This is a genomic window from Streptomyces sp. NPDC005408, from assembly GCF_040606445.1.
Taxonomy (GTDB): domain Bacteria; phylum Actinomycetota; class Actinomycetes; order Streptomycetales; family Streptomycetaceae; genus Streptomyces.
On record NZ_JBEXEX010000005.1, the window covers coordinates 1 to 57,671 of the forward strand.

A 57,671-nucleotide genomic window follows, 5' to 3' on the forward strand; every position below is an offset into this window, starting at 1 on the left:
ATGTGCGGCCGAGCCGCACATTTCAGCCCCGCCGGCGCTTGAGGCGCGGGGGTCGGGGGGCAGCGCCCTCGGTTACGGGAAGGGGCGGGGTGGGGTGGGGGCAAGGCCCGCCGCAGGCGCACCCCACCCGCACCGCACCCCCACCCCGCCACGCGTCAGGGCCGCAGCCGCAGTCCCCTCGGCGTGGCATGGAACCCCGCCACCTCAAGCGCGCGGCCCAGTGGCGACGTCAGCGCCGCTATGCCGTTGGTCCGCTCCACGGTGACCGTCCCCAGCGCCCCCGCCCGAGCCGCGTTCGCCAGCGCCCCCGCCGCCGCGTGCAGCGCAGGCGAGTCCGGGTCCGTCGCCCAGGCCAGCAGGGTCTTGCCGCCGCGCTCCATGTACAGGGTCAGCTCGCCGTCGACCAGGACGACCAGCGAGCCCGCCTTCCGGCCGGGCTTGTGGCCGGCGCCGGTCGGCGGCTCCGGCCAGGGCAGCGCCGCGCCGTACGCGTTGGCCGGATCGGCGGCGGCCAGCACCACGGCCTGCGGTGCCGTCTGCGTATCGGCCCGGTCCCGGGCCGCGGCCGCCGCCCGCAGCCGGTCGACCGCGCCGTCCATCGCGAACTGGGCCGCGCCCAGCCCCTCCACGACATAGCCGCGGCGCGCCTGACCGCTGTCCTCGAAGGCGGAGAGGATGCGGTACGTCGCCGAGAACCCGCCCTCCACACCCTCGGCCGCCACCGCGCCCCGGGTCACCACACCATGGCGGTCGAGCAGCGTGCGGGCGATGGCGTGCGCGCGGTGGGTCGGGTCGGGCTCGGTGCTGGGGAGCAGCGACCAGCGGCCGCTGACCGTCGGCGGGCCGGTACGGGACGCGGGGCGGGCCGCCGCCGTAAGGCTGCCGTACCGCCCGCGTGGCACGGTCCGTCTGGCCCGATGGGCCGTGGACCCGGCGGTGCGGCCCGAGCCGAGCAGCGAACGCAGTGGCGCCAGGCTGTCGTTGGTGAGCCGGCCCGACCAGGCCAGGTCCCAGACGGTGTCGGCCAGTTCGGGGTCGGTGGCGTCGGGGTGGGTGGTGGCCCGGACCTGGTCGGCGATCTGGCGGAAGAACAGTCCGTACCCGGGGGAGAGGGCGCTGAGGACCGACTCGTGGAGCGCGCTGAGCTCCAGGGGATGGGGCTGGGGAAGGAGGAGCGGGGCGGCGTCGGCGAGATAGAGGGAGATCCAGCCGTCCTTGCCCGGGAGCGAGCCCGCGCCCGCCCAGATGACCTCGCCCGTCGTGGTCAGTTCGTCCAGGAGGGCGGGCGCGTAACCGGAGACTCGGGACGGGAGGATCAGTTTCTCCAGGGCGGATGCGGGGACCGCGGCCCCCTGGAGCTGCTCGATCGCGCGGGCCAGTCCGTCGATGCCGCGCAGGCTGTTGCTGCCCAGGTGCTGCCATTGCGGGAGGAAGGTGGCGAGGGCGGCGGGCGGGACCGGCTCCAGCTCCTGGCGCAGCGCGGCCAGCGAACGGCGCCGCAGTCTGCGCAGCACCGTCGCGTCGCACCACTCCTGGCCGATGCCGGAGGGGTGGAACTCGCCCTGAACAACCCGTCCGTTCGCGGCGAGCCGCTGCAGGGCGCCGTCGGTGACCGCGGCGCCGAGGCCGAAGCGGGCCGCTGCCTGGGTCGAGGTGAAGGGACCGTGGGTTCGCGCGTACCGGGCCAGCAGGTCGCCGAGCGGGTCCTTGACCGGCTCGGTGAAGGCCTCCGGAACGCCGACCGGGAGCGCTGTGCCGAGCGCGTCCCGCAGCCGGCCCGCGTCCTCGATCGCCGCCCAATGGTCAGCGCCCGCAATCCGGACCCGGATGGCCCGGCGCGACGCGGCCAGATCCTGGGGCCACTTCTCCTCGCCGCCGCGCTCCGCCAACTCGGCGTCGGTCAGCGGGCCGAGCATCCGCAGCAGGTCGGCCACGCCCTCGGCGTCCTTGATCCGGCGGTCCTCGGTGAGCCACTGCAACTCACGCTCCAGCTCGGCCAGCACCTCCGGGTCGAGCAGCTCGCGCAGCTCGGCCTGGCCGAGGAGTTCGGCGAGCAGCCGCGAGTCCAGGGAGAGGGCCGCGGCCCGCCGTTCGGCGAGCGGTGAGTCACCCTCGTAGAGGAACTGCGCGACGTAACCGAACAGCAGCGAACGGGCGAAGGGGGACGGCTCGGGTGTGGTGACCTCGACGAGGCGGACGCGGCGGGACTCGATGTCGCCCATCAGGTCCGTGAGCCCCGGTACGTCGAAGACGTCCTGGAGGCACTCGCGGACCGCTTCGAGGACGATGGGGAAGGAGCCGAACTCGCTCGCAACCTGGAGTAGTTGGGCAGCGCGCTGGCGCTGCTGCCACAGCGGGGTGCGCTTGCCCGGATTGCGCCGGGGCAGCAGCAGCGCACGCGCGGCGCACTCGCGGAAGCGGGAGGCGAAGAGCGCGGAGCCGCCCACCTGGTCGGTGACGATCTGATTGATCTCGCCCTTGTCGAAGACGGCGTCGGCCGCGCCGACCGGGGCCTGCTCGCTGTCGTACGTGGTGTCGAGATGGACCGGGTCCTGGTCCAGCAGATCCAGGCCCATCAGATCGGCGTCGGGCAGCCGCAGCACGATGCCGTCGTCGGCGTGCATGACCTGTGCGTCCATTCCGTACCGCTCGGCCAGGCGGGCGCCGAGCGCCAACGCCCAAGGAGCGTGCACCTGGGCGCCGAAGGGGGAGTGGATGACGACCCGCCAGTCGCCCAGCTCGTCGCGGAAACGCTCGACCAGGATCGTGCGGTCGTCGGGGACGTGGCCGCAGGCGCGGCGCTGCTCGTCGAGATAGGCGAGGACGTTGTCGGCGGCCCAGGCGTCGAGGCCGGCTGCCAGCAGACGGAGGCGGGCGTCCTCGGGAGTGAGCCCGCCGACCTCGCGCAGGAACGCACCCACCGCTCGGCCCAGCTCCAGCGGGCGGCCCAGTTGGTCGCCCTTCCAGAACGGGAGGCGGCCGGGCACCCCGGGGGCGGGGGAGACGAGCACCCGGTCGCGGGTGATGTCCTCGATCCGCCAGGAGGTGGTGCCGAGCGTGAAGACATCACCCACCCGGGACTCGTACACCATCTCCTCGTCGAGCTCGCCGACCCGGCCGCCGCCCTTCTTCGGGTCCGCGCCGGCGAGGAAGACGCCGAACAGGCCGCGGTCCGGAATCGTGCCGCCGGAGGTGACCGCGAGCCGCTGCGCCCCCGGCCGGCCCGTGACCGTACCCGCGACGCGGTCCCACACCACGCGCGGGCGCAGCTCGGCGAAGGCGTCGGAGGGATAGCGCCCGGCGAGCATGTCGAGGACGGCGGTGAAGGCCGACTCGGGCAGCGAGGCGAAGGGTGCCGCCCTGCGCGCCAGCGCCAGCAGATCGTCGACCTGCCAGGTGTCCAGGGCGACCATCGCGACCAGCTGCTGGGCCAGCACATCCAGCGGGTTGGACGGGATGCGCAGCGCCTCGATGGAGCCGCTGCGCATCCGCTCGGTCACGACGGCCGACTGCACCAGATCGCCGCGGTACTTGGGGAAGACGACGCCCGTGGAGACCGCGCCCACCTGGTGTCCCGCCCGGCCGACCCGCTGCAGCCCGGATGCGACGGACGGGGGCGACTCGACCTGCACCACCAGATCCACCGAGCCCATGTCGATGCCCAGCTCCAGGCTGGAGGTGGCGACGACGGCGGGCAGCCGGCCCGCCTTCAGATCTTCCTCGACCAGGGCGCGCTGCTCCTTGGAGACCGAGCCGTGGTGGGCGCGGGCGAGGAGCGGCGGTGCTCCTTGCGCGGCTCCGGACTGCCCCATGACCTCGGCCGGTGGCGGACCATCGGGCATCGGCGCTCCGGTGGCCCGTTCGTACGCGATCTCGTTGAGGCGATTGCACAATCGCTCCGCCAGGCGGCGGGAGTTGGCGAAGACGATCGTGGAGCGGTGCGCCTGGACGAGGTCGGCGATCTTCTCCTCGACATGCGGCCAGATCGAGGGCTTCTCACCGTTGTCCGACTCGGATGCGGGCGAGCCGCCCAACTCACCCAGATCCTCGACCGGCACGACCACCGAGAGGTCGAACTCCTTGCCCGAGGGCGGCTGGACGATCTCCACCCGGCGCTGCGGTGACAGATAGCGCGCCACTTCGTCCACCGGCCGCACGGTCGCCGACAGGCCGATCCGCCGGGCCGGGTGCGGCAGCAGCTCGTCGAGCCGCTCCAGGGATACGGCGAGATGCGCCCCCCGCTTGGTCCCCGCGACGGCGTGAACCTCGTCAAGGATTACCGTCTCGATGCCCGACAGTGCGTCCCGCGCCGAGGAGGTGAGCATCAGGAACAGCGACTCGGGAGTCGTGATCAGGATGTCCGGCGGCTTGGTGGCCAGCGACCGCCGCTCGGCGGCCGGGGTGTCTCCTGATCGGATGCCGACGCGCACATCCGGCTCCGGCAGCCCCAATCGCACGGACTCGTGGCGGATACCGGTCAGCGGACTGCGGAGATTGCGCTCGACGTCGACGGCGAGAGCCTTGAGCGGAGACACGTACAGAACGCGGCAGCGCATCTTCGGGTCCGCGGGATGGGGCGCGGACGCCAGCCGGTCCAGGGCGGCGAGGAACGCGGCCAGGGTTTTGCCGGAGCCCGTCGGGGCCACGACCAGCACGTCCGAGCCCTCCCCGATGGCCTGCCAGGCCCCCTCCTGCGCGGCGGTGGGCGCGCTGAAGGCTCCCGTGAACCATCTCCGGGTCGCGGGAGAGAAGGAGTCGAGCGCTGAAGCCGTCATGCACCCCATCGTGCACCGCACCACTGACAACGCGGGCTCCGCGGCCCCGGCGCGGTGGAAGCAGGCACAGTCGCGGTGACAGCACCCGCCCATCTATCCCTTATGGCACGGAATGCAACGGTCGGACCGGTGGAGCCCGTCCGGCAATTTTCGCGGCCGGGCCGGTTTAATTCTGGATGCTTCCAGAAGAATATTGGATCTTGCTAAAGTTATCGTGCTGGGCTTGTAGGCTTGGAGGGGCGATGGGTCGGGTCTTCATCTCGTACAGTCACGTCGATAAATTGTATGCGGAGCGAGTCATTCGGCAGCTCAGGTCGGCTCGCTTCGACGTAGTTGTGGACCAGGACGCCCTGCAGGCCGGCCAGGAATGGCGCACCGAACTGTTCCGGCTGATCAGGTCTTCGCAGGCAATCCTCGTGATTCTCACCGAGGCTGCGCGCACTTCCGAAGAAGTGGCGTCGGAATGGGCCTATGCCCTGGGGGTCGGCGTTCCGGTGTTCCCGCTTCGTTTTGAAGTGACCTCTCGCCCGTCGCGGCTCGACCAGTTGCACGGATTTGATTTCCGTCGGCACTCGGCGCCCTGGGGTGATTTGATCAAGACACTGCACTTTCTGCCGCCCGCCCCTCAGGAGTTCACCGAAGGGTTGGAGGAGGTGCAGAGTACGGCTCAGCAGATTCGCGCAAATCTCGACTTCCAGAGCAACAGGTGTTTTCAGCACATCGTCAGTCAGTCGTTACGCGAAATGGGAAGTCAGCTCCAGTCGATCGGGGGCGGCTCGCAGTACATGGTGCCGGCCACCCAGTACCCGTTCTATCTGATTTCTGCCCAGAATGTCCTGCGTGCGCGTGTCAAGGCGCTGGCCCTGGTGGATCAAGAGGAATTATTCTGGCAGCAGGGGGTCGGGAGGGTCATCAACGAAAGCGCTCAACCGGAGAGCGTTCGGGTATTCGCGTTCACGTCGCCCGGCGATTTTCATCGAATGTTCGAGACGTTGACGTACTATGCCGCCATTTACCGAGTGTATGCCATCAGCTATGAGCACTTGGTGGCGAAATTCAGCGCCTTCGGCAAGGATTTTTCGATCATCGAGGCGGATGGTGACCGAGTTCTCGGCAGCTATGCCGGTCCCGTGGGAGAGAAGGTAATACGCTTTTCTGCCGATGTCGACGAAGTCATCGATCATGAACGCGCATTGGATAGGATTGTTTCCGTGGCGCGCCAGATCGTCCCGGATGATCGAGGGAAAGTTGTGGCTGCGAGTAAGCAGATTTTCGAAGACTGGAAGCTTTCACCGCTCATGCTCAAAACGGCAGAGATGTCGCTGTACATCGCGATCGACGACTATGACGAGTTCGAAGAGCGGCATGCCTACTATGTCGAGATGATGGCCGAGATGCTCGCCGTCTTCCGCTCTCGGCGCGGCGGCAGGTATTCACGGGACCATGAACGGTGCCAGGCGCTGGAACTCGGTGCCGGGACAGGGATCTTCACCCGCCGTCTCGCGAATGAACCCGACGTCGAATGCGTCGCGGTCGAGATCGACTTTGCGTGCAGCAACAAACTGGAGCGCAATCTGCGCGCCCAGCCGAACGCGGTCGCGGTGAATGCAGACAGTCGCACCTACCGGGAGGGCAGTGAGGGCGGGCGTTTCCAGTTCATCTTCTCCTCCTTCGCCGATCACCACATCAAGCTGGAAGACAAGAGTCGCTACTTCGAGAACATCAAGAACAATCTGGCGCCCGGCGGACGGATCATCGTCGGCGACGAGTTCCTTCCGGAATACGATCCGGACGACGTCGAAGCCTGGCAGGCGGCCCTGCGCGGTTACCACGGGCACATCATCGAATTCGCTGCCGCTCGCGCTGCCGAGCACGAGAGCCGTGGAGAAAGCGAGGAGGCTCGTGCGCACCTGGAACTGATCAAGCTGGAGTCCGCCGCACTTGAATCCGGCCTCGCCAAGCAGGGTGACTTCAAGCTGTCACGTTGTCTGTACGAGCAGATTCTGAAAGAGCAGGGATTCCAATTCCGGGCGAAGAAGATCGGCCCTCTGGACGATGACTCGGTGGGGGGAATCTACGTGTACGAGTTGTGGCTGGACTGATACGTGGGTCGACGCGTCAGCCGGGATATCGGTCAACCCGTCAGTCGGTCGCGTGACCGTGCGCCCTTAGCGTCCGCAGCGCCTCGATCGTCACGATCGGCCGGGCCTCCAGAGCCGTGCCCGGGGCCCATTGACGCCAGTTGAGCGGCCAGCCGCCGTCCTCGCGTTGCTCGCTCGCCAGATGCTCCAGCGAGAGCGCCATCTCCTCGTCCGTGAACCAGCGGCGGGCGAGCGACTGCGGGGTACGGGCGTAGTTGTACGGGAAATGGTGCTCGCCCGCCGCATAGCCGGGCGCGACCGGGTAGTCCTCGAGCCGTCCCGGGTCTAGGACCGCCAGGTGCTGTTCGCGCACCAGCCGTCCCAGCCGGTCCGCCGCGGTCTCGGCTCGCGAGCGGTCCGGCACCCCGTCCAGGAAGGCCACCGCGGCCTCGATCTCGTACGGATGCGACTTCTCAAGACCCTCGACGGCGGCCCAGCAGAAGTCCGTGGCCCGGAACAGCCATGCGTGCCACACCTGATTGCGGTGCAGCAGCCCGACCACCGGGCCCGTCGCGAGCAGCTCGCTCGGTGGGTCGTCGACGATCGGGATGAAGGGGGCGGCCGGATAGCCGCGCTGGGAGGGGTGGATGGCGGGCAGCGCACCGTCGTGCGTCGACACGTCGGTCAGGTAGCGGCACATCCGCTCCACACGTAGTCCGCTGCAGCGGCCGATGGAGTCGAGGATGCGCAGGGCGTGCGCGGTGTGCAGCGGCTGGCTGACCGGGCCGCGCAGATCGGGTTCGAGGGCGTGGCCGTAACCGCCGTCCTCGTTGAGGTACGCGGCCAGGGCGGTCTCCACGGTGTCCGAGCCGCCGCCCAGGAAGTGGTAAGCGAACCTCCGCTGCTCCAGCACGCGGGCGGTCAGCCAGATGAAGTGCTCAGCACGGGCGAGTGGAGACGCGAGCGAGGGCGCGGGGGTTGCTCCGGTTCCAGCCATGTTCTGACCGTAGGGCGGAAAGGGCTTTCGGCAAGCGGGACGGACAAGGCTGCACCCCAGGGGCGGGATACTGACGTCATGCGGTTGACGATTTTCTGGGAGCGGATGGCGGATCACTTCGGTCAGGCCTACGCGGACTCCTTTGCGCGCGACCATGTGATGGCCGAGCTCGGGGGCCGTACGGTGCATCAGGCCCTGGCCGACGGCTGGGAGACGAAGGACGTGTGGCGCGGGGTCTGCGCGGCGGTAGGCGTCCCGGCCGAGAAGCGGTGACACCGGCAGCGGCCTGAGGGCGGGACGGGCCATGAGGCCCGGGGCCGGGGGACCGGTAATGGCACCTGTAGGCGACACTGGCCGGGTGGCCCAGACCGACAAGACCGAGCAGGACATGGCCGAGCCGGATGTGACCGCCGAGGACACCACCGCTCAGGACGCTGCTGCGCAGAACGCGACCGCTCCGTACGCGAGCACTCAGGACGCCCGCTCAGACGCGAGCACTCAGGGGGCGCGCGCTTCGGATGCGAGCACTCGGGACGCGAGCACTCCGGACGCCGGCGCTCGAGACACGACTGCTCACGACGCGCCCCCGCCGAACACACCGCCCCCCGCACCCGGGGCCGGATCCTTCGGCCCGGTACGTATGCCCCGCTGGCTGCCGCGCGCCATGGTGCTCGGACTGGCGCTCTACGCCTGCTTCCAGCTGGGCAGTTGGGCGTTCCACCAGCTCATCGGGCTGCTGATCAACATCCTGATCGCCTTCTTCCTGGCTCTGGCGATCGAACCGGCGGTAGGCAGGATGTCGGCGCGCGGCATGCGCCGCGGCCTCGCCACCTTCCTGGTCTTCTTCGCGGTGTTCATCGCGACCGCCGGCTTCATCGTCCTGCTCGGCTCGATGCTGGCCGGACAGATCGTCGACATGGTCGAGGGCTTCCCCAAGTACCTCGACTCCGTGATCCGCTGGATCAACGACACCTTCCACACCGAGCTCTCGCGCGTGGAGATACAGGACAGCCTGCTGCGCTCGGACTGGCTGCGGAAGTACGTCCAGAACAGCGCGAGCGGTGTCCTGGACATCTCCGCCACCGTGCTCGGCGGGCTCTTCAAACTGCTGACGATCTTCCTGTTCTCGTTCTACTTCGCGGCCGACGGGCCACGGCTCCGCCGCGCGCTCTGCTCCGTACTGCCGCCGGCCAAGCAGACCGAGGTGCTGCGCGCCTGGGAGATCGCCGTCGACAAGACGGGCGGATATCTCTACTCGCGCGGTCTGATGGCCCTGATCTCCGGTATCGCGCACTACATCCTGCTGGAGATCCTGGGCGTGCCGTACGCCCCGGCGCTCGCCGTCTGGGTCGGGCTGGTCTCGCAGTTCATCCCGACCATCGGTACGTATCTGGCGGGCGCGCTGCCCATGCTGATCGCGTTCACGATCAACCCCTGGTACGCGGTGTGGGTGCTCGGATTCGTCGTGATCTACCAGCAGTTCGAGAACTATGTGCTCCAGCCCAAGCTCACCGCCAAGACGGTCGACATCCATCCCGCGGTGGCCTTCGGCTCGGTCGTCGCGGGCACGGCGCTGCTGGGGGCGGTCGGCGCGCTGATCGCGATTCCGGCAGTCGCCACACTCCAGGCCTTCCTGGGCGCCTATGTGAAGCGGTACGCGGTGACCGACGACCCGCGCGTCCACGGCCACCGGCGGCGTGACGGGGGCCAGGCGCTCGTCCGGCTGCGCGGCGTACTGCGCGACAGGAGCGGGCGCGGGAGGGGCGAGGGCGGACAGGACGCCGTGTCCGGGGCCGCAGAGACCTCCGGGGCCTCCCGGACTGCCGGGACTGCCGCGACCTCCGGGACCGGCGACCGGTCCTGAGGCGCACGCGCGGGCGCCTCGCGTGGTGTGCTTGACACCAAAATCGAACATCCATTCTTATGGGATTCCGGCCCCAGGTTTCCCAGCGGTTTGCCAGAGTTATCCACAGGCTGGACGGACGCCGGGGCCCATTGTCAGTGGCAGGGGTTAGCGTCTTTGACGTGAAGCGATCGACTCAAGCAAATCGGGTGGAACCCATGGCAGGAACCGACCGCGAGAAGGCGCTCGACGCCGCGCTCGCACAGATTGAACGGCAATTCGGCAAGGGCGCGGTGATGCGCCTCGGCGAGCGGCCGAACGAGCCCATCGAGGTCATCCCCACCGGGTCGACCGCGCTCGACGTCGCGCTCGGCGTCGGCGGCCTGCCGCGCGGCCGTGTGGTGGAGGTGTACGGCCCGGAGGCCTCCGGTAAGACGACCCTCACGCTGCACGCCGTGGCCAATGCCCAGAAGGCCGGCGGCTCGGTGGCCTTCATCGACGCCGAGCACGCCCTCGACCCCGAGTACGCGAAGAAGCTCGGCGTCGACATCGACAACCTCATCCTGTCCCAGCCGGACAACGGCGAGCAGGCGCTCGAGATCGTCGACATGCTCGTCCGCTCCGGCGCCCTCGACCTGATCGTCATCGACTCCGTGGCGGCCCTGGTGCCGCGCGCGGAGATCGAGGGCGAGATGGGCGACTCGCACGTGGGTCTGCAGGCGCGACTGATGAGCCAGGCGCTCCGGAAGATCACCAGCGCGCTGAACCAGTCGAAGACCACCGCGATCTTCATCAATCAGCTCCGCGAGAAGATCGGCGTGATGTTCGGCTCGCCGGAGACCACGACCGGTGGCCGCGCGCTGAAGTTCTACGCCTCGGTGCGGCTCGACATCCGCCGTATCGAGACTCTGAAGGACGGCACCGACGCGGTCGGCAACCGCACCCGCGTCAAGGTCGTGAAGAACAAGGTCGCGCCGCCCTTCAAGCAGGCCGAGTTCGACATCCTCTACGGCCATGGCATCAGCCGCGAGGGCGGTCTGATCGACATGGGCGTGGAGCACGGCTTCGTCCGCAAGGCGGGCGCCTGGTACACGTACGAGGGCGACCAGCTCGGCCAGGGCAAGGAGAACGCCCGCAACTTCCTGAAGGACAACCCCGATCTCGCCAATGAGATCGAGAAGAAGATCCTTGAGAAGCTGGGCGTCGGCGTGAGGCCGGAGGCCCTGGCGGCCGAGCCGGGCGCGGATGCCGCCGGTGCGGCAGCTCCGGCCGAGGACGCGGCGAAGTCGGTGCCCGCGCCCGCCTCCAAGGCCAAGTCGGCCAAGACGGCGGCGGCCAAGGGCTAGCCATGGCCGGGCGAACCGAATGGCCGGGCGACAGCGCCTCCTCGTCGAGGGCCGAGAAGGAGCTGTCGCCCCAGGATCCGGCGGAGCGGGCGCGGGCGATCTGCCTGCGCCTGCTCACCGGGACTCCGCGTACCCGTAAGCAACTCGCGGACGCGCTGCACAAGCGTGAGATCCCCCCGGAGGTGGCCGAGGAGATCCTCTCCCGCTTCGAGGACGTGGGACTGATCAACGACGCGGCCTTCGCGGACGCGTGGGTGGAGTCCCGGCACCACGGCCGGGGCCTGGCCCGGCGGGCGCTTGCGCGGGAGCTGCGCACCAAGGGAGTGGACCCCGCCCTGATCGATGAGGCGGTCGGGCAGCTCGACTCCGACCAGGAGGAGGAGACGGCGCGCGAACTGGTCGCCCGCAAACTCCGCTCGACGCAGGGCCTGGACCGCGACCGCCGCCTGCGCCGCCTGGCGGGCATGCTGGCCCGCAAGGGCTACCCGGAGGGCATGGCCCTCAGGGTGGTCAAGCGCGCCCTGGAGGAAGAGGGCGAGGACGTGGGGGACTTGCCGGAGGAGGACGGGGTCTAGCGTCGCCGGGGGCGCGGTAGGGGGCCTGCGCCGAGCTGCGGCACGCGACCGGGGGCGTGCGGCCGGGGGCATGCGGCCCGCTGCCGTCCCGGCCGGTGGCGGCACGGCAGCTGCGACGCGCATGCGTGCCCTGCCGAGGCAGGCGGTATCGGGGCCCGGATTGGCGGCGGCGGCCCGCTGACGTTCCGGACGGTGCGGCACGGCAGCCGCCGCCGGGCAGGCGGGCCCTGGCCGGGGCAACGCCGTACCACGGCCTCGGCCTTGCTCGGGCACCCTGCCGCGATGCACTTCCGGGCGCTCGCGACACGTCTGCGAACCGCCGTCGGCGTACCCCGGCCAGCCCCGGCCGCGCAGCTGCGATGGGCGTCGTGTGCTCGTCGTCATGGCCGCGCCCACCCAGGGCCGGACAGTGACTGCCCCCGGCGCCGTGACGCATGCCTGCGTCAAGCCGGACGCGTCACCCCTCCACCGGCAGGCCCGCAGACTTCCATGCCTGGAAGCCGCCGATCAGGTCCGTCGCGCGGTGCAGGCCCAGTTGGCGCAGCGACACCGCCGCCAGCGACGAGGCGTAGCCCTCGTTGCAGATCACCACGACCCGCAGATCGTGGCTCACCGCCTCCGGTGCGCGGTGGCTGCCCTGGGGGTCCAGGCGCCACTCCAGTTCGTTGCGTTCCACGACCAGCGCACCCGGGATCAGGCCGTCCCGCTCGCGCAGTGCCGCGTACCGGATGTCGACCAGGAGCGCGCCGTCCGCGGCGGCGTCGAAGGCCTCCTTCGGCTCGACGCGGTCGAGGTCCTCGCGGACCCGTTCCAGAAGTTCGTCGATCCCCACCTGCTCGCTCACTGCCAGTCCCCCGGACGCTCGACCTGCTCAAGACGGAGTACCGCGCCGGACCGGCTGAAGCGGCGGATCAGCGGCAGCGGCGGATAGTACGCATGCACCGAGACGACGTGCTCGGCGGACTCGTTCAGCACCTCGTGCACATGGTGCTTCCCGAAGGCCCGGCCGTTGCCCGGCCCCAACTGCCGTTCGCGGTCCACCCCTTCGTTCAGCTCCAGGGTCTTCCAGCCGCTCGCGGGCAGGCGCACGGCGAGGGAGTTCTCCTTCAGCTCGCCGACGCCCGTGGCGAACGCGCCGTGCGACTCGGCGTGGTCGTGCCAGCCGGTGCCCGTGCCCGGGGGCCAGCCGATCAGCCAGGCCTCACTGCCGCCGGGGCCTTCGAGCCGTACCCAGGTACGGCCCTCGGGATCGAGCGGGAGCGAGGCGATGAGTTCCTTGTCGGCGGCGGAGCGCCGTACGAAGTCGAGCAGCTCGGCGGCTGTCGGCGCGCTCGAGTCACGGGTGGCGACAGATGTGGAGTCAGACTGCGCGGCGACAGGCTGGGACACGGAAACCGTCCTGGAAGTTCGCGGGGAAGCGCGCCGCCTGAGCAGGCCACAGCGCGCGGGGAGGGCGAATTCAGCAGGACGGACGACACACGCAGCCTGCGTAGCGGACGAGGTCCATATGGACCCTCCGCCACAGGCGCACATCGGTGTCAGTCACGCTCCGGAGTACACCATGTGCGCCTGCGGGGGTCAATTGATGTCCGCAGTACGGTCACTGTGCACCGTTGACGGAGCGCCGCCGCGCGCCGAGTCCGCCGCCGAGTACAGCTCAGCCGGCCGCACCCCCGCGAACGACGCGACAAGGTGTCCGTCGGGGCGCACCAGCAGCACTGTGTGCGCCGAAGCCCCTGGGTAGCCCTCCGTGACGAGCAGTTCCGCCCGCACCGGCAGTGCGGTGACCGCCGCCGCCAGCCGCGGCATCACGCCCGCGCTCACCCAGTGCCGCCGGTCCCACACCCCCGTGCCCGGTGCGACGAGGATCACGAGCAGCTGCCCCTGCCCCAGCCGGTCTCTCAGACGTGCGCTCGTCCCGTCCGGCGCGGTCACCCGCACATCCGCGACGGGCGCGCCCGCCTCCGTACCGACGAGGGTCTGCGAAGGGGCGTATTCGGGTGCCAGGGGGGAGTGCGTGTATACGGGGGGCGCGCCCAGCGGGCCGTACCCCAGATGGCCGTCCGTCAGAAGGATGTCGTGCCCTCGCGCGGTACCAGGAAGGTACGTACGAAGTGCGCTGCCACCCCGCAGTATCGGCAGCGACTGGTCGGCGGCGCGCAGCCGCGAGGCGACGGCCGCCCGCCGCTCCGCCTGATAGCTGTCGAGCAGCGGCTCGCACGGGCCGTGGTGCCAGCTGTGCGCCAGCTTCCACGCCAGGTTGTCCGCGTCCCGAAGCCCTTCGTCGAGCCCCTGGGTGCCGAGCGCCCCCAGTAGATGCGCCGCGTCGCCCGCGAGGAAGGCCCGGTCGACGCGCCAGCGCCGGGCGAGCCGGTGGTGCAAGGTGTAGACGCCGGTGTCGAGGAGTTCGTACGGAGGTGTCTGGCCGCACCAGCCGGCCAGGGTGTCCCGCAGACGCGCGACCAGGGAGTCGGGGGTGACCAGTTCACCTCGGGGCGGCAGCAGCCAGTCCAGCCGCCATACGCCGTCCGGCAGCGGCCGGGCGGTGACCTCGTCGCCACCGGTGCGCCAGGGCGGCTGACGGTGCAACAACGCCTCGTCGGGCCAGGGGAGTTCAGCGCGCAGGGCGGCGACCGCATGCCGTTCCACCGCCGTACGCCCCGGGAAACGGATGCCGAGGAGCTTGCGGATCGTCGACCTCGCGCCGTCGCACCCGACCAAGTGGCTTCCGCGCCACCATGTGGCCGCGGGCCCGCGGGTGTGCACGCTGATGCCGCTCGCGTCCTGCTCCAGGGAGTCGACGCGACTCTCCGGGACAAGCTGGATCAGCCTCTGTCCGGCGACGGCGTCCCGCAGGCCGCGCGCGAGGGCGTGCTGGGGGATGTGCAGCGGCGCGGGGGCGGTCTCGTCGCCGAGGGGGAGCTGCCGTACATCCTGCCGTCGGCGCATCGAGCGCCAGCCGGCCCAACGGGCCCCCTCGTCACGGACAGTGGCGCAGCCGAGCCGTTCCACCATGGCCGCCATGTCGGAGCGCAGTACGACGGTGCGAGCGGGGCGAGGCTCGTCCTTGCCGGCGCCTTCGTCGAGTACGACGGAGGGCACGCCTTGCTGCGCCAAGGCCAGCGCGAGCGCGAGCCCGACGGGCCCGGCGCCGACGATGATCACCGGGTCCACGGCGTGACTCCTTCTGGCTTGCTGACGGAACGAAAGATAGCAAGGGGAGCCCGGTGCACGATCACAGAACGTATGCAACCCACTGCACCTGCCCGCGTCAAGCGACGAAGGAACGCGACGTTGGTCGGCTTTGCATGGCCGAGGGTGCGCGGCAGCCTCCTGCGCCGGGTTCAATTGCGGATGCCACCGAGGTATGACGGCGACGAGCTCTGTGAGCGCGCGCCTGCTGCTGACAACGGCAGACATTTCGAGTCAGTGAACCTTTTCAGCGTTGCCGCTCCAAAGTGGAGATGGCTGCGGCGATTGGCGTCATTCGGTTTGGGCTGCTGCGTGACCTGCGGAAGATGTGCCAGGACTTCAGCCGTGCCATGCCTCGTTCTACGTGTGCCACGGCCTGGGCCAGGGCGCGGTTGACCGTGCGCTGGGTCGGGTTGGCGAACCGGAGGCGGCCGAGGGAAAGCCCGTTTCCCGGTGCAGCGATGCGGCTCTGGCTAAAGGCTGTGAATCAGGGAATGGGAATCGAAGCCGTGTCTGCTATTTGTGATTTCGATGTCCCGTCGTGCGGCTTGGGTCAGGGTTACGGCGGGTGACGGCCGATGGGGAACGCTTTCGACCACGACGATCATCTGGCCCACAAGACGTTGACCCTGTGCCCCTTGGGCAGCCGGACGGCGACGAGAAGTCGACCTGCGGCTGCGGGGGTGGCTTCCGCCGTCCTGGAGTCTCGTCGACCACGATGGCAGCACGCCTTGCTGCGCAAGAGCCACAGTGTCACCGGGACGCGGCGAGGGGCGGTGGCCTCGCGGCCACCGCCCCTCGCTGGTCGAGCATCCGATGAACCGTCAGGTGCTGCGGCCGTCATCCTTCTTGACGCCGGGCTCGGCGATGGGCTCCTCGGCACCGGCCAGGTCGGCGCTGAGCACCGCGCCTGTGCTCCTCTTGGCACGTCGCAGCCTGCCCTCCAGCCACGACGCGAAGGTCGTGAGCATCAGGTTGAGGATGATGTAGATCACCGCGACGACGATGAAGCTGGGGATGACGTTCGCGTAGTTTGCGGCGAGCGTGCCCCTGGAGTTGAGCAGTTCCGTGAAGGCCAGAATCGCGCCGCCGAGAGCGGTGTCCTTGACGATGACGACGAGCTGGCTGACCAGGGCAGGCAGCATCGCCGTCACGGACTGCGGAAGCAGCACGCTCGTCATGGTCTGGCCCTTGCGCAGGCCGATCGCCTTGGCGGCTTCCGTCTGCCCCTTCGGCAGCGACAGGATGCCGGCCCGGACGATCTCTGCCAGGACGGACGCGTTGTACAGAACGAGGCCGGTGACCACGGCGTACAGCGGACGGACGTCACTGCTGATGGCGTCGGAGTTCGCGTAGAGCTCGTTCGCGAACAGCATCAGGAGGAGGACCGGAATGGCGCGGAAGAACTCCACCACCACCGCGGCCGGGCCTCTGACCCAGCGGTGATCGGACAGCCGGGCGATGCCGAAGACAGCGCCCAGCGGCAGGGCAATGACCATCGCAAGGGCCGCTGCCTTCAGCGTGTTGACGAGGCCTGGCAACAGGTAGGTCGTCCACGCTTGGCTCTCGGTGAAGGGCTTCCACAGGGACCATTCGAACTGTCCCTCGTCGGCCATGACGCTGTAGGCCCACCAGATCCCCAGCCCGAGAAGGACCAGGAAGACGACCGTGTAGATGACGTTGCGGAGCTTTGCGCGGGGCCCCGGAGCGTCATAGAGAACGGAGGTCATCGCTTCACCGCCACACGCTTGGCGACCCAGCCGAGGAAGAGACCGGTGGGAAGGGTCAGAACCACGAAGCCGAAAGCGAAGATCGCCGAGATGAGCACCAGCTGGGCTTCGTTCTCGATCATCTCCTTCATGAGCAGAGCCGCCTCCGCCACACCGATCGCCGCTGCGACCGTGGTGTTCTTGGTCAGAGCGATCAGCACGTTGGTGAGCGGACCGACGACCGAGCGGAACGCCTGCGGAAGGACGATGCTCGTCAGCACCTGGGTGAAGCTCAGCCCGATGGCCCGCGCCGCCTCCGCCTGACCGACCGGCACCGTGTTGATACCGGACCGCACGGCCTCGCAGACGAAGGCCGCGGTGTACGTGGAGAGTCCGAGCACGGCCAGCCGGAAGGCCTTCAAGTCGAAGTCGTCCGCCGCGCCCAGGGTCATGCCGAAGACGTTGGCGAGACCCAGCGAGGAGAAGACGATGATGACCGTCAAGGGGATGTTCCGGACTACGTTCACATAGACCGTGCCGAAAGCACGCATCAGAGGAACGGGGCACACCCGCATCGCGGCAAGAATGGTTCCCAGTACCAAGGAGCCGATTCCCGAGAGGACGGTGAGTTTCACCGTCATCCAGAACGCCCCGAGCAAGTCATAGCCTTCAAGAAAGTCGAACACGATCTCCCGCGCTTCCGCGTGTAGGAGGGCGCGGCGCGCCGCCGTCAGTCGCGGCGCGCCTGGTCAGCCCCGCTTCACTTGACGATGTTGCCGATCTTGGGGGCCGGCTCGTTCTTGTAGTTGGCAGGGCCGAAGTTGTCCGCCACGGCCTTGTCCCAGGCCTTGTCCTTGACCATCTTCTCCAGGGCGGCGTTGATCTTGTCGACCATCGCCTTGTCGCCCTTCTTGACGCCGATGCCGTAGTTCTCGTTGCTCAGCTTCAGACCGGCGAGCTTGAACTTGCCCTTGTACTGGTCCTGCGCCGCGAAGCCGGCCAGGATCGAGTCGTCCGTGGTCAGTGCGTCGACGGCACCGCTCTGGAGGCCAGCCAGGCACTCCGAGTACGTGCCGACCTGCTGCAGCTGGGCCTTCGGCGCGAAGTCGTTCTTGACGTTCTGCGCGGACGTCGAGCCGGTGACCGAGCAGAGCTTCTTGCCGTTGAGGTCCTCGCCCTTGGCGACGTTTTCGTCGGACCGGATCAGCAGGTCCTGGTGGGCGAGCAGGTAGGGGCCGGCGAAGTCGACCTTCTGCTTGCGCTCGTCGTTGATCGAATACGTGGCGGCGATGAAGTCCACGTCACCGCGCTCGAGCGCGGTCTCGCGGTCGGCGCTCTTCGTCTCCTTGAACGTGATGTCCTTGGCGTCGTAGCCGAGCTCCTTCGCGACGTACGTGGCGACGTCGACATCGAAACCGGTGAACTTGCCGTCAGGGGTCTTCAGGCCGAGGCCCGGCTGGTCGTACTTGATGCCGATGGTGATCTTCTTGCCACCACCGTCGCCCGAGCCGCTGTCGCCACCACAGGCGGTCGCGGTCAGGGAGAGGACGAGGACCGCGGCGGCCGCGGCGCTTGCCTTGTGCAGCTTCATGATGAACATCCCTTGTGTCGTAACTCGCCGGTCGTCGATGGTGCGGGAGCGCCGGTCGTCAGTGGTGCAGGATCTTCGACAGGAAGTCCTTAGCACGATCGCTGCGCGGATTGCTGAAGAACTCGTCCGGCGTGGCCTCCTCGACGATCCTGCCGTCCGCCATGAACACAACACGGTTGGCGGCAGAACGGGCGAAGCCCATCTCATGGGTGACAACCACCATCGTCATCCCATCGCGCGCGAGCTGCTGCATGACCTCGAGAACTTCGTTGATCATCTCGGGGTCGAGGGCCGAGGTGGGCTCGTCGAAGAGCATGACCTTCGGGCCCATCGCCAGTGCACGCGCGATAGCGACGCGCTGCTGCTGACCGCCGGAGAGCTGCGCCGGGTACTTGTCGGCCTGCGAGCCGACGCCCACCCGGTCGAGCAGCGAGCGCGCCTTCTCCGCGGCGGCCTTCTTGTCCGTCTTGCGGACCTTGAGCTGGCCCAGCATCACGTTCTCCAGCACACTCTTGTGTGCGAAGAGGTTGAAGGACTGGAAGACCATTCCGACGTCGGCGCGCAGCCGGGCGAGTTCCTTGCCCTCCTGGGGCAGCGGCTTGCCGTCGATGGAGATCGCGCCGGTGTCGATCGTCTCCAGGCGGTTGATGGTGCGGCACAGCGTGGACTTGCCGGACCCGGAGGGTCCGATGACGACCACGACCTCGCCACGGGCGATGGTCAGGTCGATGTCCTGGAGCACATGCAGCGCGCCGAAGTGCTTGTTGACGTTGCTCAGCACGACCAGTTCGCCCGCGGGTGCAGCGTCCTCGGCGCCCTTGGTCACTGAAACTCCGCTCATCGGCTTCTTGCTCCGTCCTCCTCGGTTGGGAGGACGTTAATCACGCACTGAGACCAATGTCATTACATCTGAGCGAAACCTGAGCATAACGATCCGGCTGCAACCGGACACTATGCGTGAACAGGGTGGTGGTCGGCGTACCGGGTGGGTAACGGAAACAGGCATGTAACGGGAAGCCTCTTGACTGGCCCTGCGGGTATCGGCCTTGATGCCCTGGTACATCACACGACCATCAAGCGACCATTACGCGACCGCGCGACCTAGGGGGGCCATGAGGCTGCTGCTCGTCGAGGACGACGATCATGTCGCCGCTGCCCTGTCCGCGGTGCTCGCCAAGCACGGCTTCCAGGTCGTCCACGCCCGCAACGGCGAGGAGGCACTGCAGGCCGTGCTGCCTGCCACGCATCCCGAAAAACCGCCGTTCGGGGTCGTACTCCTCGATCTGGGGCTGCCCGACCAGGACGGGTACCAGGTGTGCGGCAAGATCCGGAAGCTCACCTCGACGCCCGTGATCATGGTGACCGCGCGGGCCGACGTCCGCTCCCGGATCCATGGCCTCAACCTCGGGGCCGACGACTATGTCGTCAAGCCGTACGACACCGGGGAGTTGCTGGCCCGTATCCACGCTGTCAGCCGGCGCACCACGAGCGGGGACGAAGCCGGCGCGGCCGGGGACGGGCATGCGCTGCGACTGGGCCCGGTCACCATCGAACTGCCCACGCGGCGCGTCAGCGTCGACGGTGAGACGGTTCAGCTGACCCGCAAGGAGTTCGACCTGCTGGCTCTGCTCGCGCAGCGGCCCGGCGTCGTCTTCCGCCGGGAGCAGATCATCAGCGAGGTGTGGCGCACCAGTTGGGAAGGGACCGGCCGCACGCTCGAGGTGCATGTGGCGTCCCTGCGCTCCAAGCTGCGGATGCCCGCCCTGATCGAGACCGTGCGCGGAGTCGGCTACCGGCTCGTCGCGCCCGCGGCCACGTAAGGTCCGTACACCCCGGTGCGTACACGACTTCTCCCTCTGCTCATCGTCCTCATGGCGGGCGTGCTGCTCGCGCTCGGCTTTCCGCTGGCCGTGAGTGTCGCCGCCGCGCAGCAGCAGCGGGTCGTCGTGGACCGGATCGACGACACGGTGCGCTTCGCGGCGCTCGCGCAGTTCGTCGCCGAAGGCACGGGACCGGACGAGCGGCGCTCCACGCTCCAGGAACAGCTCGACCGCTACCACGACACGTACGACGTCAGAGCAGGCGTCTTCTACCGCGACGACGGCGTCATGGCACGCGCACCCGAGACCTGGGCGGTACCGCCGAGCGGCCAGGGCCGCGAGGCATTCGAGGAGGCGCTGTCCGGGCGGCGCAGCCAGGATCCGCCGCAGGTCTGGCCGTGGCAGCAGGGCGCCCGGCTGGTCGTCGCCTCCCCGGTCGTACGGGACGGGGACGTCGTCGCCGTCGTGGTCACCGATTCGCCCACCAGTGAGATGCGCTCACGCGTGCTGACGGGCTGGCTGCTGATCGCGGCGGGCGAATGCGCGGCGATGCTGCTCGCCGTCGGGGCCGCATTCCGCCTCACGGGCTGGGTGCTGCGGCCCGTACGGGTGCTTGACGCGGCCACCCACGACATCGCCACCGGGCAGCTGAACTCCCGGGTCGTGGCGTCCGGCGGCCCGCCGGAACTCAGACGCCTGGTCCGCTCGTTCAACGAGATGGCCGACAACGTCGAAGAAGTACTGGAACAACAGCGGGCGTTCGTCGCCGACGCCTCCCACCAGCTGCGCAATCCGCTCGCCGCACTGCTGCTCCGTATCGAGCTCCTCGCGCTCGAACTGCCCGAGGGGAACGAGGAGATCGCCTCGGTCCGTACCGAGGGCAAGCGCCTCGCCCAGGTCCTCGACGACCTGCTGGACCTGGCGCTGGCCGAGCATGCCCCGGCGGACCTCCAGCTCACCGACATCGGAGCGCTCGCGTCCGAACGGGTCGCCGCCTGGCGTCCCCTCGCCGACGAGAAGGGCGTACGGCTCACCGAGCACCGGGCCGCGGTCACCGCATGGGCCGACCCGATCGCGCTCTCCAGCGCCCTGGACGCGGTGATCGACAACGCGCTGAAGTTCACGCCGCGCGGCGAGGAGGTCACCGTCTCGGCCGCTTCCAACGGCGAGACGTCGACCGTCGTGATCACCGACTGCGGCCCCGGTCTGAGCGACGAGGAACTGACCCGCGTCGGCGACCGCTTCTGGCGCAGCGGCCACCACCAGAACGTCAAGGGCTCGGGCCTGGGCCTGTCCATCTCGCGCGCTCTGCTGGCGGCCGGCGGCGGATCGATCGCGTACGCCCATCACGAGCCGCGCGGCCTGCGGGTGACCGTGACCGTCCCGCGTACGTCCCCTACGGCTTGACCGAGCGGTAGTAGCGCCGGGCGCCCTCGTGCAGCGGCAGCGGATCCGTGTAGACGGCGGTCCGCAGATCCACCAGCTGCGCCGGGTGCACGGTGTTGCCGATCCGGTCCCGGCTCTTGATCACCGTGCGTGTGAAGCCCTCGGTCATCGCCGCGTCCATCCGGTCGGTGGTGACCAGCAGATTCGCCACCGCCACCGTCGGCACGGGCAGCCCGCCCTGCGCCTCCAGATAGGCGTCCGCGGGCATCACGGCCGCGCGGTAGTAGCTCGTCGTGTCGCTGGCGGAGTGCAGTTTGGCGACGAGCGCGGCATCCAGCGGCACCAACTGGATCTGGAAGCGCTCGGACAGCTCCTCGACGGCGGCCGTAGGCAGTCCGCCCGACCAGAAGAACGCATCCAGCTCGTGCGCCTCCAGCCGCCCGGGGACGGTGTCGATCCCGGCCGGGAGAGGAGTGATGTCCCGCTTCGGGTCGATGCCTGCGGCCTTCAGCAGCCGCTCTGCGATCAGCCGCACACCGGAGCCCGGCTGCCCTATGCCCACGCGCTTGCCGCGCAGATCACGCACGGACTGCACCTGGGAGCCGCGGGGGACGACCAGCTGGACATAGTCGTCGTAGAGCCGGGCACAGCCGCGCAGCCGGTCGGCGCCCGGCTTGTTGTCGCGCTTGTACTTGGCCACCGCGTCGGCCGTCGCGATGGTGAAGTCGGCCTCGCCGGTGGCCACGCGCGCGAGGTTCTGCTGTGAGCCCTCGCTGGTGCGCAGATCTATCGACACATCCGGCAGATCACGGGCGAGCGCCGCCTTCAACAGCACTCCGTACCGCTGGTAGACGCCGTTCTGCGACCCCGTGCTGAAGGTCAGCTTCCCGTGCGGCGCCGTCTCCCCGATGGGCAGCAGCCACCACGCCAGCAGCCCGAACACCACCAGGGCGGCCGCGGACGCCTGCAGGGCGCGGCGGCGGCTCATACGGGACGGGGCGGGGAACATGGCCGCGATCCTGCCAGCTCACTCCCTGTGATGGCCAGGCCCTGCGGCCGGTACCTGCCGCAGGTAACCGGTACCTGGCTCACGTGAGGGGAGAGGCTGCACGTAAGGGAGAGGCGGAGCGTCAGTACGACCCCGTACCCTGGTTGGCGCGATGAGTGCGAAAACTTACGAGGTGCGCACCTACGGGTGCCAGATGAACGTCCACGACTCCGAGCGACTCTCGGGCCTCCTGGAGGACGCCGGTTATGTCCGCGCGCCCGAGGGCGCCGACGGTGACGCCGACGTCGTCGTCTTCAACACCTGCGCGGTGCGGGAGAACGCAGACAACAAGCTGTACGGCAATCTCGGCCGGCTCGCGCCGATGAAGACCAAGCGGCCCGGGATGCAGATCGCCGTGGGCGGCTGCCTGGCCCAGAAGGACCGCGACACCATCGTCACCAGGGCGCCGTGGGTCGACGTCGTCTTCGGCACGCACAACATCGGCAAGCTGCCGGTCCTGCTGGAGCGCGCCCGTATCCAGGAAGAGGCGCAGGTCGAGATCGCGGAGTCGCTGGAGGCGTTCCCCTCGACGCTGCCGACCCGCCGCGAGTCCGCGTACGCCGCGTGGGTGTCCATCTCGGTCGGCTGCAACAACACCTGCACTTTCTGCATCGTCCCCGCGCTGCGCGGCAAGGAGAAGGACCGCAGGCCCGGCGACATCCTGGCCGAGGTCGAGGCGCTCGTCGCCGAGGGCGTCTCCGAGATCACCCTGCTCGGACAGAACGTCAATGCGTACGGCTCCGACATCGGTGACCGCGAGGCATTCAGCAAGCTGCTGCGCGCCTGCGGAAAGATCGAGGGCCTGGAGCGGGTCCGTTTCACCTCGCCGCACCCCCGCGACTTCACGGACGATGTGATCGCGGCGATGGCCGAGACGCCGAGCGTCATGCCGCAGCTCCACATGCCTCTGCAGTCCGGCTCGGACACGGTGCTGAAGGCGATGCGCCGCTCGTACCGGCAGGAGCGTTTCCTCGGAATCATCGAGAACGTGCGCGCTGCGATTCCGCACGCCGCCATCTCCACCGACATCATCGTGGGCTTCCCCGGCGAGACCGAGGAGGACTTCGAGCAGACCATGCACACGGTGCGCGAGGCCCGCTTCGCGAACGCCTTCACCTTCCAGTACTCCAAGCGTCCCGGGACCCCGGCGGCGACCATGGACGGGCAGATCCCCAAGGAGGTCGTCCAGGACCGCTACATGCGCCTGGTCGCCCTCCAGGAGGAGATCTCCTGGGAGGAGAACAAGAAGCAGGTCGGCCGGACCCTGGAGGTCATGGTCGCGGAGGGCGAGGGCCGCAAGGACGGCGCCACGCACCGGCTGTCGGGCCGCGCGCCCGACAACCGCCTCGTGCACTTCAGCCAGCCCGACCAGGACGTGCGCCCGGGCGATGTGGTGACCGTCGAGATCACCTACGCCGCTCCGCACCACCTGCTCGCGGAGGGCGCTGTGAAGGCCGTACGACGCACCCGCGCGGGCGACGCCTGGGAGAAACGGAACGCCGAGGCGGCCGCCAAGCCGGCCGGAGTGATGCTGGGGCTGCCGAAGATCGGCGTGCCCGAGCCGCTGCCGGCGGCCGCGGCGCCCGGATGCGGCTGCGACTGACCGCCGTCCGCCAGGCAGTCATGAGTGCACAACAGGCATGAGGGCATAGGCTGCTGGCCATGCTTGTAGCCGCCGCTGTGTGCCCCTGCCCGCCGCTGCTCGTGCCCGACGTCGCCGCCGGTGCCGCGCCGGAACTCGACGCGGCGCGCACGGCCTGTGCCGACGCCGTCGGGGTGCTCGCCGCCGCCCGTCCCGACCTGCTGATCGTGATCGGGCCCGCCGAACAGGACGGCCGGGGTCCGCATCCCGCGGGTACGACCGGCTCCTTCCGCGGCTTCGGTGTCGACGTCGACGTGACGCTGGGGGCGGGCGCGGGCCAGGAGCGGCCGCTGCCGCCGTCCCTGGCCGTCGGAGCCTGGCTGCTGGCCCGTGCGCAGTGGGATGTGCCGGTCGAGGGCCTCGGCGTCGGTGAGCCGCTCGAGGGGGACCGCTGCGTGGCGGTGGGCCGGGGGCTCGGTGCCCGGGCCGAGCGCGTCGCGCTGCTGGTGATGGGCGACGGCAGCGCCTGCCGCACGCTGAAGGCCCCTGGCTATCTGGACGAGCGGGCGGCCGGCTTCGACCAGCAGGCGGCTCGGGCGCTGGGCGCGGCCGATGTGGAGGCGCTGAAGGCGCTGGACGAGTCACTGGCGTACGAACTCAAAGCGGCGGGCCGGGCGCCCTGGCAGGTGCTGGCCGGGGCCGCCGAGGGGGCAGGCCTGGCAGGGCAGTTGCTCTACGACGACGCTCCCTACGGCGTCGGCTATTTCGTGGCCGCCTGGTCGTAGCGCAGGCGCAACGGCGGACGGCCGCGGAACAAGCGTTCCGCGGCCGTCCGTCGATGTGCTGAATGTCAGGCAGCCGGCGGCGGCGTGGTGCCGTCAGCGGGTGGCGTGGTGCCGCCGTCCTTGTGTGCGGTGTCGTCCTTGTGGGCAAGGCGGTCCAGGGCGTCCTTGGCCTTGCCGGTGCCAGACTCGATCTTGCTGCTGTATCGGCCCTTGGTCTTGGCGTCGACCGTCCTTGCGGCCTTGTCCAGGCCGTGCTCGATCTTGTCCCCGTGCTGCTGCGCGAGGTCGGAGACCTTGTCCTTGGCCGGGGCGAGTTTGGCCTTCAACGTGTCCTTGAAGCCCATGGGGCACCTTCCCTTGTGGGGGACAGCGGGGATTATTTTCGGGCGCCCTCGCCGGCTTCGTTGTCCGCCGCCTCGTCGGCCGACTGCTGCTTGGGAATCTCCACGCCTTCGGCGGCTGCGGTCTCGGTGACCTCCGCCTCCTCGGCTTCGGTGACCTCCTCCGCCGTGTCCTTCGATGCCTCGGCTTCCGGACCCGCCTCGGACCCGGTGTCGGAACCACTTTCGGCCCTCGCCTCGGTACCGGCGTCGGAACCGGACTCGACCGGGGATTCGGCCGTCAGAGTGCCGGTCGCCGCCTCCTCGGTTGACGCCTCGGCAGTCGGGCTGGACTTACGACGAAACCGTGAAAAAACACCCATATCTACTCCATAGCCTACTCGTGTGGGCGAAGTTCCGCGTGTGCCCGGAGCGTCCTATTGCGCCGCTGGCGGGCACCGGTCGGGAAACCGGCGTTCGGAACCTCGTAACAGGCAACGAAGCTGTCCCTGTGCCGTCACTTAACTCGTTCGGGGACACCCCCGCGGGTTTGCGAGACTGGGTCAGTGAGAAGTGCAGCTCCCGCACCGCGGGTCATCGCCGTCGTCGGTCCCACCGCGGCCGGAAAGTCCGATCTGGGCGTTTTCCTCGCCCAGCGACTGGGCGGTGAAGTCGTCAACGCCGACTCCATGCAGCTCTACCGGGGGATGGACATCGGCACCGCCAAACTGACGACCGAGGAGCGCGGAGGTGTCCCGCACCGGCTCCTGGACATCTGGGACGTCACCGAGGCCGCGAGCGTCGCCGAGTACCAGAAGCTGGCCAGGGCGGAGATCGACCGGCTGCTCGCCGAAGGCCGTACACCCGTCCTCGTCGGCGGCTCCGGGCTGTACGTACGAGGCGCCATCGACGCCCTCGAATTCCCCGGTACCGACCCGGTGATCCGCGCCCGCCTGGAGGAGGAGCTGACAGTGCGCGGCTCCGGCGCCCTGCACGCCCGGCTCGCCGCAGCCGACCCGGAGGCCGGAAAGGCGATCCTGCCCAGCAACGGCCGCCGCATCGTGCGGGCACTCGAAGTCATCGAGATCACCGGCAAGCCCTTCACCGCCAACCTCCCCGGACATGACGCCGTCTACGACACCGTTCAGATCGGCGTCGATGTCGCCCGCCCCGAGCTCGACGAGCGCATCGCGCTGCGCGTGGACCGGATGTGGGAGGCGGGCCTCGTCGACGAGGTGCGCGCGCTGGAGGCGCAGGGTCTGCGCGAGGGGCGTACGGCTTCACGCGCGCTCGGCTACCAGCAGGTGCTCACGGCGCTCGCGGGGGAGTGCACGGAACTTCAGGCGCGCGAAGAGACCGTGCGCGCCACGAAGCGCTTCGCGCGCCGCCAGGACTCGTGGTTCCGCAGGGACCCGCGTGTGCACTGGCTGAGCGGCGCCGCCGAGGACCGGCCGGAACTTCCGCACCAGGCGCTGACGTTGGTCGAACGAGCGGTCACAGCCTGATCACGTGATTGCATCGGGACGCTCTGCCCGTCATTTCGGCGCCCTGCGGCGTGCCATCATCGCAACATCGATCGACGTGGAGTCCGAGTTGGGAGGCGCGTGGCGATGGAGGCCGGCCCTCGCGACAGAGAACGGGAAGCACGGGACGCAGCGGACAGCGCGTCCCGTCTCAGTCCCGACGGACCTGACGACCAGGACGTGATCCCGGACGAGGTCGAAGTCGAACTGCGGCCGCAGCGCAGGCTGCGGATCTGGCAGCTCGCCCCCATCGTGGGGCTCGCCGCTGTCGGCTCGCTGATGTTCGCCTTCCCCCTCGCCTTCGGCACCGGCGACGGTGGCGCCGTCGTCGCCATGCTGGGACTGCTGATCAGTTGCTGCGCCGCGGGCTGGGGTGTGATGGCCGCCCGCCGCGTCGGCCACACCTGGCCCGGACTGCCGCCCCGCGGCTCCGGCGAACGCCCCGACTGGCGGGTCATCGCCCTGTACGTCGGGGTGGGCGCGGCGCTCGTCGCACTCGCCGTCTGGCGTGTGGCCCGCCTCCGCTGACCGCGTTGTCGGCGGGGTCTCGTACAGTTGATCCGTGAGCAACTCGCAGATCCCCTTCCTCAAGGGCCATGGGACCGAGAACGACTTCGTGATCGTCCCCGACCCGGACAACGCCATCGACCTGCCCGCGTCCGCCGTCGCCAAGCTCTGCGACCGCCGGGCCGGTATCGGTGGCGACGGTCTGCTGCATGTCGTCCGGTCCGCGGCGCACCCCGAGGCGCGCGCCATGGCCGGCGAGGCCGAGTGGTTCATGGACTACCGCAATGCCGACGGATCGATCGCCGAGATGTGTGGCAACGGCGTGCGCGTCTTCGCGCGGTACCTCGAGCGTGCGGGTCTTGTCGAGGCGGGCGACCTGGCAGTGGCGACTCGCGGCGGCGTCAAGAAGGTGCACCTCGCCAAGACCGATTCCACGGGCGGCTCTGCCGCGGGTGACATCACCGTCTCCATGGGCCGCGCGCTGTTCCCCGAGGACAGCGTCACGGTCACCGTCGACGGCCGCAGCTGGCCCGCTCGCAATGTGAACATGGGCAATCCCCACGCGGTTGCCTTTGTCGAGGATCTGGACCACGCGGGCGACCTGCTCGCCGTGCCGCCCTTCAGCCCGGCGTCGGTCTACCCGGACGGTGTGAACGTCGAGTTCGTCGTCGACCGCGGTGAGCGTCATGTCGCCATGCGCGTGCACGAGCGCGGCTCCGGTGAGACCCGCTCCTGCGGCACGGGCGCGTGCGCCGTCGCGGTCGCGGCGGCCCGCAGGGACGGCCTGGACCCCTCGGTCACCGGTGTCCCCGTCACGTACATCGTGGATCTGCCCGGCGGGCGGCTGGTGATCACGGAGCACCCGGACGGTGAGATCGAGATGACCGCCCCCGCCGTGATCGTCGCCGAGGGCCACATCGAACCGGCGCTCCTCGCCTAGGCCCTGTCCGGCCGATCTTGCCGGGCTCGCGTGCCCTGGCACGCACGCTCGCTGCGTTGTCGTCAGTCGCCGACGCTCCGCGTCGGCTCCTTCCTCCGCCTTGCGACCCCACGCACCAGACCCCGCTCCCTGATCCGGCCTGATCGACCGGACAGGACCTAGCCCGTCCTCGCCCAGCTCGTGGTCGCGCAGCCCTTCTTCGCCTAGCTCGTCCTCGCTCGAACCGAAACCGCGATCGCATAGAGCTTCGCTCGAATGGGTGATCCGTTTCACGCTGAGCGAGAGCCGGACTGCGCCACGTGGTGGGCTCGGTAGCATCAAGCACCGGCCCGGAGGGCACGCCTGCTCCTCCCACCGCCGGTCGAAGCTGCCGGAGGTGCCCCATGAGTGCAGAGGCCACGAACCCTGGTGCCCACAGCCGCAGGCGCGGCCGTCCCAGGATCGACCTCCGCCGGCTGGGCCACGCCGCACTCCTCGGGCCGGCTGCCCGCGACCGGTTGCCCGACGCGATCGGCCATGTCGCCGAAGCGCACCGGGCACACCACCCCGAGGCGGACCTCGCCATCCTGCACAAGGCGTATGTCCTGGCTGAGACTTCCCACCGCGGGCAGTTCCGCAAGAGCGGCGAGCCGTACATCACGCATCCCCTCGCCGTCACCCTGATCCTCGCCGAACTGGGCGCGGAGACAACGACCTTGACGGCCTCTCTCCTCCACGACACCGTCGAGGACACCGAAGTGACGCTCGATCAGGTACGGACGGAGTTCGGCGCCGAGGTCTGCTATCTCGTCGACGGCGTCACCAAACTCGAGAAGGTCGACTACGGCGCGGCGGCCGAGCCCGAGACCTTCCGCAAGATGCTCGTCGCCACCGGCAACGACGTCCGCGTGATGTCGATCAAACTCGCCGACCGGCTGCACAACATGCGCACGCTCGGCGTCATGCGGCCCGAGAAACAGGCCCGCATCGCCAAGGTCACCCGCGACGTCCTCATCCCCCTCGCCGAACGCCTCGGTGTCCAGGCACTCAAGACCGAACTGGAAGACCTGGTGTTCGCGATCCTCCACCCGGAGGAGTACGAACGCACCCGTGCCGTCATCGCGGAGAACGCGACCGCCTGGGACGCGCTCGACACCATCGCGGAGAGCTTCAGGGCGGTGCTGAAGGACGCCGGTATCGCGGCCGAAGTCCTCATCAGGCCACGGCACTTCGTCTCCGTGCACCGCGTCCGCATCAAGCGCGGCGAGCTGCGCGGCACCGACTTCGGGCGTCTTCTGGTGCTGGTCGGAGAAGATGCCGACTGCTATGGCGTCCTGGGCGAGCTGCACACCTGTTTCACCCCGGTGATCTCCGAGTTCAAGGACTTCATCGCTGCTCCCAAGTTCAACCTGTACCAGTCGCTGCACACGGCCGTCGCGGGCCCGGACGGCGCGGTCGCCGAAGTCCTCATCCGTACGCACCAGATGCACAAGGTCGCCGAGGCGGGAGTGATCGCCCTCGGCAATCCCTACGTACCCGTGGAAGGGGCCGAGCCGGCCGACGGCGAGCGGGCCGACCCCACCAGGCCCGGCTGGCTCTCCCGCCTCCTGGACTGGCAGGAGTCCACGCCCGACCCCGACACCTTCTGGACCTCACTGCGCGCCGATCTGGCGCAGGACCGTGAGATCACCGTCTTCCGCGCCGACGGCGGCATGCTCGGTCTGCCGGCGGGAGCGAGCTGTGTGGACGCCGCGTACGCCCAGTACGGCGAGCAGGCGCACGCTTGCATCGGCGCACGCGTCAACGGCCGCCTGGCGACGCTGAGTACGGTGCTGAGCGACGGCGACACCGTGCATCTGCTGCTGGCGCAGGACGCCGCGTCCGGTCCCTCGCCCGACTGGCTCGACCACGCCCGCACACCCGCCGCACGGATCGCCATCACCTCCTGGCTCGCGGCCCATCCGGAGGGGACGAAGGTTCCGGCAGCCGCTCCTCGCAGGCCCGCCCCCGTCACCGCCGACCGGCCCACCGCCGCGAACGCCGTCGTCGACCTGCCGGACGCGACCGTCCGGCTCGCCGGCTGCTGTACGCCCGTGCCGCCCGAAGCCGTCACCGGCTTCGCGGTCCGCGGCGGCACAGTGACGGTCCACCGCGAGGAATGCCCCGCCGTGGCCCGTATGAAGTCACTCGACCGCGAGCCCATCCCGGTGACCTGGGGCGACGCATCCGAATGCCGGGTCACCCTGATCGCTGAATCCTTCGGTCGCCCCCGGTTGCTCGCCGATCTCACCGAAGCCATCGCCGCCCAGGGCGCGGCCATCGTCTCGGCGACCGTCGAACCTCCGAGCCAGCAGCGCGTACGGCACACGTACACCCTCCAACTCCCGGACTCCGCAGGACTTCAGGCCCTGATGCGCGCCATGAGGGACGTACCGGGCGTGTACGACGTGAGCCGCACCCAGCATCCGGCGGCCACCGCCTGACCTCGTTCGGGTGGCACGACGCGCGCCGTCACAGTCATCGCCGGGCGCGCTGATAGCCGTAGGGCATGCTGCTCACCTCTCGGCGCCTGCGTGCCGCCCTGCTGGCCGCCGCCTCGGCCACCCTGGTCGCCGCGGCCCTGCCCCCGCCCGCACCGCTCGGCATCGGCGATTCCCTCTTTCCGCATCTGGGCAATCCCGGCTACGACGTCCTCCGTTACGACATCGCCTTCACCTATGGCGGCAGCAACACCAAGCCTCTGGACGCCGTCACCAAGATCCACGCCTGGGCGACGGAGCGACTGGACCACATCAACCTCGACTTCACCCACGGCACCGTCCGTACGGTCGAGGTGAACGGTCACCCGGCCACCTTCACGACCGCCGGAGAGGATCTGGTGGTCGAGCCGGACACCTCCGTCCGGCCGGGCTCCCCGCTGACGATCACGGTCACCCACACCAGCGATCCGAGCGGCCCCGCGGACGCCGGAGGCTGGGTGCGCACCGGCGACGGGCTGGTCATGGCGAACCAGGCGGATGCCGCTCACCGTGTCTTCCCCTCCAACGACCACCCCGCCGACAAGGCGTACTTCACCTTCCGCGTCACCGCGCCGAAGGAGTACACCGTGGTGGCCAACGGCGTGCGGACGGCCAAGGCCGGGACCGGCCCCACCACCACGTGGGGGTACCGGACCAAGCACCCCATGGCCACCGAGCTGGCCCAGGTGTCGATCGGCCGCTCGGCCGTCGTGGAGCGCCCGGGGCCGGGCGGACTGCCCGTGCGCGATGTCGTGCCTGCTGCGGACCGGGTGAAGCTGGAGCCCTGGCTGAAGAAGACACCGGCACACCTGGAGTGGCTGGAGCAGAAGGTCGGCCGCTACCCCTTCGAGACGTACGGCGTGCTGATCGCCGACGCTGCCACAGGGTACGAGCTCGAGACGCAGACCCTCTCGCTGTTCGAGCGCAGGCTCTTCACCAACACCGACTTCCCTGAGTGGTACGTCGACTCGATCATGGTGCATGAGCTGGCCCACCAGTGGTTCGGCAACAGCGTCTCGCCCCGCACCTGGTCCGATCTGTGGCTCAACGAAGGGCACGCCAGCTGGTACGAGGCCCTCTACGCCGAGGAGAAGGCACAGAAGCCGCTCCAGACGCGGATGCGCGACGCCTACAAGCGGTCCGACGAGTGGCGGGCGGACGGCGGACCGCCCGCGGCGCCGAAGTCGCCGGCGCCGGGGCAGAAGATCAGCCTCTTCCGGCCGGTCGTGTACGACGGCAGCGCACTGGTCCTGTACGCGCTGCGGCAGACGATCGGGACGGAAGCCTTCGGCCGGCTGGAGCGGGCCTGGGTGCGCGAGTACCGGGACGGCACGGCGACGACCGCGGACTTCACGGCGCTCGCATCGCAGATCGCCGGGCGTGATCTGTCGGCGTTCTTCAAGGAGTGGCTGTACGCGCAGCGGACCCCGGCGATGCCGGGGCACCCGGACTGGCGCAGCGCGGCTCCCACGGCCGGCAGGGCAGGCTGAAACTGGGATGACGGCCCTGGCAGGGGCGTGCGACCATCAACGGGTCGGCGACGCGGCCGGGGCCCTCCCCGGGAATCATCGGGGGAATCATCCGTGGCCGTTACGCGTTGTGACTGATGTACCGGACTTCCCTCCGGCACTGATCTTGTTCATTCCAATCGACGTAAGGATCCAATGACCTCCTCTTCATCCCCTTCCCAGGACGAGCAGAGCTTCGCGGATACGCGCACCGAGAGCCTTCGGGCCGATGCCCTGATGGAAGAGGACGTCGCCTGGAGCCACGAGATCGACGGAGAGAGGGACGGCGATCAGTTCGCCCGCTCCGAGCGCGCCGCGCTGCGGCGTGTGGCGGGCCTCTCCACCGAGCTCGAGGACGTCACCGAGGTCGAGTACCGGCAGCTGCGCCTGGAGCGCGTGGTGCTGGTCGGCGTATGGACCTCGGGGACTGTGCAGGACTCGGAGAATTCCCTCGCTGAGCTGGCGGCCCTCGCCGAGACGGCGGGCGCGCTGGTGCTCGACGGCGTCATCCAGCGCCGCGACAAGCCGGACCCGGCCACGTACATCGGCTCGGGCAAGGCGCAGGAGCTCCGCGACATCGTGCTCGAGACCGGTGCCGACACCGTCGTATGCGACGGTGAGCTCAGCCCCGGCCAGCTGATTCACCTCGAGGATGTCGTCAAGGTCAAGGTGGTCGACCGGACCGCCCTGATCCTCGACATCTTCGCCCAGCACGCCAAGTCCCGAGAGGGCAAGGCGCAGGTCGCGCTCGCGCAGATGCAGTACATGCTGCCGAGGCTGCGCGGCTGGGGTCAGTCGCTGTCCCGGCAGATGGGTGGCGGCGGCGGTGGCGGCATGGCCACACGTGGTCCCGGTGAGACCAAGATCGAGACGGACCGGCGTCGGATCCGCGAGAAGATGGCGAAGATGCGCCGGGAGATCGCGGACATGAAGACGGGCCGTGAGATCAAGCGGCAGGAGCGCCGGCGCAACAAGGTGCCTTCGGTCGCGATCGCCGGTTACACCAACGCAGGAAAGTCCTCGCTGCTCAACCGCCTCACGGGCGCCGGCGTCCTGGTGGAGAACGCACTGTTCGCCACCCTGGACCCGACCGTCCGCCGGGCCGAGACACCGAGCGGTCGGATCTACACCCTGGCCGACACCGTCGGGTTCGTACGGCATCTGCCGCACCACCTCGTCGAGGCGTTCCGCTCCACCATGGAGGAGGTCGGCGACTCCGATCTGATCCTGCATGTCGTGGACGGATCGCACCCGGCGCCGGAGGAGCAGCTGGCCGCCGTGCGCGAGGTGATCCGCGACGTGGGCGCTCTGGACGTGCCCGAGATCGTGGTGATCAACAAGGCGGACGCGGCCGATCCGCTGGTACTGCAGCGGCTGATGCGCGTCGAGCGGCACGCGATCGCGGTGTCGGCACGCACCGGCAAGGGCATCGACGAGCTGCTCGCGCTGATCGACGTCGAACTGCCGCGGCCCGAGGTCGAGATCGAGGTCCTCGTGCCGTACACCCAGGGCGGGCTGGTCTCGCGGGTGCACGCCGAGGGCGAGGTTCTCTCCGAGGAGCACACCACGGAGGGCACGCTGCTCAAGGCACAGGTGCATGAGGAGCTGGCCGCCGCGCTGGCGCCCTATGTGCCGGTGGTTCGCTGACGCCTCCCATGAACCATCGGAGGCCCGCACCCAATTCAGGGTGCGGGCCTCCGCGTTCACGCCATCCTGTCGGCTACTTGGCGCCGTACTTCTCGCTCATCATGTTGAAGAGCTGCTCGGCGCCCTGGCCCAGCTGAGGGCCGGCCAGCCAGCCGTTGGTGACCGGACCGATCGAGGTGTTGGAGACCAGGACGGTCTTCTTGCCCTGGACCCGGAACCAGCCACCGCCGGACGAACCGCCAGTCATCGTGCAGCCGATGCGGTACATCGCCGGGGTACCCGCGACGACCGTAAGACGGCCGGGACGGTCGATGCACTTGTGCATGATCAGGCCGTTGTACGGCGGAGCGGCCGGGTAGCCCCAGGCCCCCATCGCGTCGACGGTCGCGGCCGCCGGGGCGGAGAAGTCGACCGGCAGGGCGTTGCCGACGGTCTCCTCCAGGGACTTGGTGCCGTTCTCGGGCTTCACGTGCAGCACGGCGTAGTCGTAAGGGGCACCGCCCGCGCCCGTCGGGCCGCCCGCGCTGATCCACTCGTTGGAGGTCGAGGCCCAGTCGGCCCAGTACGTGCCGTACGGCGCGATCTCCTGCGGCTGGGCATTCGCCAGCTGCGCTTCCGACTTGCCCTTGTCGTTGTACGCCGGAACGAAGGCGATGTTGCGGTACCAGCCGCCGCTCTTGCCCGAGTGCACACAGTGGCCGGCGGTCCACACGAGGTTGGACTTGCCGGGGTTGCGCGGATCCTTCACGACGGTGCCGGAGCAGACCATCGAGCCTTCGGGGGAGTCGAAGAAGACCTTGCCGACCGGGGCCGCGTAGTTGTGGTACGGGAGCTTCTCAGGCTCGGCCTTGACCGGCGCGGGCTCCGGGTCGGTGCCGGAGTCGACCGGGGCGTCCTTCGTGGCGAGCGTCTTGGAGGGGTCCTTGGCCTCCTTCATCCGCTCGGGCTTCCACAGGCCCTCGATCACCGGGTTGGCGAAGTCCTTCGCCTCACGGAGCCACTTGTCCTTGTCCCAGTTCTTCCACTCGCCGTTCTTCCACTTGTCCAGGTCGATGCCGTGCTCTTTGAGCTTGTCGGCCAGGTCGGCGGCGCCGCCGTCCGCGGCGGGGCTGGAAGCGGCGGGCTTGTCGGCGCCCTTGTCCTCGCTCGGGCCACAGGCGCTGGCCGTCAGCGCGATGGCTGCGGCGATGCCGGTGGCAGCCAGCAATGGACGTATGGATCGCATGGAAACGATTCCCCCTGTTGTGCAAATGGATTCATGTCATGAACGTGTCACGCGAAAGGGCGGCCTTCCGGGGCCGCCCCTGCTGCGGCACCACTCTATGCGGGTGCGTCGCCGTCCAGTTGGGGTGGGCCCCACCTGCACGGAGTCTCCACGAGGAAGGAGACAGGGGCCCACGACGGCTCGGTCGGGGCCCCTGTCCTTCCTTCGGTGCGTGTGCCCTACGGGCCAACTTGCTTACTGGTTTGCGAACTTCTTGCTGACAGAGTTGTAGACACCCTTGGCCTCCGTGCCCAGGCGCGGACCGGCCAGCCAGCCGGCCGTGACCGGGCCGATGGAGGTGTTGGAGACCAGGGCAGGCTTGCCGTCCGAGCCCTTGGCCACCCAGCCGCCACCGGAGGAACCACCGGTCATCGTGCAGCCGATGCGGTACATCGTCGGGTCGTTGGCCTTGATGGAGAGCCGGCCCGGCTTGTCTGCGCACTGGAAGAGCTTCTGGCCGTCGAACGGCGGCGCCGCCGGGTAACCGGTGGCCCGCATGTTGTCGATCTTCGGCACGGCCGGGGCGTTGAAGTCGACCGGGAGCGCCGAACCGACCGTCTCCTCGAGGGACTTGCCGGTGCCGCCCTTCTCGGGGGTCACATGGATCACGGCGAAGTCGAACGGAGCGCCCTGGCCGCCGGTCGCGGCACCCTGGGAGATCCACTGCTCGGAGGTCTGCGCCCAGTCACCCCACCACACGCCGTACGGAGCGATCTCCTCCTTGGGAGCCTTCTCCAGCTCGGAGGTGGGCTTGGCGCTGTCGTTGTACGAGGGCACGAAGGCGATGTTGCGGTACCAGCCGCCGCTCTTGCCCGCGTGCACACAGTGGCCCGCGGTCCACACCATGTTGGACTTGCCGGGGTGGGCCGGGTCCTTCACCACGGTCGCGGAGCAGACCATCGAACCCTCGGGCCCGTCGAAGAAGACCTTTCCGGCTTCGGCGGCATTGGAGTGGTACGGAGCCTTCACGGCCTGCGCGTTGACCGGCGCCGGCGTCGGGTCGGTGACACCCTCGTCGCCCGAGATGTCATTGTCGACGGGCTTCTCCGGCGGCTTCTCGGCGTCACGCATCCGGTCCGGGTCCCACAGGCCCTCGATGATCGGGTTGACGAAGTCCTTGGCCTCGCGCAGCCACTTGTCCTTGTCCCAGTTCTTCCACTCGCCGTTCTTCCACTTGTCCAAGTCGATCCCGCGCTCCTTGAGCCGGTCCTTGAGATCGTCCGGGATGGTGATTTTGTCGTCGGCGGACTGGCTGGCGGGGGCGCTCGGCTTGTCGCCCGCATTGTCCTCGCTCGGACCGCAGGCGGTGGCAGCCAGCGCGAGCACGGCGGCGATGGAAGCCGCTGCCAGCGTCGGGCGAATGGGTCGCATGTCGTGATCCCCCTGGGACTTCAGTACGGCTGAACTGTCTGACTGACTGACTGAACCGGCCGATCCGTTCGACCGGTTGGAACTGCCGGAACTCTACAAAAGGGTTCCTCACCCCGGCGGTGGTGCCCGGGCCGGAGCGCGGCCCCCCACTATGCCGGTGCCGATGGGGACGGCATGCACCAGGTCCGCGGTTCCGCCGACGCAAGGATCTTCCGAATGCCCGTGATCCCCGGCTTCCGGCGTCGTTGGTACGTACGGGGTACGCAAGGTCAGCGTTCAGCCCGGCCGGGCGGCGTACGAACGCTGTACCGATGTGCAACGCAACTGTTACAGCGGGAGGACCAACAGCCGTGGCCGTGACCGAACCTGCTCCGGCGGCGCCGGCCGCCGCGCACGAAGGGATCCTGCGACGGCAGTCCCTGCGCGAGTCCGCCGCCCGGACCTATGCGCGCTCGCTGCCCATCGTTCCCGTACGCGCGCGCGGGCTGACGATCGAGGGAGCGGACGGGCGGCGCTATCTCGACTGCCTCTCGGGGGCGGGGACGCTGGCGCTCGGCCACAACCATCCCGTGGTCCTCGAGGCGATCAAGAAGGTCATCGACTCGGGCGCACCGCTCCATGTCCTCGACCTCGCCACGCCGGTAAAGGACACCTTCACCACCGAGCTCTTCGCCACGCTGCCACGGCGGTTGGCCGACGACGCCCGCATCCAGTTCTGCGGTCCCGCCGGTACCGACGCGGTCGAGGCGGCCCTCAAACTCGTCCGCACCGCGACCGGCCGCAACGGCCTCCTCTCCTTCACAGGCGCCTACCACGGGATGACGGCGGGCGCCCTCGACGCCTCCGGCGGCGCCACGGACGTACGCGTGACCCGGCTGCCGTTCCCGCACAACTACCGCTGCCCCTTCGGGATCGGCGGGGAGCGAGGCGCCGAACTCGGCGCCCGCTGGACCGAAAGCCTCCTCGACGACGCCAAGGGCGGAGTGCCCAGGCCGGCCGGCATGATCCTCGAACCCGTGCAGGGGGAGGGCGGAGTGATCCCTGCCCCCGACGCCTGGATGCGCAGGATGCGTGAGATCACCGCCGCCCGCTCCATCCCCCTGATCGCCGACGAGGTGCAGACCGGAGTCGGACGGACCGGCACCTTCTGGGCGGTCGAGCACAGCGGTGTCGTGCCCGATGTGATGGTCCTTTCCAAGGCGATCGGCGGCTCCCTTCCGCTTGCTGTGATCGTCTACCGGTCCGAACTCGACGCCTGGCAGCCCGGTGCCCACGCCGGCACCTTCCGCGGCAACCAACTCGCCATGGCGGCGGGCGCGGCCACCCTCGCCTTCGTGCGCGAGAACCGGCTCGCCGACCGCGCTGCGACCCTGGGCGCTCGCATGCTGGGCCGCCTGCAGGGGCTGGCCGCAGCCCACTCCTGCATCGGAGACGTACGCGGCAGGGGCCTCATGATCGGTGTCGAACTCGTCGACCCCGACGCCGCTTCCCCGGACGCCTTGGTCCCGCCGCCCGCCCCCGCCCTTGCCGCCGCCGTTCAGCAGGAGTGCCTCAGCCGCGGACTCATCGTCGAACTCGGCGGACGTCACTCCGGCGTCGTACGACTGCTTCCTCCTCTCACCCTCACCGACGAACAGGCCGTGGCCGTCCTCGACCGTTTTGCCGACGCCCTGGCTGCCGCCGAGCGCTCCCTGCACCGCCGCAACGACAGCGGGCAGTCCTGCTGACCCGGACGAATCACAAGGAAGACCCCCGTGAACACCACTCCCGCACGCGATGTGCCCGAGGCCGACGGCCGTCCCACCGCTGACCACCGAGGACAGAGCGGACCAGGTGGCCGCCTCGCGGTCGAGTCGGCGACGGTGCCGCGCCAGCAGACAGGGGGCCATGGCGACCAGCACACCCCCACACCCACCCTCGGCCCGCCCCCGGCAGCGAGAGCCGTCGAGTACCTCGATCACCCCGATCCATACCGCGCCGCGGATGCGGCGACCGTCGAGAATCTGCTCCGCTGCTGGGTGCGGGAGAACAACCTAGGCAAGCCCGACGGACAAACCCTGCGCATCCCGCTGCACGCCAGCGGCACCGCGCTGCTCGTCCCCGTCCGCTACTGGTCGGCCAGTGGATGGCACCGCTTCGGCGTGCCCGCCCTGGACGGAGCACCGCGTGACGCACCCGGCGCCGACGCCGTCACCGTCGCGGCCCTCCTCGGCAGGGAGGCGGGCCAGAGCGAAGGAGCCGACCTGGTCGGCCGGGTCGCCGACTCCGTACGGCGCACGGCCGACTTCATCACCGACCGCCGCGCCCGCCCCGAACCCGATCCCGTGGCAGATCTCTTCCTCACCTCCGAGCAGTCACTCCTGCTCGGCCACCCGCTGCACCCGGCGCCCAAGAGCCGCGAAGGTCTTTCCGACGCCGAAGTCCAGCTCTACTCACCGGAGTTGTACGGCTCCTTCCCCCTGCACTGGATGGCCGTCGACCGCTCCGTCCTGGCCACCGAGTCGGCCTGGACCGAGCAGGGCCGAACGGTCGCGGCGGAGCAGCTCACCGCCCGCCTCTGCGAAGACCTCCAACTCCCCGACCACACCGTTCCGTTGCCGCTCCACCCCTGGCAGGCACGCGAACTCAGGCACCGCCCAGCCGTCGCTGCTCTCCTCGACGCCGGTCTCCTCCACGACCTCGGGCCCAGTGGAGACCCCTGGCACCCCACCTCCTCGGTCCGTACCGTGCACCGCCCCGGCGCCCCGGCCATGCTCAAGCTCTCTCTCGGCGTACGCATTACCAACTCCCGTCGTGAGAACCTCCGCAAGGAACTCCACCGTGGTGTGGAGGTCCACCGCCTCCTTCGCACCGGACTCGCCGAGCAGTGGCAGGCCGCACACCCCGGTTTCGACATCGTGCGAGACCCCGCCTGGCTTGCCGTCGATACCGCCGACGGCGAACCGCTGCCCGGTCTCGACGTCATGCTGCGCCACAACCCCTTCGGCCCGGGCGACGACGCCGTCTGTATCGCTGGACTGACCGCGCCCCGTCCGTGGCCCGGCAGGGCCGGGATGCACTCACGCCTCGCCGACATCGTGGCCCGGCTCTCCGCGCGCACCGGCCGGCCCACCGGGGCGGTCGCCGCCGAGTGGTTCCTGCGCTACCTCGACCACGTCGTACGCCCGGTTCTCTGGCTGGACGCCACGGCGGGTATCGCCCTCGAAGCCCACCAGCAGAACACCCTGGTGATCCTCGACCCTGACGGCTGGCCCGTCGGCGGCCGCTACCGCGACAACCAGGGCTACTACTTCCGCGAGTCCCACCGCGCCGAACTCGAACTCCGCCTCCCCGGCATCGGTTCGGTCAGCGACACCTTCGTCTCCGACGACGTCACCGACGAGCGGTTCGCCTACTACCTCGGCATCAACAACGTGTTCGGCCTGATTGGGGCCTTCGGCGCGCAGCGCCTCGCCGACGAGCGCGTACTCATCGCCGCCTTCCGGCAGTTCCTCTCGTCGAGTGCGGGCCTCGGCTCGCCCCTGCCCACCCAACTCCTCGAAGCCCCAACGCTCCGGTCGAAGGCCAATCTGCTGACCCGGCTGCGCGGCCTCGACGAGCTCGTCGGCCCGGTCGACACCCAGTCCGTCTACGTCACGATCGCCAACCCCCTTCGTTCTTGAGGCAACTCAACCCGACCGACCTGGGAGAGGAGAGCGCCACTGTGCCTCCCACTGATGCGAGCACCCACACCGGAGCCGGTCCAACACCCCAGCTCGGCGGGGGCGTCGAGGACACCTTGGACCTGCGGCTCCCCGAGGAACTCCTCGCGCTCATCCGGGAGGATGAGCCGTCGGTGGACTCCGGGGAGGCGGACGGCTCAGCCGCGGGGGATCTGCTCGGCACCCCCGCCGACTGGGGGCCCGCCGTCACCTCCGCCGGCTCCTTGCAACTCGTCCCCGTACGCATCGAACGCGACGTGGCCCTCATCAGCCGATGGATGAACGACCCCGCCGTGGCAGCCTTCTGGGAACTGGCGGGACCCGACTCCGTCACCGCCGCCCACCTGCGCGCCCAACTCGACGGCGACGGCCGCAGCGTCCCCTGCCTCGGCGTGCTCGACGGTATCCCCATGAGCTACTTCGAGATCTACCGCGCCGACCTCGACCCGCTCGCGCGGCACTATCCGGCCCGTCCCCATGACACCGGCATCCATCTCCTCATCGGTGGCGTCACCGACCGCGGCCGCGGTGTCGGCTCGACCCTCCTCAGAGCAGTGGCGGACCTCGTCCTCGACCATCGCCCCCGCTGCGCACGCGTAATCGCCGAACCCGATCTGCGCAACACCCCCTCCGTGTCCGCCTTTCTGAGCGCCGGCTTCCGCTTCTCCTCCGAAGTCGACCTCCCCGACAAGCGAGCTGCCCTCATGGTCCGCGATCGCGCGCTTCGCAAACTGCTGTGAACGACCCGCTGCCTTACTTACACCGCTCGACCCGCATCGGTTCCACTCGAGGAGTCACCGTGCCGAAGTCCCTTGCCACCCACGACTCCGAACAGCCGCCCGGGATCCCCTTCACCCCGCCGGGTCTGAACCCACAGACCTGGGACCGGGCGTCCGGCCGCCTCCTCGCCAAAATGCTCGGTGAGTTCGCCTACGAAGAGATCATCGAACCGGTCCCCGACCGTCAGGCGCTCGCCCCGACCGCGCCCACCCGGACGACCCCCGCGCCAGAGGCCCCCATCCCGACGGCCCCCGCTCGCTACACACTTGCGCTCGACGACGGCGGCAGCCTGTCCTTCCAGGCCCGGCGCGGAGCGTACGGAAGCTGGAGAGTCGATCCGGACTCCATCGAGTACAAGGGCCGCCGCTTCACCGACCCGCTCGCCTTCCTCGTCCGGGCCCGCCGCCGGCTCGCCGTCGACGGCGCCACCCTCGGTCATCTCCTGCGCGAGCTGACCACCACCCTCGTCTCCGACACCGGGCTCGACCACGACGCGCTCACCGGGCCAGAGCTCGCCGACCTCGGCTATGCCGAGCTCGAAGGCCACCAGACGGGCCACCCCTGGCTCGTCCTCAACAAGGGCCGCATCGGCTTCTCCGCCACGGACACCGCCCGCTGGTCGCCCGAGGCCCGCCGACCCGCGCCGCTCCCATGGATCGCGGTCAGATCCACCCTCGCCGCCTACCGAGGCGTTCCCGGACTGTCCCGCCCCGACGATCTCTACGCCCGTGAACTGGACGCATCCGTCCGTGCGTCCTTCGCCGCCGTACTGCGCGCCAGGGGCCTCGACCCGGAGGCGTACCTCTATCTCCCCGTACACCCCTGGCAGTGGGACGAGGTACTCCTGCCCCTATTCGCCCCCGCCGTCGCCCAGGGCGACATCGTCCCGCTCCCCTCCGACGGTGATCTGCGGCTGCCGCAGCAGTCGATCCGCACCTTCGCGAACCTGGATCGCCCCGACCGGCACACCGTCAAACTGCCGCTGTCCATCCTCAACACCCTGGTCTGGCGAGGCCTGCCGACCGAGCGCACCCTCGCCGCCCCCGCCGTGACCTCCTGGGTGCACGGACTGCGCGACGCGGACCCGTTTCTGCGGGACGAGTGCGGCGTCATCCTTCTCGGCGAAGTCGCATCGATCGCCGTCGCGCACCCTCTGTACGACCATCTCCCCGAGGTGCCGTACCAGTACAAGGAACTCCTCGGCGCGATCTGGCGCGAGCCCCTGCAGCCTCGGCTCGCCCCGGGCGAGCGGGCCCGCACTCTGGCCTCGCTGCTGCACGTCGACCGCGAGGGCCGATCCTTCACGGCGGAGCTGGTCTCCCGATCCGGCCTCGCTCCCACGGTCTGGCTCCAGCGGCTCTTCTCCGCGCTGCTGCCGCCGCTGCTGCACTTCCTCTACCACTACGGCACCGTCTTCTCCCCGCACGGCGAGAACGCCATCGTCGTCCATGACGACCGGGACGTGCCCGTCCGTCTGGCGATCAAGGACTTCGTCGACGATGTGAACGTCAGCGCCCAGCCGCTCCCCGAACACGACTCCATGCCTGAGGACGTACGGAAGACGCTTCTCACCGAGGAGCCTGCCTTCCTGACGCAGTTCATCCACGCAGGTCTCTTCGTCGGCGTCTTCCGCTTCCTCGCACCCCTCTGTGAGGAACAACTGGGTGTGCCGGAGGAGCGGTTCTTCTCGCTCGTACGGGCGGAGATCCTGCGGTATCAGGCCGCCTTCCCGGAGCTCAAGGAGCGCTACGAGATGTTCGATCTGCTGACCCCGGTGATCGAGCGCCTCTGTCTCAACCGCAACCGGTTGCATCTGGACGGCTACCGAGACCGCCCCGACCGCCCCCACGCCGCTGTCCACGGCACGGTGCCCAATCCGCTGAGCCCGGCCCGATGACCCGATCTGTGATCGCGCTGTCAGTGGTGCCCCGTAGGGTGGACTGGCTATGACGAAGCCATCCCTCCCCGAGCTCCTCCATGCCGCCGTCACCGCCGTCGGCGGAGTGGAACGGCCAGGCCAGGTCACCATGGCCGAGGCCGTCGCCGAAGCGGTCGACAACGACTCCCATCTGCTTGTCCAGGCCGGCACCGGCACCGGAAAGTCTCTCGGCTATCTGGTGCCCGCCCTGGCGCACGGGGAGAGAGTCGTCGTGGCCACGGCCACCCTGGCCCTCCAGCGCCAGCTCGTGGAGCGTGATCTTCCGCGTACGGTCGAGGCACTGCACCCGCTGCTGCGCCGGCGGCCGGAGTTCGCCATGCTCAAGGGCCGTTCCAACTATCTCTGTCTGCACCGCCTCCACGAGGGCGTGCCGCAGGAAGAGGAGGACGGCCTCTTCGATCAGTTCGAGGCCGCCGCACCCACCAGCAAGCTCGGGCAGGACCTGCTCCGGATGCGTGACTGGTCCGACGAGACCGAGACCGGGGACCGCGACGATCTCACCCCGGGCGTTTCCGACCGGGCCTGGGCACAGGTCTCCGTCTCCTCGCGGGAGTGCCTGGGGGCGTCGAAGTGCGCATACGGCGCGGAGTGCTTCGCCGAGGCTGCCCGTGAGCGCGCGAAACTGGCCGATGTCGTGGTGACGAACCACGCGCTTCTCGCGATCGACGCGATCGAGGGCGCCCCGGTGCTCCCGCAGCACGAAGTCCTGATCGTCGACGAGGCCCATGAGCTGGTGTCCCGGGTGACCGGTGTCGCGACCGGCGAGCTCACGCCCGGCGCCGTGAACCGTGCCGTTCGCCGCGCCGCCAAGCTGGTCAACGAGAAGGCAGCGGACGCTCTGCAGACCGCGGCCGAGACCTTCGAGCGACTGATGGAACTCGCGCTTCCCGGCCGTCTCGAGGAGATCCCCGAGGATCTCGGATACGCCCTGATGGCGCTTCGCGACGCGGCGCGCACGGTAATCTCGGCCCTCGGCAGCACCCGCGACAAGTCCGTCCAGGACGAGGACGCCGTACGCAAGCAGGCCCTGGCCTCGGTCGAGAACATCCATGACGTCGCCGAGCGCATCACTCAGGGCTCGGAGTACGACGTCGTCTGGTACGAGCGACACGACCGTTTCGGCGCGTCCCTTCGGGTGGCACCGCTCTCCGTCTCCGGTCTGCTGCGCGAGAAGCTCTTCGCGGAGCGATCGGTGGTTCTGACCTCCGCCACGCTCAAGCTCGGCGGTGACTTCAACGGTGTCGGGGCCTCGCTCGGCCTGGCCCCCGAGGGCACTGCGGAAGCGGCGACCGGCGAAGCCGCTGATGTCACGAGCCCGGAGTGGAAGGGGCTCGACGTCGGTTCGCCCTTCGACTATCCGAAGCAGGGCATCCTCTATGTCGCGCGCCATCTGGCGACTCCCGGCCGGGAGGGCTCCCGCGGCGACATGATGGACGAACTCGCCGAGCTGGTGGAGGCGGCCGGCGGTCGTACGCTCGGTCTCTTCTCCTCGATGCGGGCCGCCCAGGCAGCGGCCGAAGAGCTGCGCGGCAGGCTCGACAAGCCGATCCTGCTCCAGGGCGAGGAGACGCTAGGAGAGCTGATCAAGGCCTTCGCCGCCGACCCGGAGACCTGCCTGTTCGGCACGCTCTCCCTCTGGCAGGGTGTCGATGTGCCGGGAGCCAGCTGTCAGCTGGTGGTCATGGACCGGATCCCGTTCCCACGCCCCGACGATCCGCTGATGAGCGCTCGCCAGAAGGCCGTGGAAGAGGGGGGCGGTAATGGCTTCATGGCCGTCGCCGCGACGCATGCCGCCCTCTTGATGGCCCAGGGATCGGGCCGCCTCGTACGCGCCACGGGCGACCGGGGCGTGGTCGCCGTACTCGACCCGCGTCTGGCCAATGCCCGGTACGGGAGCTATCTGCGCGCCTCCCTGCCCGACTTCTGGTACACGACGGACCGCAACCAGGTGCGTCGATCGCTGGCCGCGATCGACGCTACGGCCAAGGCGGACGGCAGGTAGGCCAAGGCGGACGGCATAGGGCGCGGACGGCAAGTAGGCAAACGCCGAGCAGACCCAGTCCGAGCAGATATAGGGGCGCAGACATAACTGGGCCCCGGGACCGGCGCAGTGGGTCCCGGGGCCGGTCAGAGCCGACGGGGCTGTCACACCCGCCGCAGCACCGCCACCACCTTGCCGAGGATGGTCGCCTCGTCACCAGGAATCGGCTGGTACGCCGCGTTGTGCGGGAGCAGCCACACATGGCCGTTCTCCCGCTTGAAGCGCTTGACCGTGGCCTCGCCCTCCAGCATCGCGGCCACGATGTCGCCGTTCTCCGCGACGGGCTGGCGGCGCACCGTCACCCAGTCCCCGTCGCAGATCGCGGCCTCGATCATCGAGTCGCCGACAACCTTCAGTACGAACAACTCACCGTCGCCCACAAGCTGGCGGGGGAGCGGGAAGACGTCCTCGACCGACTCCTCGGCGAGGATCGGGCCACCGGCCGCGATCCGGCCGACGAGCGGCACATACGAGGCGGCGGGCTTGCCGGTCGTGTCGGTCGGCTGTGTGCTGGGCTGGTCGGAGCCGCGAACCTCGTACGCCCTGGGGCGGTGCGGGTCCCGGCGCAGGAAGCCCTTGCGCTCCAGAGCCATCAGCTGGTGTGCCACGGAAGAGGTGCTGGACAGCCCGACCGCCTGGCCGATCTCACGCATCGACGGCGGGTATCCCCGACGCTGTACGGAGTCACGGATCACCTCGATGACGCGCCGCTGCCGATCCGTGAGACCGGAGCTGTCGGCTCGGATCCCTGGAGGTCGGCCGGGCAGCGAACGCGTGGGCTTGGGCCCCTCGGGTGTCGTGGCTGCGTCATCCATGGCATGCACCGGCTCGAATCGGTTCTGGGAGCGGTCCTGGGCAGTGATGGTGGCACTGTCTGCGGTGGTGGTCACGTCGGCCCCTCTCGAATGGTCTCCCTAGCTGGACAACGGTAGTGGGTTTCGAAAGGTTGCGCCAAACACACGTTCGAGTGAAAAATCGCAGATTGTCTGACGTGAGCGCCGGGCTGGGTGTATGTGCGAACGATCGAGTCGTAAGGCAATTCGGGCCATTACGGTAACCTTCGCGGCCGGGCAGCGGAGGGGCGGGGTGCTGCCGGGGTGATTCCCAGTCTTGCACTCGGGGGGCCGGAATCCGCGGAGCCGCGCGATTCCCGTAATCTCGTGGCCGGTCCCGCGCCGCTTCGATGGCGCGGTGTCACCACCCGTACGCCTGCTGTGTGCAGGCGCCGCAGCGCGACACGCGCTGAGAGTGGAAAGTGCGACCAAACCCCAGATCTAGTGGTTGGATTGTGTCAGCCGCCCAGAAGTTGTGGTCCCCGGTCCTCCAAGACCGCGGCCATCGCCTATGCTTGGGGCTGCTTCGAAGGGCTTCGACCGGCCCGTCGAGGCCATTCAGTCGTGCTGTGAAGGAGGGTTGGGAGCCATGCACTGCCCCTTCTGCAGGCACCCCGACAGCCGTGTCGTCGACAGTCGCACCACCGACGACGGAACGTCGATCCGGCGCCGCCGGCAGTGTCCTGACTGCTCCCGTCGCTTCACCACGGTGGAAACCGCCTCGCTGATGGTGATCAAGCGCAGCGGCGTGACCGAGCCCTTCAGTCGCACGAAGGTCATCTCCGGCGTCCGCAAGGCATGCCAGGGGCGGCCGGTCACCGAGGACGCCCTCGCCAAGCTCGGCCAGCGGGTCGAGGAAGCGGTGCGCGCCACCGGCAGCGCCGAGCTGACCACCCACGACGTGGGTCTGGCCATACTCGGCCCCCTGCAGGAACTCGACCTTGTCGCGTACCTGCGCTTCGCGTCCGTGTACCGGGCTTTCGACTCACTCGAAGACTTCGAGGCCGCCATCGCGGAACTACGCGAGCAACGGCCTCCCGCAGAGGAACGCGGGACCGGCGAGACCCTTGAGGTCCCCGTGCCCGCCACCGCCGCCGACTGAGCAACATCTGGCTGAGCGGCTCGGCCCGCCCCATCGGCCCGCCGATCGCCAGCAGGGCGGCAAAAGACCTGTCACGGGCGGCGCTGCGAGCGGCGCCCGGGGCATCAGACACAGAACTGTGCCACGGGAAGATCTGGGCACTTCAGGGCGTTTTTGCCCATGTATGGGAGGCGGCATGACAGAGACGACGAGCGGCCCGGCACGGGGGTCCCGCGCCAAGGGATCCAAGGCGAGCAAGGGTCTGCGTATCGAGCGAATCCACACCACCCCCGGCGTGCATCCGTACGACGAGGTGGTCTGGGAGCGCCGTGACGTCGTCATGACCAACTGGCGCGACGGCTCGGTCAACTTCGAGCAGCGTGGCGTCGAGTTCCCCGACTTCTGGTCGGTGAACGCGGTCAACATCGTCACCAGCAAGTACTTCCGCGGGGCCGTCGGCACCCCGCAGCGCGAGACCGGTCTCAAGCAGCTGATCGACCGGATCGTGAAGACGTACCGGAAGGCCGGCGAGGACTACAACTACTTTGCCTCGCCCGCCGACGCCGAGATCTTCGAGCACGAGCTGGCGTACGCCCTCCTGCACCAGATCTTCAGCTTCAACTCGCCGGTGTGGTTCAACGTCGGCACGCCCCAGCCGCAGCAGGTCTCCGCCTGCTTCATCCTGGCCGTCGACGACTCCATGGAGTCGATCCTCGACTGGTACAAGGAAGAGGGCATGATCTTCAAGGGCGGCTCCGGCGCCGGCCTGAACCTCTCCCGGATCCGTTCCTCCAAGGAACTGCTCTCCTCCGGCGGCAACGCCTCGGGTCCCGTCTCCTTCATGCGCGGCGCCGACGCGTCCGCAGGAACGATCAAGTCGGGCGGTGCCACGCGCCGCGCGGCCAAGATGGTCATCCTCGACGTCGACCACCCCGACATCGAGAACTTCATCGAGACCAAGGTCAAGGAAGAAGAGAAGATCCGCGCCCTGCGTGACGCGGGCTTCGACATGGACCTGGGCGGCGACGACATCACGTCCGTCCAGTACCAGAACGCCAACAACTCGGTCCGTGTGAACGACGAGTTCATGAAGGCCGTCGAGTCCGGCGGCAAGTTCGGGCTGCGCGCCCGGATGACCGGCGACGTCATCGAGGAGGTCGACGCCAAGTCGCTCTTCCGCAAGATGGCCGAGGCGGCCTGGGCCTGCGCCGACCCCGGCATCCAGTACGACGACACCATCAACCACTGGCACACCTGCCCCGAGTCCGGCCGGATCAACGGCTCGAACCCGTGCAGCGAGTACATGCACCTGGACAACACCTCGTGCAACCTGGCCTCGCTGAACCTCATGAAGTTCCTGAAGGACGACGGCAAGGGCCACCAGTCCTTCGACGTCGAGCGCTTCGCCAAGGTCGTCGAGCTGGTCATCACCGCGATGGACATCTCCATCTGCTTCGCGGACTTCCCGACGCAGAAGATCGGCGAGAACACCCGCGCCTTCCGTCAGCTGGGCATCGGCTACGCCAACCTCGGCGCCCTGCTGATGGCGACGGGCCACGCGTACGACTCGGTCGGCGGCCGCGCGCTCGCCGGCTCCATCACCTCGCTGATGACGGGTACCTCGTACAAGCGCTCCGCCGAGCTCGCCGCGGTCGTCGGTCCGTACGAGGGCTACGCCCGCAACGCCGCGCCGCACAAGCGCGTCATGAAGCAGCACGCCGACGCCAACGCGGTGGCCGTCCGCATGGACGACCTGGACACGCCGATCTGGGCCGCCGCCACGGAGGCCTGGCAGGACGTGATCCGCCTCGGCGAGAAGAACGGTTTCCGTAACTCCCAGGCGTCCGTCATCGCCCCGACCGGCACCATCGGTCTCGCGATGTCCTGCGACACCACCGGTCTTGAGCCCGACCTCGCCCTGGTCAAGTTCAAGAAGCTGGTCGGCGGCGGCTCGATGCAGATCGTCAACGGCACGGTTCCGCAGGCGCTGCGCCGTCTCGGCTACCAGCCGGAGCAGATCGAGGCGGTCGTCGCCCACATCGCCGAGAACGGCAATGTGATCGACGCCCCCGGCCTGAAGACCGAGCACTACGAGGTCTTCGACTGCGCCATGGGTGAGCGTTCCATCTCCGCGATGGGTCACGTCCGCATGATGGCGGCCATCCAGCCGTGGATCTCGGGCGCGCTCTCCAAGACGGTCAACATGCCGGAGTCGGCGACCGTCGAAGAGGTCGAGGAGATCTACTTCGAGGCGTGGAAGATGGGCGTCAAGGCGCTCGCGATCTACCGCGACAACTGCAAGGTCGGCCAGCCCCTCTCCGCCAAGACCAAGGAGAAGGCGAAGGCCGTGGTCACCGCGAAGGCCGAGGAGACGATCCGGGCCGCGGTCGAGAAGGTCGTCGAGTACCGTCCCGTCCGCAAGCGCCTCCCCAAGGGCCGTCCCGGCATCACCACCTCCTTCACGGTGGGCGGCGCCGAGGGCTACATGACCGCCAACTCATACCCGGACGACGGTCTCGGCGAGGTCTTCCTGAAGATGTCGAAGCAGGGCTCGACTCTCGCGGGCATGATGGACGCATTCTCGATCGCCGTCTCGGTCGGTCTGCAGTACGGCGTGCCGCTGGAGACGTACGTCTCGAAGTTCACCAACATGCGCTTCGAGCCGGCCGGTATGACGGACGACCCGGACGTGCGGATGGCGCAGTCGATCGTCGACTACATCTTCCGCCGCCTGGCGCTGGACTTCCTGCCCTTCGAGACGCGCTCCGCGCTCGGCATCCACTCGGCCGAGGAGCGCCAGCGTCACCTGGAGACCGGTTCGTACGAGCCGTCCGACGAGGACATGGACGTCGAGGGTCTGGCCCAGTCGGCGCCGCGCCAGCAGGAGCCGCTGAAGGCGGTCGCGGCCCCCAAGGTGGAGGTCCCGGCTCCGAAGCAGGCGCACACCTCTGCGGAGCTCGTCGAGATGCAGCTGGGCATCAGCGCGGACGCGCCGCTGTGCTTCTCCTGCGGGACGAAGATGCAGCGAGCGGGCTCCTGCTACATCTGCGAGGGCTGCGGCTCGACCAGCGGCTGCAGCTGATTCCGGGCACCCTTCGGGGGTGAACTGCCTGGTCGGGGAGGGGAGTCGGGGTTTCCCGGCTCCCCTCCCCGACTTCACGCCCCGGGGTTGCGCCCGTTGTGCCCCCGCTGATCAGCTGCCCATCAGGGTTACGAAGGACTGCGGGTCTGCGTCGAATCCGCGGACCGTTTCGTGGAACTGCCACTCGCCCGCATCGCCCCGAATGAATTCGCCGACCACGGCAGCGGTGGATCCCGAGACGGCGGCGAAGTCGTTCTGGCCCAGCTCGGTGTGTCCTTCGAGAATGCGGACAAGGGTGTTCGCTATGTCGGCGAACACCCGGCGTCCTTCCCGCTGCTGGATGACCACGCCCACGACGACGCGCCCGTACGTGGCAGCGAGCCGCTCGAATTCCAGCGTCATGACCTCGTCGGAGCCGAAGCCCTGACCGGTCTTGCTGTCTCGGGTCAGGATGATCGTGCCGTCCGGCGACCGGCTGTCGAAGTGCACCACGTACGCCGGTTCACCGTGCGGGGCGTCCGCCTGGTACGTCGCGGCGACGATGTCGAGATCATGCGGCGGCTCACCCAGGGGGCTCGGATCCCACCGGAGGGTCACCTCCGCCTTCCGGACCCCCTTGTTGAGACTGCTCACCAGATTCCCCTTCCCCGTAACTGCCAGGAGATTTGCGTCGGTTGACCATGCTGCCACGCCGGCGGTGCACATTGGGCGGGTGCGCAGGGTGGCCGGAAGAGCTGGTACGGGTGGACTCCACCAGGAGAGTGACCGGGGCCACGTTCCGCGCCGTACGATGGCGCGGTGCTGGTCAAGTGGATTCGCTGCACCGTCGTGGACCGTCGTGGGTTCGAGCGGGGGCAGCGAAAGTGGGCGGGGCTGCTGGGTGAGCCGGGATTCCGGGGACAGGGCGGCGGGTGGAGCAAAGGGCGGCCGCATGTCGCGCATGTCTTCGCCTTCTGGGAGAGCCGCGCCTTCTACGACTCGTTCATGGCGCGCTCCCATGACCGGCTGGCGTCCGGGCAGACAGGAACGTACAAGGACATACAGGTCAAGCTCTTCGATCACCGCTTCGACGTGAAGACGGGGTTCGAGCCGCGTTTCACCGACGCCGACGTGGTACGGGTCGCACACTGCCGGGTGCGCGAGGACCGGGTCGAGCACTACGCGCTGATGCAGGAGAAGGTGTGGAATCCGGCCATGGCCGGATCGCCGGGGATGGTGCGCGGTCTGTTCGGGGAGGCGCCGGGGAGCGAGTTCCTGGTGATGTCGATGTGGCAGTCGGCGGCCGAGCACGGGAAGTACCGCAGGGAGCGGGTGGAGCGGCTGCTGCTGCGCGCGCAAACCGAGGCGGATGTCTCGGCGCTGGCCGGTGATGTGGTGCAGCTCGAATCGTCTTGGACGGTCTGAAGCCGACCGCGGCACATTCCCTGCCCGCCCTGCCCCGCCCTCAGCGCCCTTCACCGTCCTGATACGCCGGACGGAGCCGTCATACGCCGGACGGAGCCGTCATACGCCGGACGGAGCCGTCCCGACTGCTCGGCCGAGTCCGGGGCGATCTACTGTCATGACATGGCACGACCGCGACGCATCGTTCTCGTTCGGCACGGCGAGTCGGAGGGGAACGCCGATGACACTGTGTACGAGCGCGAGCCCGACCATGCGCTGCGGCTGACCCCGACCGGCTGGGCCCAGGCGGAGGAGACGGGCGCACGGCTGCGTGAGCTGTTCGGACGCGAGCGCGTCAGTGTCTACGTCTCTCCCTATCGCCGTACCCACGAGACCTTCCGCGCCTTTGCCCTCGACCCGGGACTGGTGCGGGTCAGGGAGGAGCCGCGGCTGCGCGAGCAGGACTGGGGGAACTGGCAGGACAGGGAGGACGTACGCCTGCAGAAGGCGTACCGCGACGCCTACGGCCACTTCTTCTACCGCTTCGCCCAGGGGGAGTCGGGAGCGGATGTCTACGACCGGGTCGGTGCCTTCCTGGAGAGCCTGTACCGGAGCTTCGAGTCGCCGGACCATCCGCCGAACGTGCTCCTCGTGACGCACGGACTGACCATGCGGCTGTTCTGCATGCGCTGGTTCCACTGGTCGGTCGCGGATTTCGAGTCGCTCTCCAACCCGGACAACGCCGAGACGCGGATACTGCAGCTCGGCGAGGACGGCCGCTACACCCTTGACCGGCCGTTCGAGCGGTGGCGCACCCCCGAGCCCTACGGGGTCACCGGATAGAGTGGCAGGAAGATGACCGCTGATTCCTCTCGCGACCGGCGCTTCGAACGCGCCCTGGACAGCCTGCGCGGACTGTCTGTGGGAGACGCCCTGGGCTCCCAGTTCTTCGTTCCCTCGAACTATCCCTTGCTGAAGCGGCGCGCCCTGCCGCCGGGCACCTGGCAGTGGACCGACGACACCGAGATGGCCTGCTCGGTGCTGTCCGTGCTCGCGGCCCATGACCGGGTGGACCAGGACGCACTCGCTCGGTCCTTTGCCGAACACCATGACTTCGACCGCGGTTATGGCCCTGCAGTCAACCGTATGCTCCGGCTGATCAGAGAGGGCAGCGACTGGCGTGAACTCGCCGCCGCGCTCTTCAAGGGCCAGGGATCGTGGGGCAACGGCTCCGCGATGCGTATCGCGCCGCTCGGTGCCTGGTACGCCGACGATCCGGAGCAGGCCACCCACCAGGCCGAGATCTCCTCGTACACCACGCACCAGCACCGCGAGGCCGTGGTCGGGGCGATGGCCGTAGCGGCCGCAGCCGCGCTGGCGGCGGATCCGGCCGGGCCGCCGGGGCCCGAGGACCTGCTCGACGGCGTCGTCGCGCTCGTACCGCGCAGCGCGGTGGGGGCAGGTCTGCGCCGGGCGCGGGACATGCTCGACTACAGCGACGCGGGGACCGTCGCCGCGGTCCTCGGCAGCGGGCGGCGCACCAGTGCGCATGACACCGTGCCGTTCGCGCTGTGGTCCGCGGCCCGCTCGCTCGGTGACTTCGAGCGGACGTTCTGGACGACGGCCCAGGTGGGCGGCGATGTGGACACCACCTGTGCCATCGCCTGCGGAGTGGTCGCTGCAGGCAAGTCGGGACAGCCGCCGGCTGCCTGGCTGGAGCAGACCGAGGACCTGCCGGACTGGGTGTCCCAACAGGCCTCCTGAGCTTCGGGACTGGGTACCCGACCGGCGCGCTGAGCCGCCGTGGCCGGGCCTGCGACCTCGTTCGGAGCGATCCGGCGGTCACGGTCCGGCATCGGCGCCGCCCCCGGGGCGTGCTTCCCTCGCGCCGCAGCTAGCCTGTCCGTCACTCACCGCCGCGCTGATCATCGCGGGCGGGAGCTCAGACGAGACACCGGTCGTACGCTCCGCCTTGCGGCACGCGCGCGTTGCCGGTCGGGAGGGGGTCCCGTGTCAGACGTACGTTCCACCGAGCCGTCGGATTCCGAGCCGGGTTCCGGCAAGGAGGCGGGGATTCCGGAGCTGCCCCGGGCTCGTGTTCCTGAGCCGCCTCGGGCGCCGGAGGATCTGTGGAAGCCGCCGCCACCGCATCAGGGCCAGGCCGGTGAACCTGCCGCCCGGCGCGTACGCGTACGCCCCGCCTCGCGCGCCATGGCGCCCGTCGCCACCCTCTGGGCGGCCCTGGCCACCGCCCTGCTGAGCGCACTTCTGCTCGGCGAAGGACTGGGCCTGAATCTGCTGATCGTGGCTGGGTCCGCCGCACTTTCCGCGTACTTCGCCGCCCGCGCGGCAGGTCGCCGGCTCCGCCCGTGGACGCTTGTCTGGGCGGTAGGCGGGCTGGCACTGCTGGCCATACCGGCGCTGCGGGATGCGGGCTGGCCGACGTTCCTCGCCGTCGTCGGCGCACTGTCCGCCGGATCGCTCGCGCTGCACGGCGGTCGCACTTGGCCGGGCGTACTCCTCGGCTCGCTGGGGCTGCTGGACTCGATCGGGTCGGGCATGGCCTGGGGATGGCGGGGCGTGCGCGAGCGGGCGGGTTCCTCGCGCGGCCGCTGGGGTCCTGTGGTCCGTACGACGGCGGTGGCTGCCGTGCTGCTGATCGTGTTCGGCGCGCTCTTCGCGGGCGCCGACGCCGCCTTTGCCGATCTGATCGGCGGCCTGATCCCGGACTTCTCGTTGGCCGAGGGCCCCTGGCGCTTCTTCCTCTGCGGGCTCGGCCTGGTCGGCGCGCTCGCCGCCGCGCACACCGCGGCCGCTCCGCTGCGCTGGGACCGGCTCGCGATACGCCCCGGCCGGGCCCGCGCCCGCTGGGAGTGGGCGCTGCCGCTGATCGTGCTCGATCTGCTGTTCGCCGCCTTCATCGCGGTCCAGCTCGCTGTTCTCTTCGGCGGCTACGACAAGGTGTTGCGGGAGACCGGACTGACGCACGCGGAGTACGCGCGCCAGGGCTTCTGGCAATTGCTCTGGGCGACCCTGCTCACGCTGCTGGTGATCGCGCTGGCGCTGCGCTGGGCCCCGCGCGCCGTTGCCGGCGACCGCTCCATCGTCCGGGGCGTTCTCGGCGTCCTGTGCCTGCTCACACTGGTCGTGGTGGCCTCGGCGCTGCGCCGGATGGATCTGTACGTCGACGCCTACGGGCTCACGCGACTGCGAGTTTCGGTGGCGGCGATGGAGCTGTGGCTCGGCCTGGTGATCGTTCTGATCATGGCGGCCGGGGCTTTCGGAGTGAAGTGGCTGCCGCGTGCCGTCGCCGCGAGCGCCGCTGCCGCGGTCCTCGTATTCGGCCTGCTCTCCCCGGACGGGATGGTGGCCGAGCGGAACGTACAGCGCTACGAGCGCACCGGGAAGATCGACGTGAGCTACTTCCAGATGCTGTCCGCCGACGCCGTGCCGGCCGTCGACCGGCTGCCGGAGCCGCTGCGCTCCTGCGCGCTGGACGGCATCGCGGAGAACCTGAGGGACGTGGACAAGCCCTGGTATGCGACCAGTTGGGGCGAGTGGCGGGCACGGAAGATCCTGGCGGAACGGAATGCCGACACCCATAGGTACGCGTGCTCCGAGTATGAGACGCCAGAGCAGCGCAATCAGTACGACGAAAACGAAGAATTCGATCAGGACGGCGAGATCGGGCCGTACGACTACGACAACCAGTGACATGAACCAGCCGCGACGACTGCGCGGCAGCTCGTGTCACGGCTGAGGTGAGGTACGGCCCGTACCCCCATGCGGGTACGGGCCGTACCTCCACGCGCGGCCCGTACCCCTGCTCTGCGCGGCGGCACTATGCCGCGTGGCCGCCGCCCGCGCCCGCCGCCCCGCTGAGCGCTTCCAGGTCGCTCTTGCGTACCCGTATGACGAACACCGCGGCGAGCACGGCGAGTCCGACCAGCCCGACCCCTGCCCAGAACGCCGTCGAGATGCCCTCTGCGAGCACCTGGTGCCCCCACGGTGGAGGCAGCTCGTGCGTCTTGGCGAAGATTTCCTTCTGGGCCGGTGTCGCATCAGTCAGGAAGTGCGGCATCTGACGTTCCGCCTCTTCACGGCTGGCGGTGCTGAAGAGGGTCATGAGAATCGACAGCCCCAGGGAACCTCCCACCATCTGTGTGGCGTTGAGCAGACTGGAGGCCGCACCCGATTCGTGCTGAGCGACACCCGAGACCGCCGTGAGCGTCGCCGTCACGAAGACCAGGCCCATACCGAAGCCGAAGAGCAGCATCGGCCCCAGTACCCCGCCCAGATACGAACTGCCCGGGTCGAGCGCCGTCAGCCATGCCATGCCGCTCCCGGTGAACACCGCGCCCGCGAACAGGAACGGCTTGGGGCCGAGTACCGGCAGCAGCTTGGAGGAGATGCCTGCGGCGGTCACGATCATCACAGTGACCGGCAGGAACGCCAGCCCGGAATTGATCGGGCTGTAGTCCAGCACGTTCTGCACGAACAGGACGATGAAGAAGAACATGCCGAACATCGCCGCGGCGAGGCTCATCATGATCAGATACGTTCCCGAACGGTTGCGGTCGGCGAACATTCGCAGTGGCGTGATCGGTTCCTTCGCCCGCCGCTCGATCAGTACGAACGCCGTGAGCAGCACGACGGCAACCCCGAAGGCGGCGAGGGTCAGCCTGTCGGACCAACCGTCCTCGGCGGCCCGGATGAAGCCGTAGACCAGGGACGCCATGCCCACGGTCGAGGTGAGCGCGCCCGTGATGTCGAAGCGGCCGGAGTGCCGCTCGGACTCATTGATGAATACCGGCGCGAGGACGGCGATCAGGATGCCGATCGGCAGGTTCACATAGAACACCCAGCGCCAGTTCAGCCACTCGGTGAGCATGCCACCGGCGAGCAGGCCGATGGCCGCGCCGCTGGCCGAGACCGCCGCGAAAATGCCGAACGCGCGGTTGCGCTCGGGGCCTTCGCGGAATGTCGTGGTGATGAGCGCGAGCGCCGTGGGTGACGCGATGGCGCCGCCGACACCCTGGAGCGCGCGGGCCGCGAGCATCTGCCAGGGCTCCTGCGCCACGCCGCACAGCAGTGAGGCGAAGGTGAAGAGCAGCACGCCGAAGACGAACACCCGCCGTCGGCCGAGAATGTCGCCCGCCCGGCCTCCGAGCAGCAGCAGACCGCCGAAGGTGAGGGTGTAGGCATTGACCACCCAGGAGAGCTGGGTGGTGGTGAACTCGAGTGTCCCTTGGATGTGCGGGAGCGCGATATTCACAATCGTCGTGTCGAGGACCACCATGAGCTGCAGGGCGGCGATGACGGCGAGAGCGATTCCGGGGCGCCCCTGTCTGCGGGCTGCTCCCGGCTGGGCTGGAGCAGTTAACTGAGAGGTTGTCACTATGGTCCCCCACAAGTGAGTTAGTGAACGAAGCCGTTCACTGTCTCGTCAACCGTAGAGAATCCCCTTCAGTGAACGCAAGCGTTCACTGAACTCCTGTCCCCAACGGAGAGATGAAGATGGGCAATTCGCGCTGGACCGGCGCCACCGAGACACCCCCGGTCTCGCTGCGCCGCCGAGGACCCGTGCTGGAACGCGCGATCCTCGAGGCCGCTCTGGAGCAGCTGAGTACGGTCGGCTGGAGCGGGCTCACCATGGAAGGCGTCGCCGCAGGCGCCCAGACGGGCAAGGCCGCCGTCTACCGGCGCTGGCCGTCGAAGGAGGACCTCGTCGCGGACGCCCTGCAGGCAGGACTGCCGACGCTGGACGAGGCCGCCGACCACGGCAGCATCCGCGAGGACCTCTTCCAGCTCTGTCGGCGCGTACGCGACGCGATGTACTCCAGGTCCGGCTTCGCCCTGCGTTCGGTGCTTCACGAGTGCGACAGCTCCACGGCCGAACGCTTCCACGGAGTGATCGTGCGCCAGGTCGTCGAGCCGTCCAACCAGCTCTTCCGGGAGGTGGTGCACCGTGGGGTCACGCGGGGGGACGTTCGTCCCGATGCCACCGGCGACCTGGTCTTCGACGTGATCCCGGGCCTGATGATGTACCGCTCGAAGGTGTGCGGCAGCGAATGGCCCGACGAGGACATCTCCGAGATGATCGATCAGGTGATGGTGCCGCTTCTGCGCCCTCGTAACGGCTGAACACCCCGGCGGAACCGGTGAACGCGGTCACGCCGAGCCGGTGAGTGCAATCCGGTTGTCGTGGGTGGGGTCCGGCGGCGTACCCTTGCTGGCGCCATGCCGTACGAACCACCCACCCACACAGTCGAGCGCTCGATCAGAGCCACCACCGGCGCCAAGATCGTCGCTGGTGTCGACGAGGTCGGACGCGGTGCGTGGGCCGGTCCGGTCACGGTGTGCGCGGCGATCACCGGACTGCGCCGGCCTCCCGCCGGTCTCACCGATTCCAAGCTGATCAGCCCGAAGCGCCGTACGGAACTTGCTGGGCTGCTGGAGCAGTGGGTCACGGCGCACGCCCTGGGACATGCCTCGCCGGAGGAGATCGACGAACTGGGGATGA

Annotated in this window: 45 protein-coding genes and 2 pseudogenes (1 of these 47 running past the window's edge); 28 read left to right on the forward strand and 19 right to left on the reverse strand. The window is 69.2% G+C overall.

What is annotated here, in order from left to right; all coding sequences use genetic code 11:
* Nucleotides 1-155: 155 nt before the first annotated feature.
* On the reverse strand, nt 156-4,775 hold the full coding sequence (locus ABZS64_RS06825; RefSeq protein WP_355824145.1) for an ATP-dependent helicase: 4,620 nt from the start codon (nt 4,773-4,775) through the stop codon (nt 156-158).
* Between the two features lie 242 nt (nt 4,776-5,017).
* On the opposite strand from ABZS64_RS06825, the gene ABZS64_RS06830 reads away from it, so the two are divergent.
* Entirely contained in the window at nt 5,018-6,877 is a 1,860-nt protein-coding gene (locus tag ABZS64_RS06830; protein ID WP_355824148.1) for a TIR domain-containing protein, read from the forward strand.
* Nucleotides 6,878-6,917: 40 nt separating this feature from the next.
* On the opposite strand, the gene ABZS64_RS06835 is transcribed toward ABZS64_RS06830, so the two are convergent.
* The gene (locus tag ABZS64_RS06835) at nt 6,918-7,853 is read right to left on the reverse strand and encodes a hypothetical protein (protein WP_355824150.1); all 936 of its coding nucleotides are present in this window, start codon (nt 7,851-7,853) and stop codon (nt 6,918-6,920) included.
* A gap of 78 nt (nt 7,854-7,931) precedes the next feature.
* Here ABZS64_RS06835 and ABZS64_RS06840 point away from each other — a divergent pair, with 78 nt between their 5' ends.
* The 4 genes and pseudogenes from ABZS64_RS06840 to recX all read left to right on the forward strand — a co-directional run.
* Nucleotides 7,932-8,126 carry a DUF3046 domain-containing protein gene (locus ABZS64_RS06840; protein ID WP_355824153.1) on the forward strand — a complete coding sequence of 65 codons (195 nt, stop codon included), beginning with the start codon at nt 7,932-7,934 and terminating at the stop codon, nt 8,124-8,126.
* 367 nt (nt 8,127-8,493) lie between these two features.
* Nucleotides 8,494-9,717 carry an AI-2E family transporter gene (locus tag ABZS64_RS06845; RefSeq protein ID WP_355824708.1) on the forward strand — a complete coding sequence of 408 codons (1,224 nt, stop codon included), beginning with the start codon at nt 8,494-8,496 and terminating at the stop codon, nt 9,715-9,717.
* Nucleotides 9,718-9,914: 197 nt separating this feature from the next.
* On the forward strand, nt 9,915-11,042 hold the full coding sequence (gene recA, locus ABZS64_RS06850) for a recombinase RecA (protein WP_355824157.1): 1,128 nt from the start codon (nt 9,915-9,917) through the stop codon (nt 11,040-11,042).
* Nucleotides 10,982-11,617: pseudogene (gene recX / locus ABZS64_RS06855) on the forward strand (recombination regulator RecX); the annotation flags it as partial. The gene recA and the pseudogene recX, both read left to right, overlap by 61 nt.
* Nucleotides 11,618-12,074: 457 nt before the next feature.
* On the opposite strand, the gene ABZS64_RS06860 reads toward recX, so the two are convergent.
* The 9 genes and pseudogenes from ABZS64_RS06860 to ABZS64_RS06900 all read right to left on the reverse strand — a co-directional run bounded on the left by ABZS64_RS06860 (nt 12,075) and on the right by ABZS64_RS06900 (nt 18,950).
* A complete protein-coding gene (locus ABZS64_RS06860) occupies nt 12,075-12,461 on the reverse strand; it encodes a rhodanese-like domain-containing protein (RefSeq protein ID WP_355824160.1) in 387 nt (128 codons plus the stop codon).
* On the reverse strand, nt 12,458-13,006 hold the full coding sequence (locus ABZS64_RS06865) for a cysteine dioxygenase (RefSeq protein ID WP_355824162.1): 549 nt from the start codon (nt 13,004-13,006) through the stop codon (nt 12,458-12,460). The genes ABZS64_RS06860 and ABZS64_RS06865 overlap by 4 nt, the downstream gene beginning before the upstream one ends.
* Nucleotides 13,007-13,076: 70 nt before the next feature.
* Nucleotides 13,077-13,163, reverse strand: a complete 87-nt coding sequence (locus ABZS64_RS06870; RefSeq protein ID WP_311605579.1) for a putative leader peptide — start codon at nt 13,161-13,163, stop codon at nt 13,077-13,079.
* A 32-nt stretch (nt 13,164-13,195) separates the two neighbouring features.
* Nucleotides 13,196-14,791 carry an FAD-dependent monooxygenase gene (locus ABZS64_RS06875; protein ID WP_355824165.1) on the reverse strand — a complete coding sequence of 532 codons (1,596 nt, stop codon included), beginning with the start codon at nt 14,789-14,791 and terminating at the stop codon, nt 13,196-13,198.
* A 265-nt stretch (nt 14,792-15,056) separates the two neighbouring features.
* Nucleotides 15,057-15,218 (reverse strand): annotated as a pseudogene (locus tag ABZS64_RS06880) (transposase family protein); the annotation flags it as partial.
* A gap of 415 nt (nt 15,219-15,633) precedes the next feature.
* Nucleotides 15,634-16,539, reverse strand: coding sequence for an amino acid ABC transporter permease (locus ABZS64_RS06885; RefSeq protein WP_355824168.1), 906 nt, complete (start codon nt 16,537-16,539; stop codon nt 15,634-15,636).
* Nucleotides 16,536-17,204: an amino acid ABC transporter permease gene (locus ABZS64_RS06890; RefSeq protein WP_355824170.1), complete on the reverse strand. Its 669-nt coding sequence runs from the start codon at nt 17,202-17,204 to the stop codon at nt 16,536-16,538. The genes ABZS64_RS06885 and ABZS64_RS06890 overlap by 4 nt, the downstream gene beginning before the upstream one ends.
* Nucleotides 17,205-17,278: 74 nt before the next feature.
* Nucleotides 17,279-18,109 carry a glutamate ABC transporter substrate-binding protein gene (locus ABZS64_RS06895; RefSeq protein ID WP_355824173.1) on the reverse strand — a complete coding sequence of 277 codons (831 nt, stop codon included), beginning with the start codon at nt 18,107-18,109 and terminating at the stop codon, nt 17,279-17,281.
* A gap of 58 nt (nt 18,110-18,167) precedes the next feature.
* Complete coding sequence (locus ABZS64_RS06900; RefSeq protein WP_355824176.1) at nt 18,168-18,950, reverse strand: amino acid ABC transporter ATP-binding protein; 783 nt, start codon at nt 18,948-18,950, stop codon at nt 18,168-18,170.
* A 271-nt stretch (nt 18,951-19,221) separates the two neighbouring features.
* On the opposite strand from ABZS64_RS06900, the gene ABZS64_RS06905 reads away from it, so the two are divergent.
* The gene (locus ABZS64_RS06905; protein ID WP_355824179.1) at nt 19,222-19,929 is read left to right on the forward strand and encodes a response regulator transcription factor; all 708 of its coding nucleotides are present in this window, start codon (nt 19,222-19,224) and stop codon (nt 19,927-19,929) included.
* 15 nt (nt 19,930-19,944) lie between these two features.
* Nucleotides 19,945-21,336 carry a HAMP domain-containing sensor histidine kinase gene (locus ABZS64_RS06910; protein ID WP_355824182.1) on the forward strand — a complete coding sequence of 464 codons (1,392 nt, stop codon included), beginning with the start codon at nt 19,945-19,947 and terminating at the stop codon, nt 21,334-21,336.
* On the opposite strand, the gene ABZS64_RS06915 is transcribed toward ABZS64_RS06910, so the two are convergent.
* The gene (locus ABZS64_RS06915; protein WP_355824184.1) at nt 21,326-22,324 is read right to left on the reverse strand and encodes a TAXI family TRAP transporter solute-binding subunit; all 999 of its coding nucleotides are present in this window, start codon (nt 22,322-22,324) and stop codon (nt 21,326-21,328) included. The two genes, ABZS64_RS06910 and ABZS64_RS06915, sit on opposite strands and share 11 nt — an antisense overlap.
* 151 nt (nt 22,325-22,475) lie before the next feature.
* On the opposite strand from ABZS64_RS06915, the gene miaB reads away from it, so the two are divergent.
* Both miaB and ABZS64_RS06925 read left to right on the forward strand, forming a co-directional pair.
* Entirely contained in the window at nt 22,476-23,966 is a 1,491-nt protein-coding gene (gene miaB / locus ABZS64_RS06920; protein ID WP_355824187.1) for a tRNA (N6-isopentenyl adenosine(37)-C2)-methylthiotransferase MiaB, read from the forward strand.
* 59 nt (nt 23,967-24,025) lie between these two features.
* Complete coding sequence (locus ABZS64_RS06925; RefSeq protein ID WP_355824189.1) at nt 24,026-24,730, forward strand: class III extradiol dioxygenase subunit B-like domain-containing protein; 705 nt, start codon at nt 24,026-24,028, stop codon at nt 24,728-24,730.
* 65 nt (nt 24,731-24,795) lie between these two features.
* Here ABZS64_RS06925 and ABZS64_RS06930 read toward each other — a convergent pair whose 3' ends face one another.
* Both ABZS64_RS06930 and ABZS64_RS06935 read right to left on the reverse strand, forming a co-directional pair.
* Nucleotides 24,796-25,074, reverse strand: coding sequence for an antitoxin (locus ABZS64_RS06930; protein WP_355824191.1), 279 nt, complete (start codon nt 25,072-25,074; stop codon nt 24,796-24,798).
* 32 nt (nt 25,075-25,106) lie between these two features.
* Entirely contained in the window at nt 25,107-25,433 is a 327-nt protein-coding gene (locus tag ABZS64_RS06935; protein WP_355824194.1) for a hypothetical protein, read from the reverse strand.
* A gap of 183 nt (nt 25,434-25,616) precedes the next feature.
* Between ABZS64_RS06935 and miaA the strand changes: the two genes are divergently transcribed.
* The 6 genes from miaA to hflX all read left to right on the forward strand — a co-directional run bounded on the left by miaA (nt 25,617) and on the right by hflX (nt 33,673).
* Complete coding sequence (gene miaA, locus ABZS64_RS06940; RefSeq protein WP_355824196.1) at nt 25,617-26,555, forward strand: tRNA (adenosine(37)-N6)-dimethylallyltransferase MiaA; 939 nt, start codon at nt 25,617-25,619, stop codon at nt 26,553-26,555.
* Nucleotides 26,556-26,660: 105 nt separating this feature from the next.
* Entirely contained in the window at nt 26,661-27,101 is a 441-nt protein-coding gene (locus ABZS64_RS06945) for a hypothetical protein (RefSeq protein WP_355824199.1), read from the forward strand.
* Nucleotides 27,102-27,135: 34 nt separating this feature from the next.
* Complete coding sequence (gene dapF, locus ABZS64_RS06950; RefSeq protein ID WP_355824201.1) at nt 27,136-28,020, forward strand: diaminopimelate epimerase; 885 nt, start codon at nt 27,136-27,138, stop codon at nt 28,018-28,020.
* Nucleotides 28,021-28,403: 383 nt separating this feature from the next.
* Nucleotides 28,404-30,482: an HD domain-containing protein gene (locus ABZS64_RS06955; RefSeq protein WP_355824204.1), complete on the forward strand. Its 2,079-nt coding sequence runs from the start codon at nt 28,404-28,406 to the stop codon at nt 30,480-30,482.
* 65 nt (nt 30,483-30,547) lie between these two features.
* The gene (locus ABZS64_RS06960) at nt 30,548-32,008 is read left to right on the forward strand and encodes a M1 family metallopeptidase (protein WP_355824206.1); all 1,461 of its coding nucleotides are present in this window, start codon (nt 30,548-30,550) and stop codon (nt 32,006-32,008) included.
* A gap of 174 nt (nt 32,009-32,182) precedes the next feature.
* Nucleotides 32,183-33,673: a GTPase HflX gene (gene hflX, locus ABZS64_RS06965; RefSeq protein ID WP_355824209.1), complete on the forward strand. Its 1,491-nt coding sequence runs from the start codon at nt 32,183-32,185 to the stop codon at nt 33,671-33,673.
* Nucleotides 33,674-33,746: 73 nt separating this feature from the next.
* Here the strand turns inward: hflX and ABZS64_RS06970 are convergent, their stop codons facing one another.
* Together ABZS64_RS06970 and ABZS64_RS06975 are read right to left on the reverse strand one after the other, a co-directional pair.
* The gene (locus tag ABZS64_RS06970) at nt 33,747-34,898 is read right to left on the reverse strand and encodes a hypothetical protein (protein WP_355824211.1); all 1,152 of its coding nucleotides are present in this window, start codon (nt 34,896-34,898) and stop codon (nt 33,747-33,749) included.
* Nucleotides 34,899-35,132: 234 nt separating this feature from the next.
* Nucleotides 35,133-36,308, reverse strand: a complete 1,176-nt coding sequence (locus tag ABZS64_RS06975) for a hypothetical protein (protein ID WP_355824213.1) — start codon at nt 36,306-36,308, stop codon at nt 35,133-35,135.
* A gap of 350 nt (nt 36,309-36,658) precedes the next feature.
* On the opposite strand from ABZS64_RS06975, the gene ABZS64_RS06980 reads away from it, so the two are divergent.
* The 5 genes from ABZS64_RS06980 to ABZS64_RS07000 are packed head-to-tail and all read left to right on the forward strand — an operon-like array spanning nt 36,659 to nt 44,730.
* Nucleotides 36,659-38,035 (forward strand): diaminobutyrate--2-oxoglutarate transaminase family protein, encoded by a 1,377-nt coding sequence (locus ABZS64_RS06980; protein ID WP_355824216.1) that lies wholly within the window; start codon nt 36,659-36,661, stop codon nt 38,033-38,035.
* A gap of 27 nt (nt 38,036-38,062) precedes the next feature.
* Nucleotides 38,063-39,970: an IucA/IucC family protein gene (locus ABZS64_RS06985; RefSeq protein WP_355824219.1), complete on the forward strand. Its 1,908-nt coding sequence runs from the start codon at nt 38,063-38,065 to the stop codon at nt 39,968-39,970.
* A gap of 41 nt (nt 39,971-40,011) precedes the next feature.
* Entirely contained in the window at nt 40,012-40,749 is a 738-nt protein-coding gene (locus ABZS64_RS06990; protein ID WP_355824221.1) for a GNAT family N-acetyltransferase, read from the forward strand.
* Between the two features lie 59 nt (nt 40,750-40,808).
* Complete coding sequence (locus ABZS64_RS06995) at nt 40,809-42,686, forward strand: IucA/IucC family siderophore biosynthesis protein (RefSeq protein ID WP_355824224.1); 1,878 nt, start codon at nt 40,809-40,811, stop codon at nt 42,684-42,686.
* Nucleotides 42,687-42,735: 49 nt separating this feature from the next.
* Nucleotides 42,736-44,730 carry an ATP-dependent DNA helicase gene (locus tag ABZS64_RS07000; protein WP_355824227.1) on the forward strand — a complete coding sequence of 665 codons (1,995 nt, stop codon included), beginning with the start codon at nt 42,736-42,738 and terminating at the stop codon, nt 44,728-44,730.
* Between the two features lie 143 nt (nt 44,731-44,873).
* Here the strand turns inward: ABZS64_RS07000 and lexA are convergent, their stop codons facing one another.
* Nucleotides 44,874-45,659 carry a transcriptional repressor LexA gene (lexA, locus tag ABZS64_RS07005; protein ID WP_355824229.1) on the reverse strand — a complete coding sequence of 262 codons (786 nt, stop codon included), beginning with the start codon at nt 45,657-45,659 and terminating at the stop codon, nt 44,874-44,876.
* Between the two features lie 532 nt (nt 45,660-46,191).
* Here lexA and nrdR point away from each other — a divergent pair.
* Together nrdR and ABZS64_RS07015 are read left to right on the forward strand one after the other, a co-directional pair.
* Nucleotides 46,192-46,704 (forward strand): transcriptional regulator NrdR, encoded by a 513-nt coding sequence (nrdR, locus tag ABZS64_RS07010; protein ID WP_355824232.1) that lies wholly within the window; start codon nt 46,192-46,194, stop codon nt 46,702-46,704.
* Between the two features lie 175 nt (nt 46,705-46,879).
* Nucleotides 46,880-49,765: a vitamin B12-dependent ribonucleotide reductase gene (locus ABZS64_RS07015; RefSeq protein WP_355824234.1), complete on the forward strand. Its 2,886-nt coding sequence runs from the start codon at nt 46,880-46,882 to the stop codon at nt 49,763-49,765.
* A gap of 111 nt (nt 49,766-49,876) precedes the next feature.
* Here ABZS64_RS07015 and ABZS64_RS07020 read toward each other — a convergent pair whose 3' ends face one another.
* The gene (locus tag ABZS64_RS07020) at nt 49,877-50,398 is read right to left on the reverse strand and encodes a TerD family protein (RefSeq protein ID WP_355824236.1); all 522 of its coding nucleotides are present in this window, start codon (nt 50,396-50,398) and stop codon (nt 49,877-49,879) included.
* A gap of 165 nt (nt 50,399-50,563) precedes the next feature.
* On the opposite strand from ABZS64_RS07020, the gene ABZS64_RS07025 reads away from it, so the two are divergent.
* The 4 genes from ABZS64_RS07025 (at nt 50,564) to ABZS64_RS07040 (ending at nt 54,862) form a co-directional block, all read left to right on the forward strand.
* Nucleotides 50,564-51,169 carry a YdbC family protein gene (locus ABZS64_RS07025; protein WP_355824238.1) on the forward strand — a complete coding sequence of 202 codons (606 nt, stop codon included), beginning with the start codon at nt 50,564-50,566 and terminating at the stop codon, nt 51,167-51,169.
* Between the two features lie 162 nt (nt 51,170-51,331).
* Nucleotides 51,332-51,991: a histidine phosphatase family protein gene (locus tag ABZS64_RS07030; RefSeq protein WP_355824241.1), complete on the forward strand. Its 660-nt coding sequence runs from the start codon at nt 51,332-51,334 to the stop codon at nt 51,989-51,991.
* 12 nt (nt 51,992-52,003) lie between these two features.
* On the forward strand, nt 52,004-52,912 hold the full coding sequence (locus tag ABZS64_RS07035) for an ADP-ribosylglycohydrolase family protein (RefSeq protein WP_355824244.1): 909 nt from the start codon (nt 52,004-52,006) through the stop codon (nt 52,910-52,912).
* A 246-nt stretch (nt 52,913-53,158) separates the two neighbouring features.
* On the forward strand, nt 53,159-54,862 hold the full coding sequence (locus ABZS64_RS07040; RefSeq protein ID WP_355824247.1) for a DUF4173 domain-containing protein: 1,704 nt from the start codon (nt 53,159-53,161) through the stop codon (nt 54,860-54,862).
* Between the two features lie 127 nt (nt 54,863-54,989).
* On the opposite strand, the gene ABZS64_RS07045 is transcribed toward ABZS64_RS07040, so the two are convergent.
* The gene (locus ABZS64_RS07045; RefSeq protein ID WP_355824249.1) at nt 54,990-56,546 is read right to left on the reverse strand and encodes an MFS transporter; all 1,557 of its coding nucleotides are present in this window, start codon (nt 56,544-56,546) and stop codon (nt 54,990-54,992) included.
* Between the two features lie 119 nt (nt 56,547-56,665).
* Between ABZS64_RS07045 and ABZS64_RS07050 the strand changes: the two genes are divergently transcribed.
* On the forward strand, nt 56,666-57,292 hold the full coding sequence (locus ABZS64_RS07050; protein WP_355824251.1) for a TetR/AcrR family transcriptional regulator: 627 nt from the start codon (nt 56,666-56,668) through the stop codon (nt 57,290-57,292).
* A gap of 96 nt (nt 57,293-57,388) precedes the next feature.
* Nucleotides 57,389-57,671 carry the beginning of a ribonuclease HII gene (locus tag ABZS64_RS07055; RefSeq protein WP_355824252.1) on the forward strand. 419 nt of this gene lie beyond the right edge of the window, so only the first 283 of its 702 coding nucleotides appear in the window; it begins with the start codon at nt 57,389-57,391; its stop codon lies beyond the right edge, outside the window.

Excerpts from the sequence above, each read along its gene's own strand:
- ABZS64_RS06845 (WP_355824708.1), top strand. The coding sequence starts at position 8,494 with ATGCCCCGCTGGCTGCCGCGCGCCATGGTGCTCGGACTGGCGCTCTAC.
- ABZS64_RS06960 (WP_355824206.1), top strand. The coding sequence starts at position 30,548 with ATGCTGCTCACCTCTCGGCGCCTGCGTGCCGCCCTGCTGGCCGCCGCC.
- ABZS64_RS07015 (WP_355824234.1), top strand. The coding sequence starts at position 46,880 with ATGACAGAGACGACGAGCGGCCCGGCACGGGGGTCCCGCGCCAAGGGA.
- ABZS64_RS06955 (WP_355824204.1), top strand. The coding sequence starts at position 28,404 with ATGAGTGCAGAGGCCACGAACCCTGGTGCCCACAGCCGCAGGCGCGGC.
- ABZS64_RS06945 (WP_355824199.1), top strand. The coding sequence starts at position 26,661 with ATGGAGGCCGGCCCTCGCGACAGAGAACGGGAAGCACGGGACGCAGCG.
- miaB (WP_355824187.1), top strand. The coding sequence starts at position 22,476 with ATGAGTGCGAAAACTTACGAGGTGCGCACCTACGGGTGCCAGATGAAC.
- ABZS64_RS06885 (WP_355824168.1), bottom strand. The coding sequence starts at position 16,539 with ATGACCTCCGTTCTCTATGACGCTCCGGGGCCCCGCGCAAAGCTCCGC.
- ABZS64_RS06835 (WP_355824150.1), bottom strand. The coding sequence starts at position 7,853 with ATGGCTGGAACCGGAGCAACCCCCGCGCCCTCGCTCGCGTCTCCACTC.
- ABZS64_RS06935 (WP_355824194.1), bottom strand. The coding sequence starts at position 25,433 with ATGGGTGTTTTTTCACGGTTTCGTCGTAAGTCCAGCCCGACTGCCGAG.
- ABZS64_RS07000 (WP_355824227.1), top strand. The coding sequence starts at position 42,736 with ATGACGAAGCCATCCCTCCCCGAGCTCCTCCATGCCGCCGTCACCGCC.
- ABZS64_RS07030 (WP_355824241.1), top strand. The coding sequence starts at position 51,332 with ATGGCACGACCGCGACGCATCGTTCTCGTTCGGCACGGCGAGTCGGAG.
- nrdR (WP_355824232.1), top strand. The coding sequence starts at position 46,192 with ATGCACTGCCCCTTCTGCAGGCACCCCGACAGCCGTGTCGTCGACAGT.
- ABZS64_RS06840 (WP_355824153.1), top strand. The coding sequence starts at position 7,932 with ATGCGGTTGACGATTTTCTGGGAGCGGATGGCGGATCACTTCGGTCAG.
- ABZS64_RS06825 (WP_355824145.1), bottom strand. The coding sequence starts at position 4,775 with ATGACGGCTTCAGCGCTCGACTCCTTCTCTCCCGCGACCCGGAGATGG.
- recA (WP_355824157.1), top strand. The coding sequence starts at position 9,915 with ATGGCAGGAACCGACCGCGAGAAGGCGCTCGACGCCGCGCTCGCACAG.
- ABZS64_RS07035 (WP_355824244.1), top strand. The coding sequence starts at position 52,004 with ATGACCGCTGATTCCTCTCGCGACCGGCGCTTCGAACGCGCCCTGGAC.
- ABZS64_RS06895 (WP_355824173.1), bottom strand. The coding sequence starts at position 18,109 with ATGAAGCTGCACAAGGCAAGCGCCGCGGCCGCCGCGGTCCTCGTCCTC.
- ABZS64_RS06830 (WP_355824148.1), top strand. The coding sequence starts at position 5,018 with ATGGGTCGGGTCTTCATCTCGTACAGTCACGTCGATAAATTGTATGCG.
- ABZS64_RS06930 (WP_355824191.1), bottom strand. The coding sequence starts at position 25,074 with ATGGGCTTCAAGGACACGTTGAAGGCCAAACTCGCCCCGGCCAAGGAC.
- ABZS64_RS06925 (WP_355824189.1), top strand. The coding sequence starts at position 24,026 with ATGCTTGTAGCCGCCGCTGTGTGCCCCTGCCCGCCGCTGCTCGTGCCC.
- ABZS64_RS06915 (WP_355824184.1), bottom strand. The coding sequence starts at position 22,324 with ATGTTCCCCGCCCCGTCCCGTATGAGCCGCCGCCGCGCCCTGCAGGCG.
- ABZS64_RS06900 (WP_355824176.1), bottom strand. The coding sequence starts at position 18,950 with ATGAGCGGAGTTTCAGTGACCAAGGGCGCCGAGGACGCTGCACCCGCG.
- ABZS64_RS06970 (WP_355824211.1), bottom strand. The coding sequence starts at position 34,898 with ATGCGATCCATACGTCCATTGCTGGCTGCCACCGGCATCGCCGCAGCC.
- ABZS64_RS06975 (WP_355824213.1), bottom strand. The coding sequence starts at position 36,308 with ATGCGACCCATTCGCCCGACGCTGGCAGCGGCTTCCATCGCCGCCGTG.
- ABZS64_RS06905 (WP_355824179.1), top strand. The coding sequence starts at position 19,222 with ATGAGGCTGCTGCTCGTCGAGGACGACGATCATGTCGCCGCTGCCCTG.
- hflX (WP_355824209.1), top strand. The coding sequence starts at position 32,183 with ATGACCTCCTCTTCATCCCCTTCCCAGGACGAGCAGAGCTTCGCGGAT.
- ABZS64_RS07050 (WP_355824251.1), top strand. The coding sequence starts at position 56,666 with ATGGGCAATTCGCGCTGGACCGGCGCCACCGAGACACCCCCGGTCTCG.